This is a genomic window from Mariniradius saccharolyticus AK6 (assembly GCF_000330725.2).
GTDB classification, from domain to species: Bacteria; Bacteroidota; Bacteroidia; order Cytophagales; family Cyclobacteriaceae; genus Mariniradius; species Mariniradius saccharolyticus.
Genome location: NZ_AMZY02000008.1, coordinates 1 through 57,671 on the forward strand (window position 1 = coordinate 1; position 57,671 = coordinate 57,671).

General features: G+C 47.1%; 51 protein-coding genes and 2 tRNA genes (1 of these 53 running past the window's edge). 29 read left to right on the forward strand and 24 right to left on the reverse strand.

What is annotated here, in order from left to right; translation table 11 throughout:
- Positions 1-141: 141 nt before the first annotated feature.
- Positions 142-909 (reverse strand): GLPGLI family protein, encoded by a 768-nt coding sequence (locus C943_RS06735; RefSeq protein ID WP_081610456.1) that lies wholly within the window; start codon positions 907-909, stop codon positions 142-144.
- 129 nt (positions 910-1,038) lie between these two features.
- On the opposite strand from C943_RS06735, the gene C943_RS21305 reads away from it, so the two are divergent.
- The 9 genes from C943_RS21305 to C943_RS06780 all read left to right on the forward strand — a co-directional run bounded on the left by C943_RS21305 (position 1,039) and on the right by C943_RS06780 (position 10,167).
- On the forward strand, positions 1,039-2,502 hold the full coding sequence (locus tag C943_RS21305) for a sensor histidine kinase (protein WP_008625740.1): 1,464 nt from the start codon (positions 1,039-1,041) through the stop codon (positions 2,500-2,502).
- A complete protein-coding gene (locus C943_RS06745; RefSeq protein ID WP_008625742.1) occupies positions 2,499-3,179 on the forward strand; it encodes a response regulator transcription factor in 681 nt (226 codons plus the stop codon). The genes C943_RS21305 and C943_RS06745 overlap by 4 nt, the downstream gene beginning before the upstream one ends.
- A gap of 140 nt (positions 3,180-3,319) precedes the next feature.
- Complete coding sequence (locus tag C943_RS06750) at positions 3,320-3,931, forward strand: fumarylacetoacetate hydrolase family protein (protein WP_040479435.1); 612 nt, start codon at positions 3,320-3,322, stop codon at positions 3,929-3,931.
- Positions 3,918-5,780 carry a M23 family metallopeptidase gene (locus tag C943_RS06755; RefSeq protein WP_008625744.1) on the forward strand — a complete coding sequence of 621 codons (1,863 nt, stop codon included), beginning with the start codon at positions 3,918-3,920 and terminating at the stop codon, positions 5,778-5,780. Before C943_RS06750 ends, C943_RS06755 begins: the two co-directional genes overlap by 14 nt.
- A gap of 25 nt (positions 5,781-5,805) precedes the next feature.
- Positions 5,806-6,255, forward strand: a complete 450-nt coding sequence (gene bcp / locus C943_RS06760) for a thioredoxin-dependent thiol peroxidase (protein WP_008625745.1) — start codon at positions 5,806-5,808, stop codon at positions 6,253-6,255.
- 10 nt (positions 6,256-6,265) lie between these two features.
- Complete coding sequence (locus C943_RS06765) at positions 6,266-7,117, forward strand: transketolase (RefSeq protein ID WP_008625746.1); 852 nt, start codon at positions 6,266-6,268, stop codon at positions 7,115-7,117.
- 1 nt (position 7,118) lies between these two features.
- Positions 7,119-8,087 carry a transketolase family protein gene (locus tag C943_RS06770; protein WP_008625747.1) on the forward strand — a complete coding sequence of 323 codons (969 nt, stop codon included), beginning with the start codon at positions 7,119-7,121 and terminating at the stop codon, positions 8,085-8,087.
- Between the two features lie 140 nt (positions 8,088-8,227).
- Complete coding sequence (locus C943_RS06775; protein ID WP_008625748.1) at positions 8,228-8,476, forward strand: ribbon-helix-helix protein, CopG family; 249 nt, start codon at positions 8,228-8,230, stop codon at positions 8,474-8,476.
- 128 nt (positions 8,477-8,604) lie between these two features.
- Positions 8,605-10,167 carry a glycoside hydrolase family 99-like domain-containing protein gene (locus C943_RS06780; RefSeq protein ID WP_008625751.1) on the forward strand — a complete coding sequence of 521 codons (1,563 nt, stop codon included), beginning with the start codon at positions 8,605-8,607 and terminating at the stop codon, positions 10,165-10,167.
- Between the two features lie 57 nt (positions 10,168-10,224).
- Here the strand turns inward: C943_RS06780 and C943_RS06785 are convergent, their stop codons facing one another.
- Entirely contained in the window at positions 10,225-11,868 is a 1,644-nt protein-coding gene (locus C943_RS06785; protein ID WP_008625758.1) for a M28 family metallopeptidase, read from the reverse strand.
- 204 nt (positions 11,869-12,072) lie between these two features.
- On the opposite strand from C943_RS06785, the gene C943_RS06790 reads away from it, so the two are divergent.
- The 4 genes from C943_RS06790 to C943_RS06805 all read left to right on the forward strand — a co-directional run bounded on the left by C943_RS06790 (position 12,073) and on the right by C943_RS06805 (position 15,446).
- A complete protein-coding gene (locus tag C943_RS06790) occupies positions 12,073-13,107 on the forward strand; it encodes an alpha/beta hydrolase (RefSeq protein ID WP_008625769.1) in 1,035 nt (344 codons plus the stop codon).
- A 3-nt stretch (positions 13,108-13,110) separates the two neighbouring features.
- Complete coding sequence (locus C943_RS06795; RefSeq protein WP_008625771.1) at positions 13,111-14,298, forward strand: retropepsin-like aspartic protease; 1,188 nt, start codon at positions 13,111-13,113, stop codon at positions 14,296-14,298.
- A 44-nt stretch (positions 14,299-14,342) separates the two neighbouring features.
- Positions 14,343-14,942, forward strand: coding sequence for a YdeI/OmpD-associated family protein (locus tag C943_RS06800; RefSeq protein WP_008625773.1), 600 nt, complete (start codon positions 14,343-14,345; stop codon positions 14,940-14,942).
- 132 nt (positions 14,943-15,074) lie between these two features.
- Positions 15,075-15,446, forward strand: coding sequence for a VOC family protein (locus C943_RS06805; protein WP_008625775.1), 372 nt, complete (start codon positions 15,075-15,077; stop codon positions 15,444-15,446).
- Between the two features lie 68 nt (positions 15,447-15,514).
- Here C943_RS06805 and C943_RS06810 read toward each other — a convergent pair whose 3' ends face one another.
- The 3 genes from C943_RS06810 to ung all read right to left on the reverse strand — a co-directional run bounded on the left by C943_RS06810 (position 15,515) and on the right by ung (position 18,545).
- Positions 15,515-16,543, reverse strand: a complete 1,029-nt coding sequence (locus C943_RS06810; RefSeq protein WP_008625777.1) for a hypothetical protein — start codon at positions 16,541-16,543, stop codon at positions 15,515-15,517.
- A 9-nt stretch (positions 16,544-16,552) separates the two neighbouring features.
- Positions 16,553-17,671, reverse strand: a complete 1,119-nt coding sequence (locus C943_RS06815; protein ID WP_008625779.1) for a Gfo/Idh/MocA family protein — start codon at positions 17,669-17,671, stop codon at positions 16,553-16,555.
- A gap of 211 nt (positions 17,672-17,882) precedes the next feature.
- Positions 17,883-18,545, reverse strand: coding sequence for a uracil-DNA glycosylase (gene ung / locus C943_RS06820; RefSeq protein ID WP_008625789.1), 663 nt, complete (start codon positions 18,543-18,545; stop codon positions 17,883-17,885).
- A 75-nt stretch (positions 18,546-18,620) separates the two neighbouring features.
- Here ung and apaG point away from each other — a divergent pair, with 75 nt between their 5' ends.
- Both apaG and C943_RS06830 read left to right on the forward strand, forming a co-directional pair.
- The gene (gene apaG, locus C943_RS06825; protein WP_008625790.1) at positions 18,621-19,007 is read left to right on the forward strand and encodes a Co2+/Mg2+ efflux protein ApaG; all 387 of its coding nucleotides are present in this window, start codon (positions 18,621-18,623) and stop codon (positions 19,005-19,007) included.
- Between the two features lies 1 nt (position 19,008).
- Entirely contained in the window at positions 19,009-19,788 is a 780-nt protein-coding gene (locus C943_RS06830) for an O-methyltransferase (RefSeq protein ID WP_008625791.1), read from the forward strand.
- Positions 19,789-19,854: 66 nt separating this feature from the next.
- Here the strand turns inward: C943_RS06830 and C943_RS06835 are convergent, their stop codons facing one another.
- Positions 19,855-20,442, reverse strand: coding sequence for a class I SAM-dependent methyltransferase (locus C943_RS06835; RefSeq protein WP_008625792.1), 588 nt, complete (start codon positions 20,440-20,442; stop codon positions 19,855-19,857).
- Between the two features lie 43 nt (positions 20,443-20,485).
- Here C943_RS06835 and C943_RS06840 point away from each other — a divergent pair, with 43 nt between their 5' ends.
- The 4 genes from C943_RS06840 (at position 20,486) to rplI (ending at position 22,584) form a co-directional block, all read left to right on the forward strand.
- The gene (locus C943_RS06840; RefSeq protein ID WP_008625793.1) at positions 20,486-21,400 is read left to right on the forward strand and encodes a hypothetical protein; all 915 of its coding nucleotides are present in this window, start codon (positions 20,486-20,488) and stop codon (positions 21,398-21,400) included.
- A 90-nt stretch (positions 21,401-21,490) separates the two neighbouring features.
- Positions 21,491-21,862, forward strand: a complete 372-nt coding sequence (rpsF, locus tag C943_RS06845; RefSeq protein ID WP_008625794.1) for a 30S ribosomal protein S6 — start codon at positions 21,491-21,493, stop codon at positions 21,860-21,862.
- The gene (gene rpsR / locus C943_RS06850) at positions 21,859-22,110 is read left to right on the forward strand and encodes a 30S ribosomal protein S18 (protein WP_008625795.1); all 252 of its coding nucleotides are present in this window, start codon (positions 21,859-21,861) and stop codon (positions 22,108-22,110) included. Before rpsF ends, rpsR begins: the two co-directional genes overlap by 4 nt.
- 30 nt (positions 22,111-22,140) lie before the next feature.
- Positions 22,141-22,584 carry a 50S ribosomal protein L9 gene (rplI, locus tag C943_RS06855; RefSeq protein ID WP_008625797.1) on the forward strand — a complete coding sequence of 148 codons (444 nt, stop codon included), beginning with the start codon at positions 22,141-22,143 and terminating at the stop codon, positions 22,582-22,584.
- 58 nt (positions 22,585-22,642) lie between these two features.
- On the opposite strand, the gene C943_RS06860 is transcribed toward rplI, so the two are convergent.
- The gene (locus tag C943_RS06860) at positions 22,643-22,891 is read right to left on the reverse strand and encodes a hypothetical protein (protein WP_008625800.1); all 249 of its coding nucleotides are present in this window, start codon (positions 22,889-22,891) and stop codon (positions 22,643-22,645) included.
- Between the two features lie 189 nt (positions 22,892-23,080).
- Here C943_RS06860 and trhA point away from each other — a divergent pair, with 189 nt between their 5' ends.
- The 3 genes from trhA to C943_RS06875 all read left to right on the forward strand — a co-directional run bounded on the left by trhA (position 23,081) and on the right by C943_RS06875 (position 25,273).
- Positions 23,081-23,719: a PAQR family membrane homeostasis protein TrhA gene (gene trhA, locus C943_RS06865; protein ID WP_008625802.1), complete on the forward strand. Its 639-nt coding sequence runs from the start codon at positions 23,081-23,083 to the stop codon at positions 23,717-23,719.
- A gap of 226 nt (positions 23,720-23,945) precedes the next feature.
- Positions 23,946-24,016: transfer RNA gene (locus C943_RS06870), tRNA-Gln, on the forward strand.
- Between the two features lie 105 nt (positions 24,017-24,121).
- Complete coding sequence (locus tag C943_RS06875; protein WP_008625804.1) at positions 24,122-25,273, forward strand: lysophospholipid acyltransferase family protein; 1,152 nt, start codon at positions 24,122-24,124, stop codon at positions 25,271-25,273.
- A gap of 115 nt (positions 25,274-25,388) precedes the next feature.
- Here C943_RS06875 and C943_RS06880 read toward each other — a convergent pair whose 3' ends face one another.
- The 10 genes from C943_RS06880 to C943_RS06925 form a co-directional block, all read right to left on the reverse strand.
- A complete protein-coding gene (locus C943_RS06880) occupies positions 25,389-26,597 on the reverse strand; it encodes a GAF domain-containing sensor histidine kinase (protein WP_008625806.1) in 1,209 nt (402 codons plus the stop codon).
- Between the two features lie 175 nt (positions 26,598-26,772).
- Positions 26,773-29,532 carry a M14 family zinc carboxypeptidase gene (locus C943_RS06885; RefSeq protein WP_008625808.1) on the reverse strand — a complete coding sequence of 920 codons (2,760 nt, stop codon included), beginning with the start codon at positions 29,530-29,532 and terminating at the stop codon, positions 26,773-26,775.
- A 116-nt stretch (positions 29,533-29,648) separates the two neighbouring features.
- Positions 29,649-30,242, reverse strand: a complete 594-nt coding sequence (locus tag C943_RS06890) for a hypothetical protein (protein WP_008625813.1) — start codon at positions 30,240-30,242, stop codon at positions 29,649-29,651.
- Between the two features lie 152 nt (positions 30,243-30,394).
- Positions 30,395-31,666 (reverse strand): alpha/beta hydrolase family protein, encoded by a 1,272-nt coding sequence (locus C943_RS06895; protein ID WP_008625815.1) that lies wholly within the window; start codon positions 31,664-31,666, stop codon positions 30,395-30,397.
- A 13-nt stretch (positions 31,667-31,679) separates the two neighbouring features.
- A complete protein-coding gene (locus tag C943_RS06900; protein WP_040479441.1) occupies positions 31,680-32,840 on the reverse strand; it encodes an aminotransferase class V-fold PLP-dependent enzyme in 1,161 nt (386 codons plus the stop codon).
- Between the two features lie 48 nt (positions 32,841-32,888).
- Complete coding sequence (locus tag C943_RS06905) at positions 32,889-34,184, reverse strand: TRAP transporter large permease (RefSeq protein WP_008625820.1); 1,296 nt, start codon at positions 34,182-34,184, stop codon at positions 32,889-32,891.
- Positions 34,184-34,663: a TRAP transporter small permease gene (locus C943_RS06910; RefSeq protein WP_008625821.1), complete on the reverse strand. Its 480-nt coding sequence runs from the start codon at positions 34,661-34,663 to the stop codon at positions 34,184-34,186. The genes C943_RS06905 and C943_RS06910 overlap by 1 nt, the downstream gene beginning before the upstream one ends.
- A 37-nt stretch (positions 34,664-34,700) precedes the next feature.
- Positions 34,701-35,852 carry a TRAP transporter substrate-binding protein gene (locus tag C943_RS06915; protein WP_008625822.1) on the reverse strand — a complete coding sequence of 384 codons (1,152 nt, stop codon included), beginning with the start codon at positions 35,850-35,852 and terminating at the stop codon, positions 34,701-34,703.
- Entirely contained in the window at positions 35,849-36,511 is a 663-nt protein-coding gene (locus C943_RS06920; RefSeq protein WP_008625823.1) for a beta/alpha barrel domain-containing protein, read from the reverse strand. The genes C943_RS06915 and C943_RS06920 overlap by 4 nt, the downstream gene beginning before the upstream one ends.
- A 12-nt stretch (positions 36,512-36,523) precedes the next feature.
- Positions 36,524-37,519 (reverse strand): sugar kinase, encoded by a 996-nt coding sequence (locus C943_RS06925; RefSeq protein WP_008625829.1) that lies wholly within the window; start codon positions 37,517-37,519, stop codon positions 36,524-36,526.
- A 71-nt stretch (positions 37,520-37,590) separates the two neighbouring features.
- Here C943_RS06925 and C943_RS06930 point away from each other — a divergent pair, with 71 nt between their 5' ends.
- Complete coding sequence (locus C943_RS06930; RefSeq protein WP_051069539.1) at positions 37,591-39,273, forward strand: UxaA family hydrolase; 1,683 nt, start codon at positions 37,591-37,593, stop codon at positions 39,271-39,273.
- 181 nt (positions 39,274-39,454) lie between these two features.
- The gene (locus tag C943_RS06935) at positions 39,455-41,845 is read left to right on the forward strand and encodes a penicillin acylase family protein (protein WP_008625831.1); all 2,391 of its coding nucleotides are present in this window, start codon (positions 39,455-39,457) and stop codon (positions 41,843-41,845) included.
- 379 nt (positions 41,846-42,224) lie between these two features.
- Here the strand turns inward: C943_RS06935 and C943_RS06940 are convergent, their stop codons facing one another.
- Both C943_RS06940 and C943_RS06945 read right to left on the reverse strand, forming a co-directional pair.
- The gene (locus tag C943_RS06940; protein WP_008625833.1) at positions 42,225-42,527 is read right to left on the reverse strand and encodes a GIY-YIG nuclease family protein; all 303 of its coding nucleotides are present in this window, start codon (positions 42,525-42,527) and stop codon (positions 42,225-42,227) included.
- 500 nt (positions 42,528-43,027) lie between these two features.
- Positions 43,028-43,101: transfer RNA gene (locus C943_RS06945), tRNA-Ile, on the reverse strand.
- Between the two features lie 89 nt (positions 43,102-43,190).
- Here C943_RS06945 and C943_RS06950 point away from each other — a divergent pair.
- Positions 43,191-43,823 carry an HAD family hydrolase gene (locus C943_RS06950; RefSeq protein WP_008625835.1) on the forward strand — a complete coding sequence of 211 codons (633 nt, stop codon included), beginning with the start codon at positions 43,191-43,193 and terminating at the stop codon, positions 43,821-43,823.
- Positions 43,813-44,928, forward strand: a complete 1,116-nt coding sequence (locus tag C943_RS06955; protein WP_008625837.1) for a site-2 protease family protein — start codon at positions 43,813-43,815, stop codon at positions 44,926-44,928. Before C943_RS06950 ends, C943_RS06955 begins: the two co-directional genes overlap by 11 nt.
- 27 nt (positions 44,929-44,955) lie before the next feature.
- On the opposite strand, the gene mnmA is transcribed toward C943_RS06955, so the two are convergent.
- Both mnmA and C943_RS06970 read right to left on the reverse strand, forming a co-directional pair.
- A complete protein-coding gene (gene mnmA, locus C943_RS06960; protein WP_040479531.1) occupies positions 44,956-46,161 on the reverse strand; it encodes a tRNA 2-thiouridine(34) synthase MnmA in 1,206 nt (401 codons plus the stop codon).
- A 297-nt stretch (positions 46,162-46,458) separates the two neighbouring features.
- Positions 46,459-47,862, reverse strand: coding sequence for a tagaturonate reductase (locus C943_RS06970; RefSeq protein WP_040479444.1), 1,404 nt, complete (start codon positions 47,860-47,862; stop codon positions 46,459-46,461).
- A 97-nt stretch (positions 47,863-47,959) separates the two neighbouring features.
- On the opposite strand from C943_RS06970, the gene C943_RS06975 reads away from it, so the two are divergent.
- Both C943_RS06975 and yiaK read left to right on the forward strand, forming a co-directional pair.
- Entirely contained in the window at positions 47,960-48,250 is a 291-nt protein-coding gene (locus C943_RS06975) for a DUF1330 domain-containing protein (protein ID WP_008625841.1), read from the forward strand.
- A 25-nt stretch (positions 48,251-48,275) separates the two neighbouring features.
- The gene (yiaK, locus tag C943_RS06980; RefSeq protein ID WP_008625852.1) at positions 48,276-49,280 is read left to right on the forward strand and encodes a 3-dehydro-L-gulonate 2-dehydrogenase; all 1,005 of its coding nucleotides are present in this window, start codon (positions 48,276-48,278) and stop codon (positions 49,278-49,280) included.
- Between the two features lie 120 nt (positions 49,281-49,400).
- On the opposite strand, the gene C943_RS06985 is transcribed toward yiaK, so the two are convergent.
- The 3 genes from C943_RS06985 to C943_RS06995 all read right to left on the reverse strand — a co-directional run bounded on the left by C943_RS06985 (position 49,401) and on the right by C943_RS06995 (position 52,948).
- Positions 49,401-51,296: a DUF2207 domain-containing protein gene (locus C943_RS06985; RefSeq protein WP_008625855.1), complete on the reverse strand. Its 1,896-nt coding sequence runs from the start codon at positions 51,294-51,296 to the stop codon at positions 49,401-49,403.
- Entirely contained in the window at positions 51,293-51,847 is a 555-nt protein-coding gene (locus C943_RS06990; RefSeq protein WP_008625857.1) for a LemA family protein, read from the reverse strand. Before C943_RS06990 ends, C943_RS06985 begins: the two co-directional genes overlap by 4 nt.
- A 312-nt stretch (positions 51,848-52,159) precedes the next feature.
- A complete protein-coding gene (locus C943_RS06995; protein WP_008625860.1) occupies positions 52,160-52,948 on the reverse strand; it encodes a hypothetical protein in 789 nt (262 codons plus the stop codon).
- A gap of 385 nt (positions 52,949-53,333) precedes the next feature.
- Between C943_RS06995 and C943_RS07000 the strand changes: the two genes are divergently transcribed.
- Positions 53,334-57,671, forward strand: partial view of a SpvB/TcaC N-terminal domain-containing protein gene (locus C943_RS07000; RefSeq protein ID WP_157198458.1) — the 5' portion only. The gene runs 3,339 nt beyond the window's last position; the window shows 4,338 of its 7,677 coding nt (coding positions 1-4,338); the start codon lies at positions 53,334-53,336; its stop codon lies off the right edge, out of view.

The following is a 57,671-nucleotide window of genomic DNA, read 5'->3' on the forward strand; positions in this document are numbered from 1 at the left end:
TTGTCAACCTATATCAGGCATGCACACTTTGTACATCGTACTTGGTACTTGGTACCCATCTCGCTTCTCGTTTCTAGCCTCCCGCTTCTTGATTCTTGTGTCTTGATTCTTGTGTCTCATATCTCAAATCTCCCATCTCCGCTAATTCCTAATAATCATCCTCATTCCCCCAGGTCCGCTTTGGGCACCCATTTTTTCCATTTGCTCCTTGACCATGGCCTGATAGGCCTCCTCGGTAAGTTCCTCGCCGCCTTTTGGCTCCTTCAGTTCGTTTTTCTTCAAAGCCCGCAAATCGAGCTTGTCAGCAGTGATCAGCATTTCCCCTTCATTGACATCTACCTCCAAAATCAATCCCGGCAATCCATGGAAACCTTCAGGACCTATCGGAATTCTCAGGTCCTCGGTATACCATGCACGGACTTTGCGCTGGTTTTCATCCGTGTAGCTCGCATCCTTGCAGGCATAGCCGAGCAATTGTTTGGTCTCGGAACCTAGCTTCCAAGGAATCCGCTTTGGCTCCTTTTTGATGATGTACTTTTTGCCCATAAAATCCCGCAATTGCGTCATCAGGTCCGCATCCCGGTTGAGGTAGGTTTCGTTTTGGAGTACCATGCGGATTGTTCTCATACCGCCGCCAGGCGCCGTGCCGGTCCAAGAACCTCCCCCGCCGTTGTCAAACGGATTCTCGTCCGCTGGAAGGGGCTTGAAAAGGCTTTCCATCTCATTGAACAAAAGTTGGTTTTGCACCGAGTTGAATTCCGGGATCATTTTTTTCATTTCCTCCTGGTCAGGTGGGATGCGCTTGTGCATGTTGATTTTGGTGGTGTACGTGATCACACCTTGCTTAACTTCCTCGGTAATGAAGCTTAGCGACAAACAAGCAAAAACGGCTAATAGGTACTTTTTCATGGCTTTCGAATTTTGGATGGCCCAAAGATATGAGGGCGGAAATTCCTACTAGGTTAATCAACCTGAATACAAGGTTAATTAAGGTTAATGGAGCGGCGCATTGCTTCCAAAAGCCAATATCTTTGTTCCATGCATGAAAGAAACCGGATCTATTTGGGCTTGATGATCAGCAGCATCGTGATTTTGTTGCTCCTCCAAGTGGCTTGGCTGCGATCGGTCAACCGCGGCCAAAAAGCAGCGTTTAGGCAGGAAACCTCGCTATTGCTCAAGAGCACCGTGACGGCCCTTATGGATTCTCTTTTTCTCAAAGACCTGAGACCTTCGGGTTTTCCACCTCTGCCTGGCATCGGAAGGCCAGATAGTATGATGAACGGGATGGTATGGAGTGATACAACCCGTATCATACATATTGATTTTATTGGTGATTCAAGCAAGGTGAAGGAAGCCAATGATATTCATCCTGCGAATATCCAACGGATAAGGGTAATATCGGGTAGGTCTGCAGAAGCTGCAGATTCTTTGAAAATCAACCTTAGACCGCTGGTGCAGGGCGTTGATACCCTGAAGTCGGTAAATTCATTCATCTTTCGCCTGAATGAAGAAACTGTAAATGCGGACGTCGTGCAAGAGGCTTTCAATGAGGTCCTGAGAAACAACGCATTGCCAACTACAGCGAAAATCAGAAAGGCCAGGAGACACGAGCAATTCGAAGAATTGACTGAGAAAACGATTATCCTCGAGGAAGTCCCCGTTCCTCCGGGCAGCAAAATCCAAGCTTATTTCGAGGATGTCGAGGGTTTCTTTTGGAGAAACCTGCTCCCACACTTGGTTTTCTCCTTGCTTGTGCTGGGATTTATCGGCGGCTCGCTCCTGATCATGTATCGAAATATGATCAAGCAACAGCAGCTCAACCTGCTCAAAAACGACATCATCAGCAACATAACCCACGAGCTCAAAACCCCCGTCGCGACTGTTTCGCTGGTGTTGGAGTCGCTGGAGAACTTTAGTGCCAAGGACCAGCCTGAGACCAGGAAAGAATACCTCCAAATCGCCAAAAACGAACTCAAAAGGCTGACTTCGATGACCGAAAAGATCCTGAACTCCACCGTTCACGGACAAAGAAGTGGCGCGCACATGGAACCGGTAGATTTGGAGAAGCTGGTCAAGGAAAACGTCAATACCCTGAAACCAATCCTCGAATCCGAAGGATTTGATTTTGAATTGGACCAAAAAGGGGTTGCTTTTGTCGTGCAGGGTCAAGCTGAACAGCTCTCGATGGTCATCTTCAACCTGCTGGACAATGCCATCAAATACAGCAAGGAGACCAAGAAGATCAAGGTCACCCTCAGTGAACAGGGAAATTTTGTCTCGCTCAGTGTCGAGGACAAAGGCATAGGAATTCCTGAGGGCTACCAAAAGGAGATTTTCGGGAAATTTATACGTGTGCCCCAAAAGGACATCCATGATGTCAAGGGCTATGGCCTCGGCCTTGCCCAAGTCGCCGAGGTCGTCAAAGCCCACGGCGGCAAGATTTCTCTGGAAAGCCAAATCGGCCAAGGTTCCGTTTTCACCATCAAACTGCCGAAATCATGACCAAAATCCTCTATGTGGAAGATGAGCCTGCCTTGGGCAAGATCGTGAAAGAAAGCCTTCAAAGCAGAAATTACCAAGTGGCCATGGCCGAGGATGGATTGGCGGGATTAAGGCTTTTTTCCCAGGAAAAAGTCGATATCTGCGTCCTGGACATCATGTTGCCAAAGATGGATGGCTACACGCTGGCCGCTGAAATCCGCAAAACTGCCCCGCACATGCCGATCATCTTCCTGACCGCCAAAAGCCAGGTCGAGGATGTAGTGAAGGGTTTCCAAACGGGTGGAAATGATTATCTCAAAAAGCCCTTCAGCCTCGAGGAACTGATCGTGCGTATAGAAAACCTGCTCGCTTTGACCAAGGGTCAAAAGTCCGAAAACAAGCAGGAAATCGTTTTTGGGAGCTATGTCTTCAACCCAGCCAAATTTGAACTCCGCAACGACAAGGGCGATATCAAGCGGCTATCCTACAAGGAGGCCGGCATCTTGATGCTATTGCTCGAAAATGCCAACCAAACGATCGAGAGAAAGGAAATCCTATTGAAGCTTTGGGGAGACGACAGTTTTTTCAATTCACGGAACCTCGACGTCTACATCACCAAACTGCGCGACTATCTCAAATCCGACCCCCAAGTCCAAATCATCACGATCAAGGGGATTGGGTATTATTTTTCGTTCTGAGCTTGGTTTTGTGATTTACTATAGTTTGCTCTGGGACACCCCCTAAATTTCACCCATCCACTGATCAAAAACCATCCGGCGCGTCCCCTCCTATTCGCCAAAATTCCCTTTCTTTGCCACTGAAATTTTTACAGCCAATTATGAAAATCATTGCCATTGGCCGCAACTACGCGGAGCATATCGAGGAACTGAAAAACGAGCGCCCATCGGCCCCGGTGGTCTTCCTGAAGCCGGATACGGCCCTGCTCAAAAACAACGCGGCTTTCTACCATCCCGACTTTTCACAAAACATCCACCACGAGGTCGAACTCGTGCTCAAGGTCTCCAAGGAAGGCAAGAATATCCAAAGGCAGTTTGCCCATCGGTACTTCGACGAGATCGGCATCGGCATCGACTTCACGGCACGTGACCTGCAGGATACCTGCAAGGCAAAAGGCCTTCCTTGGGAAATCGCCAAGGCATTTAACGGCTCGGCGCCCGTGGGGGAATTTCTACCCTTAAGCCGTTTTGCGAAGTTTGACGACATCAATTTCCACCTCAAGATCAACGGCCAAGTCCGGCAAAAGGGCAATACGGCCATGATGCTGTTTGATTTTGGCACGATCATCGAATATGTGTCCAAGTTTTTTACCCTGAAAAAGGGCGACCTGATCTTCACCGGAACGCCCGCGGGGGTTTCCAAAGTACAGATTGGAGATCGCTTGGAAGCGTTTATTGAAGACGAAAAACTGTTGGATTTTGAAGTCAAGTAGCTTTCTCTTTATCATCCTGCTCGCGGTTCCCTTTTGGCTTCAGGCCCAAAGCAACTATCTGTTTCCTGTCAAGCCAGGGCAGACCAACCTCCTCTCAGGGAATTTCTCCGAGATCCGCCCCAACCATTTCCACTCGGGCATTGATGTGAAGATCGGTGGCGTCGACGGAGAACCCATACTCGCGATCGAAGATGGCTACGTGTACCGCATCAAACTTTCTACGCTCGGCTACGGCAACATCGTCTATATCAAGCATCCCAACGGGCAATCCTCGGTGTATGCCCATTTGCGCAACTTTTCGCCCAAGATCCAGGAATTCATGCGGCAGGAGCTGTATGTGGCGGAAAAGAACGAGTTGGAAGTTTTCCCCGATCCCTCCTTCTTGCCTGTCAAACGTGGGGAAGTGATCGGAAACGGAGGAAATACGGGCAGCTCGGGTGGCCCGCACCTGCACTTCGAGATCCGTGACAGCCTCGACCGGGCAATCGATCCCTTTTCATTCAATTTCAAGGAATATACCGACAAGACCGCTCCCGTACTTTACAAAGTGGCTTTGAGACCATTGGATGCCCAAGCGCGGGTCAACGGAAAGTTCCAAAGAATGGAATTTACGCCCGTATTGGAAGGCGGAAGGTACATCCTGAAATCACCCGTGAAAATCAGTGGACGCGTGGGCTTGGAAGTACATGCCATCGACAAGATGGACATGGTATCCAATGTCTTTGGGGTACCGACTTTTGAAATGAGTGTGAATGGCAACAAACATTTCCGCGTGCACCTGGACCACCTCGACTTCAACAAAGGACGGTTTTTCCTGACCCACATGCACCAAAACCGGTTTATCCGTCTCTATCGCTATCCCAACAACCAATTGGCAATCTACAGCCCCGATACGACTTATGCCGGCGCCATCGAGGCCCGCATCGGGGAAAGGAAGGATATCAGCGTTCTGCTGCAGGATTACTTTGGCAATTCACGGACATTGAAACTACAAGTGGTAGGTGAAAAAGCACCTGAAATCATCGGTTCTACGGCACCAAGCCCCAACAAAACCACCAAGGTCTCCTACGAGCGGGAGACCATGGTCATCGAAACGGGGAGTTCGGAAGCCGGTACCTTGGCCAAGGTCTTTGTACGCAGTCAGGAGATGGAAATTCCCCCCGCCTACACCGCCGATGGGCGCAGGACCTATCTTTGGGATATGTACTTTGGGGTTCCAGATTCGATTGACCTTTGTACCGAAATCATCAAGCCGCAGGCAATCGTGCGGATACCTTTTGGTGAGGAATATTCCTTCGCCAACCGGGATGTGGAAATCAATTTCGCCGAAAATGCGCTTTTGGATGATCTTTTCCTAAGGGTGGACCACGGCAGCAATGGAAATGGCCCCACTTTGAAGATCAACAGCTCTTCCGAATACCTCCGCAATCCGATCGAGGTACTGATGCGCGATACTGGTTTTTCGGGCGACAAAACCACCACCCATGTGTACCATCTGGCCGACAATGGCCGAAAAACCTTCGTGGGCGGCCAATGGGAATCCGACAATATTCGGTTCAAAACCAGAAATTTTGGTACTTTTGTGCTCGATTTTGACCGGACCAAACCGAGCATTTCTCCCGTGCGGGTAAATGCTTCCGAAATGAGATTCATCATCAAGGACGACAAATCGGGAATAAAGGATTTTGAGGCGCGTGTCGATGGGAAATGGGTGCTGATGCGGTACGAACACAAGCAAAATGTCATTTGGTCCGAAAAATTGGATAAACAACCTTTCAAGGGAGAAGTTCTATTGAAAGTGCGGGACCAAGCCGGCAACGAGGCCGTCTACCGTACCAAAATCCAATAATCCTAAACCTCAAATTTTCAACATCATGTCACTTACAGTAGGAAGTCCAGCCCCAGCTTTTGAAGCCAAAGACCAAAACGGCAACACCATCAAGCTTTCTGATCTCAAGGGAAAAAAAGTCATCCTTTACTTCTATCCAAAAGACAGCACGCCCGGTTGCACAGCCCAGGCATGCAACCTGCGCGATAATTATGATGCCCTGATCAAAGCGGGCTATGTGGTCCTAGGCGTGAGTTCCGACTCAGCAAAATCACACCAGAAATTCATCGCCAAAGAAAACCTTCCTTTCTCCTTGCTCGCAGACGAAGACCTCAAGGTCCACGATGCCTATGGCACTTGGGTCGAAAAATCCATGTACGGACGCAAGTATATGGGTACCGCACGGACCACCTTTGTGATCAATGAGGCGGGCATTTTGGAAGAAATCATCGAAAAAGTAGATACTAAAAACCATACCAGCCAAATCCTCAAATAATCCCAGCCCAATGCAACAAGTTTCAATCGATCAACTCCAAAAAATCTCTTCCCAAGTCAGAAGGGACTGCCTAAGGATGGTACATGCCGTCCAATCCGGGCACCCCGGCGCGGCACTCGGCCTGACAGAGTACTTCGTGGCGCTGTTTTTCAAGGAAATGCAGCACAACAACCAATTCGACATGGATGGAAAAGGCGAAGACCTCTTCTTTCTGTCAAACGGCCACGTGTCGGCCCTTTGGTACAGCGTCCTTGCCCGAAACGGGTATTTTTCTACCGAGGAACTCGGAACCTTCCGCAAGATCAACTCAAGGCTTCAGGGCCACCCGGCGACCCACGAAGGCTTGCCAGGGGTACGAATTGCCTCAGGTTCCCTTGGACAGGGACTTTCCGTGGCCATCGGCGCTGCGCAAGTGAAGAAACTCAACCAAGACGACAAGCTTGTCTATGTGGTCATGGGTGATGGCGAGCAGCAGGAAGGTCAGATTTGGGAGGCAGCGATGTATGCGGCGCACCACCATGTCGACAACATCATCGCAGCGATCGATTACAACGGTCAGCAAATCGACGGTCCAACCAAAAAAGTCATGGACCTCAAGGACCTCAAGGCCAAATGGGAAGCATTTGGATGGGAAGTGATCAGCATCGAAAAAGGAAACGATATGGCCGCCGTGTTGGAAGGTTTGGCAAAGGCCAAATCCATGACTGGAAAAGGAAAGCCAGTCCTGATACTCCTGCATACCGAGATGGGCTACGGCGTTGACTTTATGGTCGGCACCCACAAATGGCATGGCGTGGCCCCAAGCGATGCCGAACTGGAAAATGCTTTGTCACAATTGGAAGAAACTTTAGGCGACTACTGAGATGGAAAAGACTTTGGATCTGAAATTTACCTACACCGAAAAGAAAGATACCCGATCCGGATTCGGGGACGGATTGCTCGAGGCAGGCCGCAAAAACCCCAACGTGGTTGGTCTCTGTGCCGATCTCATCGGTTCACTGAAAATGGGTGCCTTCCAAAAGGAATTTCCCGATCGGTTTTTCCAAGTGGGAATCGCCGAAGCCAATATGATCGGTCTCGCGGCCGGGATGACGATTGGAGGGAAAATCCCCTTTACGGGAACTTTCGCCAACTTCTCCACCGGACGCGTCTATGACCAAATCCGTCAATCCGTGGCCTATTCGGACAAAAACGTGAAGATTTGTGCTTCGCATGCCGGACTTACCCTTGGTGAGGACGGTGCCACGCACCAAATCCTCGAAGATGTCGGTATGATGAAAATGTTGCCACATATGACGGTCATCGTCCCTTGCGATTACAACCAAACCAAGGCTGCAACCTTGGCCCTCGTAGACCATGTGGGTCCGGCGTATTTGCGCTTTGGACGCCCTGTATGGCCGATCTTTACGCCCGCCAACCAGAAATTCGAAATCGGGAAAGCCTGGAAGATGATCGAGGGCAAAGACGTCACCATCTTCGCTACGGGACACTTGGTGTGGGAGGCAGTAGTCGCGGAGGCAATGCTGCGCGAGGAAGGAATCTCAGCCGAGGTGATCAATATCCATACCATCAAGCCTTTGGATGAAGAAGCTATCCTGGCTTCTGTGGCCAAAACCGGCTGCGCGGTTGCTGCTGAAGAACACCAAATCAACGGTGGCCTTGGAGATAGCATAGCGCAAGTGTTGGTAAGGAATCATCCCGCACCATTGGAATATGTCGGCGTCAATGATTCCTTTGGCGAGTCCGGCACCCCTACCCAACTGCTGGAAAAATACGGCCTGAACGCTGCCAATATTGTCAAGGCTGCGAAGCAGGCAGTTTCAAGAAAATAACAATTCCGAAAGCAGATTTTCAAAACCCTGAAGGATTATGCTTCAGGGTTTTTTTACTGCCTTCAATTCGATAAAATTTCCCATATCCACTTGATAGACAGTGAAAACGCCGCTATCTTTTCACAAAAAAATGACATCCGATGCTGACAATCAAAATTGAACAAGAGATGGCAAAAGAATTGGATTTCCTTGCGAAACGAAAGGGAATCTCGACGCTCGATGTTGTGTCGGATGCACTCGCGTTTTACATCAAAACAGAGAGAAAAAAGCTATCCGCCTACGAACTCGGCAGAGACCTGTTTGAGATTGGGGAGATTGCAAAAACAGATTTGTCAGTTAAGGTCAAAGAAAACGTCAAGGTGGGTCTTACCAAAAAACACAACCAATGACGATTACATGATGGTTTCCAATGTGCAGCATCTAGCCTAAATTTTCCACCTTGTCAATTTATCAGCTATTTTTAGGGCAGTTATATCAAATTGCTTCCTGAAATCAATTATCAAACCTTTATTGATCGATGAAAATCCAACTGACCTTTTCCGCCCTTCTCCTCGCCTTTGTGATGGTTTGGGGAAGCAGCTCCGATAACTTTTTCAAAAGGCTGTTTGGTTCGGCAAATCGGACTACCAATTTCCAAGAAAATCCAGTTCCGGTCCAAGCCCAAAAGGAAAACCAAGTCGGCGTATTCTTCATGCCATCCTGGAACCTCTCCCCTGACCCCAACGTCGACATCGATAGCTTTTGGTCTTGCCTGATCAACAACGACAACTGCGGCCACACCCACAATACAGGCATGTGGGGACCAAAAGGCAGAATTTTCAACGCACAATATCCCTATGAGGGCCCATTTCTAGAACGCAAGCCCATCAAGGAACTTGGCGGCTTTTACAAACGCAACGACCCGAGGGTAGCTCGGAAACAATTGGAATACATGAAATCCTATGGCATCGATTTCTTTGCCTATGACTGGTTTTTTGGAAGGCATTACTATTACCATTTGAACTTTGGCCCTCAATCCAATATCTACTATCCCAAAAACTGGCGCACCGATCCTACCAAAAGCGGCCGCGTGGCAGTACCAGGCGTAGAGGAATGGATCGAGCAATTGGATGTGCTATTGGCCGAAAACGCAAAGCTTCCAGAGTCCAAGCAAATGAAGTGGGCTATCAACTGGTGTGACGACAGCCATGAAAAATGGATGCTTTGGTTGGATGTGGGAAGTCCTGCAAGTATATCAGCCGGCAGAAATTACCGTGGTGAGGCGCCTACGAAGCAGCTTTTCCTCCAGGTCCATGACAAGATCACGCAACTCTGGATGGACAAGTACTTCAAAAGAAAAGATTATCTACGCGATCCTGACGGCCGTCCAATTGTGTATCTGTATTTCCCGCAGGATTTGGAGTCAAGGGCAGCCTATTATGGGATAACAATGAAGGAGCTCCTCACCCGCTCACAGAATATGGCAAAGTCGGCAGGGTACGGTGGCATCAAGTTCATTGCCGTCACTGCAGGCCCGATGATGCAGCATGAGATGCTGTATGCACTGCCTACGAGATGGCGTCCGACCAATCCCCGGGAGCCTTGGAGAGGCGGCGAGTATACCGACAAGCTATTGCTGCAGGATTACAATCCAAGGCTCAAAGCAATGGGGTTTGAAGGAAACACCACCTACGTCTATCACATGTTTGAAAAGCAGCACAACCGGAGCTATGCAGACATGCGCGAAACCTACCGCCTGCATTGGGAAAAATGGTCTGAACTCTACAAAGATGACCCGAATTTCGAATACCAAGTTCCTGTTGCGATGGGTTGGGATATGCGGCCGATGGGCGGGACATGGCCACAGCCTACCGGATTCCCCAGCGAGCCGGACAAAGACCGCGTCCACAGTACCAAGGCCACCTTCAAGGCCAAATTACTCGATGCCCAAAAACATTCCGCCAAATACCGGGCAACCAATGGCAACACGATCATGATTTGCTGCTGGAATGAGTACCTCGAGGGGAATTACATCGAGCCAACCGAAGGACATGGTTTTGACTACCTCGAGGCGATTCAAGAGGTGTTCGTAAAAAAATGAGTTTCCAGTGATGCCGGAAACTCATTTTTAAAAAAACTTCAGCATGAACTGGAACACCTATTTTTTCATGTAGGTGTCGCGGATTGCCTTAAACTCTGAACCCTCTTTCCACTGGGGCCATACTTCCGAGTTGACGAGCCTTTGACCCACGTGGAAGTACAAGTCAATTTCCTCCAAAGCTGCCTCCAAATCCCAATCGCCTGGCTTGTAGCCATCAGAGGGCTTGTGGTAGTGATTTGTGATATAGTCCTGTTGAGCTTTCAAGCCAAATTCTTTCCCTTTTTCGGCATGGTCAATGCCTGTCCCGAAGTACAAAGCCGGTACCCCAACCTTGGCGAAATTGAAGTGGTCGGAGCGGTAATAGTACCCGGCTGAAGGTGTCGGCTCAGGGGCGCTGTACCTTCCCCTTTTCTGAAGTTCGTCTTCCAGCAGGTCCTCCAAGTCCGACTGTCCGGGGCCTATCAGTGATACGTCTTTCATTTTTCCGATGTGGTTGACGCCGTCGATATTGATATTGGCAATGGTTCGCTCTTTGGGGAAAATCGGATTTTGGGCATAATAGGCAGAACCCAACAACCCTTGTTCCTCGGCCGTCACCGCGAGCATCACGACCGAGCGCTCAGGTTTGTTTTCATTGAATGCCTTTCCCAAAGCCATCAATGCAGCGATACCGCTGGCATTGTCCAAGGCGCCGTTGTAGATGCTGTCACCGGACGCATCAGGCTTGCCGATTCCCAAATGGTCCCAATGCGCTGTATAAACCAAGTATTCATTGGGTTTTTTAGTGCCTTCTATCATCGCAATCACATTTTTGGAAACCGCATAACTTGCAGTGACGGTCATCGAACTGCTCGCCTTCAATCCCAACGAAACCGGTTTGAAGCCTTTGACCTTGGCCTGTGCAAGCATTTCATCCCCGTTCATCCCTGCCCATTCAAAAATCTGCTTGGCTGTAGGCAGCGTCACCCATCCCTCAAAAGTAGCTTTGTAGATGTCTTTTCCCCGATTGTCGAGGTAAAGTTTACTCCCGTTCCAGCTATTTTGGACCACATTGAATCCGTAACCGGCCGGTTCGGTATCGTGGATAATCAGCGTGCCGAGTGCACCCTGCCGAGCAGCTTCCTCCAATTTGTAGGTCCAGCGCCCATAGTAAGTCATTGTGTTTCCTTTGAACAAATCTGTTGACGTACTGCCAAATCCCGGATCGTTGACGATGACCATCACGATTTTTCCCTTGACGTCCAGGTTTTCGTAGTCGTTCCAGCCGTATTCGGGCGCCACGATGCCATAGCCTGCAAAGACGATTTCGGCATCCTCAAAAGCGACCAATGAATCGGTCCGCTGTGTCCAAAGGACATAGTCCTTAAGGCCTTCCAAGGTGTAGTTACCGCCTTGTGACTTTATCGACATGGTAGGTGCGGGCGTTGTCTTGATGGATACCAAGGGCACATCCTGAAAATAGGAATCCCCGTTTCCCGGCTTCAAGCCTAGTTTTTTGAATTCGGATTCGATGTATTGGACGGTTTTTGTTTCACCTTCGGTAAATGGCATGCGCCCCATCATTTCGTCCGCCGATAGCGCAATGACGTGCGGTTCAAAGTCTGCGACTTGAAACTGCTGCTTTTTTTCAGTATCAGTTCCGCAGGCGAGGGTCAGCAGAGTGCCAAGAGCAAGGAAATGTGATGTGTATTTGAGTTTCATATTCAATGTTGATTTTGTCCAAACTTAGGAATTTTTTCGCCAAAGCACACAGCGTATTTCGCCGGAAGGATGGCCTCGCATCTCTGTCCGCTGAGTCACTTATTCACCATCGGTATTTGTCACCCAACCGATCTAATCCGGTACCTATCACGCTCTCGGTGAAGATGTGGCGCGATTTATTTAACTTCGGAAAAAATCCATCACATGAAAACAGCGCTTCGTATCCTGCTAGCTCTCGCGATTGTATTGGCAATCGTGTACATGCTCGGACCAAAATCCAAAATTGAGGAACTTGGAGGGGAGTACCCCAGCGTTCCGACGCGATTGGGGGAAATCGAGGCATTTGTCGCTCAAAAAGAAGACACCGTCAAGGGTCTTAAACCAGGCAACAAGGCTGAAATCGTGTGGGCAGATAGCTTGGACAGAAGCAAGACACGCTATTCGATTGTCTATGTGCACGGCTTCGGAGCCAGTCAAATGGAGGGGTTTCCAGTGCACCGCGAGGTAGCCAAGCATTTTGGTGCGAACTTGTATTTGGTAAGACTTCCCGAACACGGCATTGATCGGGAAGATGGATTCAGGCATTTGACTGCCCAAAAGCTGGTTGATGAAGTCAGGCAGGCCTATATGGTTGGAAAAAGCCTGGGCGATTCAGTAATAGTTATCGGTACCTCAATGGGGGGTGCGCTGAGTTTAGTATTGGCTTCGGAAAGGCCGGATATGAAGGCACTGGTACTTTATTCACCCGCCATTGAAGCGAAAAGCAAGACACTGGAAGTGTTTTTCCAGCCATGGATGGGCTATTTGGCTGAAAATTTCCAATATGAAAATGGCACGTTGGTCAACAAAAGAGAAGGAGAAAAAGCAAAATACTGGTCAGAACAATACCATATGAACGCCTACCGTAGCCTTGCCGTCCTCATCAAAAGCAAAATGAATGCGACCACCTTCAACAAGGTAGGACAGCCGCTTTTTCTTGGCTATTACTACAAAAATGAGCAAGAGCAGGATGATGTGGTTTCCGTACCGAAAATGTTGGAAATGTTTGATCAAGTATCCACCCCAACCGAGCTGAAGCGGAAGGTAGCATTTCCCGAGACCGGAGACCACGTGATCGCTTCCCAAATCACCTCCAAGGATTGGCAATCCGTCAGGGACGAGACCATCAGATTCTTGGAGGAAGTCGCAGGTATACCGGTTCCAATGAAAACCGAAGTTATTGAAAACCAACAAGATTGATATATGAGTTTAAAAAGGTTGAGAAATACAATTTTCTTTTTGATCTCGGTCACGATGCTGTTCCCATTGCCGGGATTTGGTGGCATTGATCGGACAGACGTAAATCCTACAGGAGATACCGTTTATACTTTTCCTTTTCACATGGACAACAAACTTTTGGTTTTCGAAGGGGAGATCAATGGCGTGCCGACTCTATTTGCCTTTGATACCGGGGCTGGAATGGGATTGGCGGGTGAAGGTTTCAAGGCGGATGGCAGATTTTCCGGAAACGCGGGCAAGATCAAAATGCGCGATTCCAACAACAAGGTCCAAAAAGTCAAAATGGCCAAATCAAAGCGTTTCAAGATAGGAGGATTTGAGTTTGAGGACATCAAGAGCCTCGTCGTGGATATGCCATTCTTGTCCTGCATGGACTATTATCTTCTTGGGGCGGATGTCATTCGACAGCTTAATTGGGAAATAGACTTCGACAAAATGCTGGTCCGAGTATCAAGATCCCCTTTTTCCCTGACAGAAAATGGCTTGACTTTCCCGGTCGAGTTTATCGGAAATCGGCCCCACGCAAAGTTGTCTTTTTCAGGCAACGAATTTGAAAAAGTATTGGTCGACTTTGGCTACACGCAAATACTCAACTTCCCCATGGATTTTGATGAAAAGTCGGATTTTATTGAGCAAAAGGAAGCGGACCAAAAAATCAATCCCTACATGGGCTTTTCCATGGGCGCGCTCAGCACGGCAACCAACCTTACCTATGCCATCATCTTGGACAGTCTGCAGGTTGGGGAGCAAATGGTTTATGGTATTCCGGCTGATTTTGAAGAAAACACCACCGAAAAAATCGGCATCAAGTTCTTTTCGACACTGAGTTCACGTACGATCCTGAACAACACCGAAGGCATATTTCACCTTGCGTTGCGTCCGCAAGAGGTCGTATTTGAAAGCCCTACCCACATGAATTTCAATTTTCAGGACGGAAAGATCGTCCTAGCGGGCAAACCCTTGGGAAGGGTTCCACAAGACGCCATGTTGGAATTGGGCGAGGAAATCGTTGAGTTGAACGGAAAGCAAGCCTCTGATTTTGGGGATTTTTGCTCATTTATTTCATGGCTAAGTCAATTAGGTTCCGCTGAAATCAAGATCAAGAAAATGGATGGAAGGGAGTTGTTTTTCGAGAAGACACCATTGAAATAAGGAATTAAACCTTCCATAAATTTCAAATTCACTTTGCAAACAAGATGGAGCGCTATAACGGTGTACTTACTTTTCAAGCCAGCAACCAGGAAGAATGGAGAAAATGGCTTCATGAAAACCACCTCAAGGAAAAATCCATTTGGTTGATCATTTACCGAAAGGAAAGCGGCATACCCTCTGTTTACTATCCAGAAGCGGTGGATGAAGCACTTTGCTTCGGCTGGATCGACAGCAAGCCCAACAAACGGGATGAAGTAAGCTATTACCAGTTCTTCTCGAAACGAAATCCGAAAAGCAAATGGTCAAAAGTCAACAAAGATAAGATCGAGCGGCTGGTCAAAGAAGGACGTATGCATCCGGCAGGTACTGCGATGGTGGCATTAGCTAAGGAAAAAGGTACATGGTCAGCATTGGAGGAGGTAGACCAACTCATCCTTCCAGCAGACCTCGCGGCGGAATTCGACAAGAACCCCCAAGCGCTGTCTTTTTGGGAACGGTTTTCTAAGTCTTCTAGGCGCGGTATCATGGAGTGGATTCTCAACGCCAAAAGACCTGAAACCAGAAACCAAAGAATCGAGGAAACTGTGAGATTAGCAGGCGAAAACAAGAAAGCAAACCAATATATTCCCAAGACAAATTCCTGAGCTTTCCAACCTGCTGAAATCAGTTTTCTGATTTCAAACCTTATATTGGCACACTTAAAGTAATTTTCAGCTATTTTTATTAAATCATTGATTACCAGTGATCAAAAAATCTAACATCAAAACCACAACACCATGAAACTTGGCGCATTTTCGATCAGTCTTGCCGTGAAAAACATCGCGGCCTCCCAGCAATTTTACGAGAAGTTGGGCTTCACCAAGTTGGGTGGAGATGTCCAGCAAAAGTGGCTTATTTTAAAAAACGGCGACGCGGTTGTCGGCCTTTTTGAAGGCATGTTTGAAAAAAACATCATCACCTTCAATCCAGGATGGGATCAAAACGCCCAAAATGTCGATCCGTTTGACGACGTAAGAACCATCCAAAAACACCTGAAAAACGCCGGCATATCATTGACGGGCGAAGCTGACGAGAACAGCACCGGACCTGGCTACATCACGCTGACAGATCCTGATGGCAATGATATCCTAATAGACCAGCACCGGTAGGTTGACAACTCCGAATATTTTTGAAATGACACGCGGAACCTCTTGTTCACGCTAGACGCTGCGTAGAATCAAAATGCCACCTGCTGCAACATCTCGGTAAGAGCACTTCCGATAAGGGGTGCAATGATGGCAAAAAGCACCTGAAAATTCTTGCTCAATGTGCCTCCAAGCACCATTTTTGAATGTTCTTCAGATTGCAAACCCATATCACCCGCTGTTTGCTTCATCTCCAAAAGAATTTGGTTCAAGTGAAAATGGGTAGGCAAATAGATGATTGCGAGGAAAATTGTGAATACCAAGCCGTATGCGTAAATGAATTCAGAAGGGAAAATATTCGCGTTTACAACTGTAAATTGACCTTGAATCGCCTGATGTAGCACGGAAAGCGCCACCACGGACAACATGATCAGGATCGAAATCACGCCAAGTAGTACGTTAAGGTTGTCATCCAATAGTTTGAGTTTTGAAAACCTTTGCATCGCGGACTGATCCTCACCCAAAAGAACCCTAGGCGCACAAAAATTGATCAACAGGATCCCATAGGCAGCAAAAGAACCCGTCAACACCACAATGGTAATCATCACTTCAATAGCTTTGGGATCAAAAAATAGTATTTTGAAGTCCATCATCAACTGAACTGCCGACAGCAGTTTTCCGGATCCTTCGCCTGAACTTACATACAAAACCAAGACAAAAAACACTAAAATTCCGGCAATACTCCCAAATACAGCTTTCCAGGAAATACCAAAAATCCTGATCAGATACGCCGACCTTCCGATGGACAGTGGCACCGAACCCAAAGCCAATCCAAACAGAATCGAAAAAACCAAAGCCCAAACCATTAACTTGGGGTTGAGGTTGTAGGCTAGCAGCTTTGAATCCATTTGAACGACCGGTTTGTTGGCAGTGATCGACTGGGTCGTATCAGGTAGTTGGTAAAAACTTGCCAGCTGGAGATTGGTATCGATCTCCAACTGGAATTTAGCATGTGTGGCAGCAGGTGGCTTTATCTGTCGATTGATCGCATAGATAGACAGGACAAACCCAAACAGCACCAAAGCCATTGCCATAATCGGCCATGAATTGGCTGCCTTCATATAAAATTGTCAATATTTGATTTCAACCTTTTTGCCACTTTTCACAGCGGCAAAAATCGCATCGATAATGACCATGTCCTTCCAGCCTTCTTTGCCATCCACTGGAATGATGGGCTGCTTGCCATCGAGTATGATCGCCGCCATTTCTTCCATCTGGGTGGTCTGATGTGTGACGTGTGGCAAATCCAGCCTGCCTTTATGTGTCCAGCTTTTGATTGGGCCATATCCTGTGGAGGGCTGCATTTCCGCAAATCCACCCTCTCCGACCAAGAAAAACTTATCGAGGTAGCTCACCGCATAGGTCGATAAACAGGACGCTGTCGCGCCACTAGGGAATCCCAATTGAAACGTGATGGTTTCATCTACCCCTACCTTGAATTTGACTGGGTCAGTTTTGGTCTCTTGTGCCGTTACCCAGATCGGCTCTTCGCCAATCATATACCTCGAGCCGTTGATGGCGTAGATACCAATATCCATCATTGCTCCGCCCCCAGCCAGCTCGCGATTGAGGCGCCATTGGGTCGGGTCACCGATTTTGAATCCGCTGAGGCCCTGAAAAAACTTGATCTTCCCAAACTCACCAGCCTTTCTCAACCGGACAACTTCAAGCGTATTGGCTTCGAAGTGCATACGATAACCAATCAACAGTTTGACGCCCGCTTTTTCGCAGGCTTCGACCATTTCCTTGCCTTGTTTGGCGTTGATCGCCATCGGTTTTTCACAAATCACATGCTTGCCTGCAGCCGCAACGCGAAGACACTGAGGATGGTGGAGGCTATTGGGTGTAATGATGTAGACGGCATCAATGTCGGGGTTATCCTTTATGGCATCGAAGTTTTCGTAGTTGTAGCAGTTTTTGGCAGGAATGTTATATTTCTTCTGCCAATCAGTGATTTTGGAGGGCGTCCCGCTAATGACACCTGTAATCTTGGCCCGCTTACAGGACTGCATCGCTTCCGCAACCCGATTGGCGTAGCTACCAAGACCCATCAAGGCAACCCGAAGTACAGGTCCATCGGGTACGGTATGTTCTTTTTCGCGACCAAAAGCGGGCTGATACTGAAGGGCAAATGGAATCACTCCTGCGCCAATCGTGAGTTTTTGCAGAAATTCACGCCTCGATTTCATTTCATTATTTTTTTCCGACATACAACAAAGATTAATTGGTAGGACACAAATCATATTGCCTGCTTTTCAAACAGACAGCAATACCACAATTTAGCGGTTTTATCCAAAGGATCGAAACCCTGTATTTCAAATCCCAAATAACAATATGCGATCGGTAGCACGTGTTTCAATTTGAATCCGAAAACCAAAAAAATCCCCCTTTACTTTCTCTTTACCACTTGATTTCCTCAATCCCTTTGGACTTCAAATAGGAGTTTGCCTTTGAAAAATGCCCACAGCCCAAAAAACCCCTGTGGGCAGACAGCGGACTCGGGTGCGGCGCAAGCAGTTTGAGGTGTTTTTCATCGGAAATAAAAGCACCTTTTTTTTGGGCATAGGATCCCCAGAGCATAAAAACAATATTTTCACGTTCCAGAGCCAACCTATGGATTACGGAATCTGTGAACTCCTCCCATCCTTTTTGTTGGTGAGACCCCGCCTGATGGGCACGGACTGTAAGGGTAGCATTCAACAGCAAAACACCCTGATCCGCCCAAGGGGTCAAGTCGCCGTTGGAAGGCATCGGCTTTCCAATATCTCTATTTATCTCTTTGAAAATATTGAGCAAACTCGGAGGAAAAGGGACCCCTTCCCGGACGGAAAATGATAGTCCATGCGCTTGACCTGGTCCATGGTACGGGTCTTGGCCTAGGATGACAACTTTGACCTGGTCGACGGGACAATGCCAAAAAGCATTGAAGATTTCAGGACCTTTCGGGAACACGGTTTGATTTTGGTACTCCTGTTTTACAAAATTCACCAATTGCTTGAAATAGGGCTTGCTAAACTCCTCATTTAAAAGACCTTTCCAACTGTTCTCTATCTTGACATCCATTTTTAGACTATTTACGAAGATTGTTTGGAAATACGCGTGATATTTAGAATTTTTGGAACCCCAACCCCACCCCACATGGTCACAGCGATCACAGAAGGCATCAAAGTCACCGTCGAAGCCACCTATCAAGCTGAGTTTTCCAGCCCTCAGCAGCACCATTATGTTTTTACTTACAAAGTAAATATAAAGAACAACAGTACCCATACTGTGCAATTGTTACAAAGGAAATGGGAGATTTTTGACGCGGGTGATGCAACCAAGATTGTTGCAGGTGAAGGCGTGGTAGGACAACAGCCGATTTTGGAGCCCGGTCAAAGCCACGAATATGTGTCAGGATGTAATTTAAGGTCTGGTCTAGGGAAAATGCGAGGGGCCTACTATATGGAAAAGCTTATAGATGGGAAACCATTTGAAGTTAAAATTCCTGAATTCCAGTTGATCGCCGACATTTTTGCCAATTAGTTTGAAACAACGTTACTTCCCAGCTTGGTCTTATTTTAAGTTTTGGCTGCTTCAGGAAGACCAATTCTCCATCCAATCACCTTTTGTTTTCGAAATATACAATGGCCTGATCGGCTATATTCAAGAAAACAAAGACCAGTTCAACGATATCCTAAAAATACGCGACGACCTGTTGAGAGACACTGAAGTTTTGACGGTGGAGGATTTTGGCGCTGGGTCAAAGCATGTCACCGGAAAGCTTCGGAAAGTCAAAGATGTAACCAAATACAGCACAAGCTCGCCGAAGTTCTCTATGTTGTACCAGTTTTTTTGCCTACAGACACCCGCTCAGGTTGTTTTGGAGCTTGGGACATGTGTTGGAATCAACACCAGATTCCTGGCCGAGGTGACCAAGGGAAAGCTGTTTACTTTTGAAGGTTCCCCGGAATTGTTGAACAAAGCGCAAGAGGTAGCCTCCCCTGCCAATACCGAATATATTTTAGGGGAAATCAGCCAGACACTCCCCGAGGTTTTGGACTCAGTCCATCATGTGGATTTTGCATTAATCGACGCAACCCATACTTACGAGGCCACGATTCAATATTTTGAAGCTATAGTCAAGAAATCAGGTGCCAAAAGCATCATTGCCATTGCGGACATCCACTGGTCACGGGAAATGGAAAACGCCTGGCGAAAAATCAAACACCATCCCCGGGTCAGCGTGAGCATTGATTTCTATGAGTGTGGAATTGTTTTCCTGAATCCCAAGTTGCCGAAGGCCGGTTATGTGCTGAAGTTTTAAGATTTATAGGAATCAAAAATTATAGTTAAACAAATCATTTCACTGAAATTCAACTTTTTATCCGATTTACATTCTATTCCGTAAGATCGTAAATACTTCCGCACCCATTCGTGGAGCTATCGAATTGTAGCAGGACTCAAGCTTCAGGATTTCGAAATGGGGAGAAAAAAGGTCCAGATACTCTTCCCTGCTTCCGCCAAACGGAGGACCCTGCTTTTCAAATACCTTGTCGAACATGACGCCAACGAGTTTTCCATTTGAAGTCAATAGGGACTTCATTTTCTCCACATACGCAGGTCGCAGGCTTGGGTCCAACGCACAAAAGAAGGTTTGTTCCAAAATCAGGTCATACTTCCCCTCATGGTAGAAAAAATCCGCCAAATGAATCTGTTTCATTGGAAAAAAAGAATAGCGGTTTTGAAAGGTTTTGATAGGAACTGGTGAAAAATCCAAAATATGCGTATTGAAAAAGCCATTCCGATAGGCATAAACAGCCTCGTAGGCGTTTCCTGCGCCGGGAATGAGGATTTTTACTTCCTTATTTTCAATTTGGTCTAGATATTGCTTAATCGGCAATGTTGCTTCACCTACATCCCAACCTGTTTCAGATTTGAGGTATCTTTCAGACCAAAATTCGGCATTTAGTTTACTCATCATAATTTCTTAAATTTAAAGCAAATCTACTTTCTTACTTACTATGGAGAACAATCCACAATCTACAGCAAAAAGTGGCAATGGAAAGAATATTCTCATCATTGTCCTTTTGATCCTGGTCGTGCTCAGCGGAATTAAGTTGTACACGGACCATTTGGACAAGACCAGAAAATCCGAGGAAATCCTCATCCTTTCGGAGGAGAACACTGAACTCAACAGGCGCATCGATTCGATGACCTACCAGCTCGACCTCAGAATCCAAGAAATCAATAAGCTTGGCGGTGACGTCGCTGCCTTGGAAGAAATCAAAAACCAGTTGATCCAAGAAAGAAACCTCGATAGAAAACGCTCTGCAGACGAAATTGCCTCCCTCAACAAGCGCATCGCAAGCTATGCCAAGACAATTGAGGAAAAGGACCAAGAAATCATCCGTCTTCGGGAAATCAACGAGCAGCTATATTCCGAAAATACGGACTTGAAGTCTACTCAAGCCCAAATGCAGGAGGAAGTTGCCGAACTCAATGTCAAAAGAAACGAGCTTCAGGAGAAAGTCAATATTGCTTCCAAGTTGCGGGCGGAAAATATCCAAGTGGCCGCTGTCAATGCAAGAGGTAAAGAACGCGAGGACGGATTCAAAAACAGGCAGATCGAAAAACTCAAAGTAAGCTTCAACCTCGCCGACAACAAAGTCGCCACACCCGGTCCCAGGGATATATATGTACAGGTGATGGCCCCCAACAACCAACCAATTTTTGACGTTGCAAAGGGTTCAGGCACCTTTACCATCGACGGCCGGGAGGAATTCTACACAGTACACCAAGACATCATATTTGACAACTCTAAGCAAGTATTAACCTACTTCTATGAAAAAGGGACCAAATATGCCCCAGGAGTTTACGAAGTAAGAATTTATGCCGACGGCTATCAAATCGGTGCCAAGACTTTTGAGGTGAAATAGACTTATAATTTGCGCCTTCTATTTGGATTAGAAGGCGCAAATCCCTACTTTTGCGGTCTGTTTATAAAAAACATACCAAATCAAACGATTATGTCCCAGAAAAATTATGAGACGGTATTCATCCTAACTCCCGTTTTGTCTGAAACTCAGATGAAGGATACCGTGGACAAGTTCGTAAACTTGTTAAAAGATGAGGGAGCAAACATTATCAATGTGGAAAATTGGGGGCTCAAGAAGCTTGCCTATCCAATTGAGAAAAAGACCACAGGTTTCTACGTATTGGTAGAATTTACTGCTGATCCTACTTTGATCAAAAAGTTGGAAATCGAATACCGCAGAGACGAAAAAGTAATGCGTTTCTTGACGACTGTTCTCGACAAACATGCAGTAGCATATGGAGAGAAAAGGAGAAAAGGTGAATTCAACAAAAAATCAGAAGCTAAGGAGGAGCAAGCAGCATGACACTGAAGAACGAACCAATCAACAGAAACGAAAACAGGAAGAAGTACTGCCGTTTCAAAAAGAACGGTATCAAGTACATTGATTACAAAGACCCTAACTTCCTATTGAAGTTTGTCAACGAACAAGGCAAAATTCTTCCTAGAAGACTTACCGGCAACTCTGCCAAGTTTCAAAGGAAAGTATCCAATGCCATCAAGAAGGCAAGACACCTTGCGCTCATGCCATTCGTAACCGACGGTTTGAAATAATCTGTTCAATCATCATTAAATTGTAAGACAATGGAAGTTATTCTAAAAACAGATATCAAAGGACTTGGCTACAAAAATGACTTGGTAACCGTGAAGCCCGGTTATGGTAGAAACTACCTTATCCCACAGGGTTTCGCTGTTTTGGCTACCGGCTCCAACAAGAAAGTCCTTGCTGAAAATATAAAGCAGGCTGCTCACAAAGCTGAAAAAATCAAAACCGCGGCATTGGAATTGGCTGAGAAGCTTTCCAACATCACGCTTGAAATCAAAGCCAAGATCGGTGAATCCGGCAAAATCTTTGGAAAGGTCACTACGCTTCAGATTTCCGATGCACTTGCTGCAAACGGAATCGAAATCGACCGTAAGAAAATCTCTATCAACGTGCCCGTTCAAGGTGCGGGTGAATTTGAGGCAGAGGTCGATCTTCACAGAGAGGTGAAAAGCACTGTGAAATTCTTGGTTGTAGGCGAATAATCGGACAACAAATCAATAAAGAAAAAAGGCTTCCGTTTGGAAGCCTTTTTTGTTGCTCTTAGTTTGAAGCAAACTTTTCAAGATCCTCGATCAGTTTCTTGGCAATTGCCTTGCTGTTCTCTTCTCTCTTAGCTTTGAACAATTCCAAAGCAGCTTTGCTCTTTTCGATTACACCTACAGGATTGCTGTCGTACTTGTAGCTGTTCCAGCACCAAGAAAGTTCGGCATGAAGCTTCTCATCCAAGTTCAACTTTTCCAATTTTTCCAATGTAGAAACAATCGTTTTTTCAGAAATCTTTACTGACATAATTGTATGATTTTGGTTTAAAATTTTGTTTTTCGTTTTGAAATTTGAGGCAAAACAATGGATATTTTTTCGTAATCACAAAGAAATCAGGTGATTATTAACTGAAAATTAAAATACAATCGATTTCGAAAGAAAACTTAAATTGAATTATCTTCATCCGATGCCTATTGTCAAATATCCCAATTAAAGATGGAGAGAAAACAGAGCCTTGAAGAAGAATTCGCCAACAGCATCAGCCATGGCTTTGGGATATTATTCAGCATCATTGCCATTTCGCTGCTTGTCACGCTGTCTGTGATCAACGGAAACACCCTGGATATTGTCAGTTGTAGCATTTTTGGTGGGTCTATCCTCCTACTCTATACCTTTTCGACGCTTTACCACGCGACCCAAGAGCCGAGAATCAAAGCTTGGTTGCGAACATTTGACCACATCGGCATCTATTTTCTGATTGCAGGTACCTATACACCTTTTCTGATGATGGCTGTAAAGGGTACACTTGGCTGGATATTCTTTGGAATCGTCTGGGGTCTCGCCTTGTTTGGGATTGTATTCAAGATTTTTTATACAAACAGGTTCAAAAGGGCATCTCTCATACTCTATTTGGGAATGGGTTGGATGGGGATCTTACTGGTAAAGCCGATGCTGGAAAACCTTAGCACCCAAGCACTAACGCTCGTGGCTGCGGGTGGCATCAGTTATACGCTGGGGACAATTTTCTATACCCGCCCAAACATGCGGTTTGCGCATACGATCTGGCACTTATTTGTACTCACCGGGACTATTCTCCATTTTGTGGCCATCATGGATATGATATTGGCTCAGTGATCAAAAAGAACAATTAAAAGCCTCCGATCAAAACAACCTGAATCTGATTGAAGCACTGTTTGACGTAGGCTGCCAAGCCATCTCTGCTGTATTTTCGCAAATCTTCATTTTTTATCAATTGAGATTTAGGGCCTTAGCAGCAGTATTCGAAAAACTTGAATTCCATACTTGCATAAAAAAGATAGTAACCCTACATTTGTGCCACCTTTCAAACAAGGCAAGGTACTGACCGATGGTGTAACGGCAGCACAAGAGATTTTGGTTCTCTTTGTCTAGGTTCGAATCCTAGTCGGTCAACAAAAAGCAAGCAGCCCACAAAGCTGCTTTTTTTGTTTACCAGTATTCATAACGGCTTTTATCACTAAAAAATACCTTAATTTACGGAATCAATTGACCCGGCACATGTCTGAATTTGAAGAAATAAGGCCTTATTACGATACAGAAGTGGATCAGGCAATAAAGGAAATAATTCACCATCCGATGCTCAAGGCGATGATGAATTACACGTTTCCTGACAAGCCGGATGAATATTGGATGGACTTGATGGTACACTGCCATTCGATTCGGGATTTTCAGATCAATTTCATTTACCCCGGCATCAAGAAGGTCCTCGAAATCAGTTCAAGTGGACTGTCGACTTCTGGATTTGAAAAGCTGGAGAAAAACACTGCCTATCTTTTCATTTCTAATCATAGGGACATCATTCTGGATACTTCCTTGCTCAATGCAGCCCTGTATGAACATGGCCTGAAAATGACTACCTCCGCAATCGGGGACAATTTGGTGAGAAAACCCTTTCTCCGCCATCTTTCGCGCCTGACCCGTAATTTCACGATCAAGCGGGGACTGCCTGCCAGGGAATTGTTGGAAAGTTCCAAGACTGTTTCCGCCTATATCAGGTACTCCCTCTTGCGTGAAAACCGGTCCGTTTGGATTGCACAAAGGGAAGGTCGAACAAAAGACGGAAACGATGTCACCCACAAGGGTGTATTGAAGATGATATCAATGGCAGGGGATTCTGGTGAACATTTTTTGGATTATTTCAAAAGACTCAACGTCGTGCCCGTCAGCATTTCTTATGAATACGATCCCACAGATGTGCTGAAAATGCCTGAACTGCTTGCCAAAGCAAGGCAGGAAACCTATGTCAAAGGAGAAAATGAAGATTTCCACACGTTGCTCAACGGGATTATGGGGCAAAAAGGCAACATCCACATCCATATTGGGGATCCGCTGAATCCGGCAATCACGAAAATTGGGGAAACGCACTCGGGCTCCGTCAAACAAATGCAGGCTTTGGCAGATCTCATCGACCGACAAATCATCCTTGGATACGAGCTTTGGCCTACGAAATATATTGCAGCCGATTTGCTAACAGGTAAGGAAACCCATGGGCATTACTACTCTCTCGAACAAAAAGAGAAATTTATGCGCAGGTTTGAAAAAATCGTGGATCAAAAAAATCCATTGGCAAAGGAAAGCTTCCTAGCTATGTACGCAAATCCGGTGTTTAACAAAGAGCGGATTTTGAAGGAAATAAACACCCAGCAGTAAAGATTAGGACCCTGGTTAATCAGATGAAAAATACGGCAATTCAACTAGGTCCTCGATTTTTTTTAAAAAAATAGCCTTGGCTGGCTTCCCTGAAATTCTCGATTGAGTCAAAATTTTAATAGGGTATTTCCACCAAGACGGTTGTGCCTTCTAGGGGTTGGGAGGTGATGGAAAAACTCCCACCCAAACTCTTGACCATTTCTCGGACCAATGCCAAGCCAAAGGCAAAACCCCTCTCCCCTTTGGTGCCGTGGTGAGAAGCCGCGTTTCCTTTGCGCACCTGCTCGAGTTTTTGACGTGTCATTCCTACGCCAGAATCAACAATCTTGATGACGAGTTTCTTGCTGCTTCCATCTATCTGAAGATGAAGCACGATATCGATTTGTCCAAACGATGGTGTAAACTTGATTGCATTGGAAACCAAGTCGCCGACGATTTGCAGTAGTTTGTACTTGGGAAATGAATCGCCATTGGTATCGTCGAGTGCATTTATTCTAATTTCAATATCCTTGGCAAGGGCCTGAATTTGGCACATCGCGAGGACTTTCTCCTTCAATACTTGGGTCGTAAATGTCTCGCCGCCCAAGGCAAAAGCGGAGGCGGAACTGCAATTTCCCGCTTCAAGAATTTCTTCTGCGAGTTCCAACACCGAAGTCCCGGTCTGTTGGATAAGCGTTAGATACTCCAGGATGCGATCGCGTTCGACTTGTCCCCATTGCTCGAGAAGCATATCCGCCGCAGAAACGATACCGCCGATCGGACTTCTTACGTCATGGGCAGTTTTTCGAAATACGCTCTCCATGTTTTGGCGGAATTGCTCCAAAAGTCCGTGCATCTTCAACGCCTCCATCTTAAGGACGACTTCGTTTGCTACAAGACGGAGAAGCTCAACCTTTTCGTCGCTTAAAGTCTTGATGTTCTTATCCATCACACACAACGAACCGACATTGACGCCCTCTTTGTCCCGAAGTGGAATTCCCCAATAGTACTTCAAGAACGGATCCCCCAACACGTAAAATCTTTCCCGAAATAGCACGTCGCTACTCATGTCTTTGACCTCGTATGGCGCATCTCCGAGAATGGTGTATTGACAAATGGAATCCTGTTTAGGAATTTGAATCGCAGGAAAACCGTAGGTTCCGACACTCCATTGTGTATGCAGATCGATGATGTTTACAAGAGAAATTTCCGTATCGGCAATTTTCGCGGCAATTTTCGCGAGGTTACTGAATTGGGGCTCCAAACTCGGATAGTCAAGGTCGTAGCCACTCAAATGCAGCAACCTTTCAAATTCCTCGCGCTGTTCTTTTTGTGTTGCTTCCATCCGAGAATGATTCCAATTGCAAAGCCCAATTTACAAATCTTGAACGAAGGTCGAAAGTCGATTTAGGAAATATCCTTCCATTGGCTTCCGTCTCATAGAACTTGGGGGAAATGAAACGGTCCAATGAATCCTTTGCTGAAGTCTGTCTCCCCAAAGGATCCTGGAAATCATAGTCTCACCGCTTCAGGCGGTCCCAATGCATAAGCGCATTCCAAACCATTGGCGCTTCGTGCTGATTGAGAAAACGGTGCAGGGGATCAAAGGTGAATGCCAACACCGAACCATTCCCGACGGGAACATGGAATACTGACCCATGCCCGATGATTTCCTGCTCGTTGCGGACCATACCTGCGACAACATATGGCTGGGACTTTTCCTCCTTCTTGGCTTCCTCTTTTTTCTTTGCAGGTTCGGGCATGCCCATGATCTTGCCATCATAAGGAATTTCGTCCTTCAGGGGCTTATCTCCGTACTGCACCAGCATCAAGTCGCGATTGTATTTGTCTGCCTGCAGCAGTGGTCCATTTCCTCGGAAAAGATCAAAATGCTCGGGGAAGCCAAACAATACCGGATGATCCGATTTCCGCGCCTTCGCCCGGACGATTGATCCCGGATGAAACAATGTTGGGGTCGCGACTGGCGTCAATTCAGGTATCAGACCTGCTTCTGCCAAGATCGTAGAGCTGTTTTCGAGGGTAATCAAAAGTCCACCTTCTTCGACAAACTTCCGCAAATTATCTATACCAATAAATCCGGGGCCACCGGTCATATCAGGCGTGCTGTCCGGAAAGCCATGGGATGGAAACTGGTCAGTTTTGGTATAAGGCATTGGGCCAAACTTCTTATCGACTCCGTGAATGAAGCGCTTGGCATTACCATTGACACGGGGGATCAAAATGACATCAAACTTGCCTCTGAGGTTTCCTGCCTTTAGATCGTCCTTGTCGATCGAAGTATAGGGAATTTTTCTGGTGTCAAAAGTGAACCGCGACCAGCCCTCATCCTGTGTGTTGAACCAAGTGTGGTAGATTGCAACTCTCGGAAGCTTCACAGGCTGTAATTCTGAGGCTTGGAAGTTGTGGTTGCTGGATTCAAAATCCAAACCGAACTCCTTTGCGACCGCGCCTACTTGGTCTGCATTTGTTTTTCTCAACACCAATGTTCCACCTGTCAATGTATCCTGTCCCGCAAAAGTCTGACTCGGCAATACCCAAATCTCCGCATTCTTGTTGCTAGCCTTCAAGGCAAAAAGCGCAGAAAGGACACTGTTTTGGGCATTGTATTTCAACACCCATTGGTTTCCTTGTCCAAGGGTTTTGCCTTGGTAAACGGGCGCGTTTTGGAGCAACCTCAGGCTGTTGACATCCAAATCCAAACTATCCTTTGAAGCCACTTCGACGCCATATAGGTTAGGCAAGGTCCATGCAATGGCATCATAAGGGGGAAACTTCGCATCCTTGGGATAACTTTGTGGTGTCAATAATGAAACCGCCAAGTTCCGGTAAGGCTGCTCGGTCAGCACCACAAACTGATTTTCATTTTCATGCACCTCAATTCCCTGCGCCATAAGCTGGCCTGCGAGGTAAGCCGCCATCGCTGGGTCGCGTTGTTGCTTGGCAATGGTGAAGGCTTTGGGACCTTCTGCCCTGCCCTTCTCCAGGCTGTTGAATCCCTTCTTGTAAAAATTGCGCAGCAGCATGGCGCCGTTGTTGGCAGCATAGGAAAGAGATGCTATTACCCCGGTTTGGGTATAATTGATGTTGTTTCTAAAAGACCAGTTCACCAAGGGCGTGGCGGGGTCCGGCCTGTACCACTCCTTGGATGAAGCCAAGTCCCCGGCAAATCGGGCATTTGAATAGTCGCGGAGGTAGGTGTCCGCACCAGCGTTGCCATAGGTTTCGTAAAAGCGTCCGTTTGAATTGTGGTTATTGGCGACCCAAATGCCGTAGCCTGGCCACCAACCATCGTAGAAGGCCCAAGTGAACGCTCCCGGCAAACCCTGTGCAGCTACTTCGGCAATATCGTGGTTGGCCATGATCTGCCATTCGCTTTGGGTGATCGGGTCCACAAAATGATTGTAAGGTCCGGTTCCAGTGGAGATATACAGCAAGGGGACCGACTCATGCAAGTCCAACATAACAGTCGGATGGAACTCAAAAAAGCCCTTGAAAATCGACTTGGTGATTTCCTGCGAAATCTGAAGCCCATCGCGATTATTATCATGGAAGACATACTTGGCCCAGTAGGGTGCTGACCTTGGGAAGCCATCATCAAAAATCGGCCTTCCTTTGGTATACCGGTAATACCAATCCACCTGCCTATCCCAACCGTCAGGTTCCATGACCGGGTTGATGACGGTGATGACATTTTCGCGGATTTGCTTGATCTCAGGTGCGTTGGACACCGCCAATCTATAGGCCAATTCCATCAGCATTTCGGGTGAACCCATTTCCGTGGCATGCATCCCGCCCGACACGTAGTAGATCGGCTTGGCATCTGCCAATATCGCATCGGCTTGTTCAGGACTTGTCTTTCGGGGATCCGCTAAGCGCGCAGTTTGGGCCTTATAGTGGTCCAGTTTTTCAATGCTATTCGGATCAGCGATCACGACCAGAAAAAATCGCCTCCCCTCTTCAGACTGACCCATTTGTTGGATATGGACAGAGGGCGAGGTCTCGGCTAATTTCTTGTAGTAGCCATAAATCTGCTCGGTGCGGTGCAGCTGGCCTTCGGCACCGATGATATGGCCAAAATGCTTCAGCGGGGATGGTACGGTTGGATGGTCGGGCAGATCCAATACCAACTTTGGCAAAAACCTGGTATCTGTCGTAAACTCCTTGATTTTCTGGTTATAGGCTTGGTCGATTTGCTGGGAAAGGACATTCCCGCTCCAAATGATGGCAAAGCTGATAGCCACCAGTTTATTGACTCGCATGTGTGATTGGTGTTTGGTAGACTTGATCAAAATACACAATTTATTGGAAATTGTATCGGGCCATTGGTGTAATAGGGCCTTTTCTGTTTTATCCCGCATTGCAACCTATTTGCCCATCAGCGATAGGTAATTCCAAGCAATACTTCAAACACATCATACCTTTGATTGGTAAATGAGATGTTCTGAAGAGTGACATCCCTAAAACTCCCAAAACCCCAATTGGCGGTAAGCGATAGCCCGAGGTTTTTACCCAAAGGATATTCATATCCAAGACCAATTTTCCCTCCGGTCCCCTGGGCGTTTTGGGCATCCGGATTCAGGTTGACATACTTTGAACTTCCTCCTTGGAAATTCAAGAACAATGGCCGTTCCCGCAGCGGAAATACTTGAACCTGTCCATAAATATTGGAAATGCTGATACCCTCTTCCTCGAAATAGAAAAAGAAGAACTGATTGTAGGGTTCGATCAACCATCCGTTGAGGTTGATACCTGCCCTCAGCCACCGGAAAGGCCGATATCCACCATATATACCCAATGCAAAGCGCGCCGTTCGCCCTTCATTCAACTGGTTCCTGGAAAGTTCCAGTCCTCCCGCCCCCAGTTCTATGCCTGCGTAAAACTTCCGAAAAGGCTGCTCTTCTTGTGAGAATGTTGGTTGGTTCCCCAAGAAGGTTACCAGGGAGATAACCAAAATGATCCATGTAGACATGGCTGTGACGTTTTTTCTGTGGTGACAAAATTTAACGATACAGCCCTTTAGTACAAATGACATTGGTCATGGAAAGGCGTACAAAAAAAGTAGGCTTTGTTTCCAGTTAAAATGGAAAAACCCGGAACAAAATCGCTTATCCAGAAATCCAATCACCCTTTCAACCACCGATCAAACCACTCGAAAGCCTCTTGCTGCATGGCAAGGTCAAACTTGTGTGGACCGGGATGGAAGGAGCACTTGTAGCGATCGGCCGCATCGGCTTTTTTAAAAATATCGGACAGAATCCTGTCAGTCTTTTTCATTTCCTCGAGGGTAAAAAGGTTGTCTTCGATATCGTTGAGCACCATAGTAGGTTTCGGCGCCCGCAAAGCGAATATTTCGGGAAAATCGAGCTCCCGCGGCAGCAGCGGAATATAAGTCATCCAGGTGTGGGTATGGGACTTGTTGAGCAGGAAATCCGCCCAAGTCGTCATAAATCCCACGGAGATCGCACAGGAAATCCTCGGGTCCAACCCGCCCAACATCACCGTCCGCAAGCCACCTCCAGAAAGACCAGCACAGCCAATCCTTCCAGTATCCACGTCTGCCCTATCGGCCAAGATATCCAATGCAACTTGGTCTTCTGCCAGATAAACTGCCGGCCAAGAGATGCCCGCACTGAACAAGGACCGCGCCATGATATGCTCGTGGTCGGATGCCCAGGCATTGTAAGCATCGATGTTCTTTCTATTCGACATATCGAAATCAACGATGCCGCGTCTCCTCTCTTCCGGTACGTCTTCGAGCATCACGCGTCGGCTTCCAAATGCAAAAGCGTCATTGACCATCACCACGTATCCCAGTTTTGCCAGCTCGTTGGCCCAAGCTTTTCCCTCATAATAGGTTTGGTGATGCTCCTGCACATAGTCTGGAATGTCGTTGCCCAATTTGGCGATTTTGTCGAGTCCCAGAAACTTGTTCCCGCCGTGGCAATGCAAACCAAGCACCGCGGGAAGCTTTCCTTTGGCATTCTCAGGTTTAAGAATCAAAGCACGAGTGGGATTTCCATAGGGTAATTGGTAGCTGATTTCCTCGCAAAGCAGGCCTTCAAACACAACGGATCTTAATACATTGACCTTTGGCTTTGTATCCAAACCGAGATACCCCATTCGCTCCTTTACCAAGCTTACCCCGGCATTTTTCCAAGCCTCCAAATCGGTATAAGTATCCCGTCGAAAGGATATTTTTGGCAACTCATCCAAAAACAGGCTCTTGGCCCAAGGCCCGTACAGGCCGAGTTGGTTCTTCTGAAAAGGTTCTTGCATGTCGTTGGGGAATTCAAGGTGATTGGCGTGCGCCAGCAGCATGCCGAAGTCTCCGCCAAACATACCCAGTCCCGCAAGTCCGGAGTACTTGATGAAATCTCTTCGGTTGGCCGCCATGGTAAGCGTTAATTTACTGATTTTCCGCGAGGATATTCCGAAAGGCGTTGATTAATGCTTCCACGTCCTCCTCGGTATTGAACAGGTGCAATGAAATGCGGATTCCCTCTCCCCTGACTGAGACATAGATCTGTTCTTCCTTCAGGGAAAGCAGCAGTTTTTCGCGATTGATTCCCTGTGGCAGCATCACTCCAAAAAGGTGCTTTGCCCGGAAATCATCCTCCTCGACCCAAAAACCGTTTTCCCGGAAAAAGCGAATCATTGGTCGGGCGAGGGTTTCGCCGTAATCTTGGATGTTCTGAACTCCCCAAGCAAGTATCTGCACAATGGCTGCATTCAGCATCGGTACCAGGATGAAATTGCTGAATTCGCCCACATTATACCGGCCCGCGCCTGGGCTATAGCTATCTACGTACTTTGTCAAATTGGCAAAATCCTGCGCATTGCTGCGGGTCATCCAAGATTCTTCCAATGGCTCGCCGTTATTGAATACTTCGGAATAATATGCCAATCCGATCGAATAAGGCCCCATCAGCCATTTGTAACCAGCACAAACTAAGGCATCGATCCGGCATTCCTGCACATCAATCGGCAGGGCACCCACGGATTGGGTGCCATCCACGATGAACAGGGCACCATTTTCCCTGCACTTTTGCCCAATCGCTTTCAAATCGTACATCGTCCCGTCTGCCCAATGGATGGAAGACATTACCACGACCGCGGTATCGGGATCGATGGCATCCAAAATGCCTTGGTTCCAATCTTTGCCGCGGGATACGGTTACGCTTGGAGGCTTCACCGTAACGAGGTGTTTGCCATTTTCCCTGCACCATTTTTCGATGGAATAATAGCCGCTCGGAAATTCGTCAGCCACGACAAGGGCTTTGATGCCATTATCAATTGGAAGATTCCGAATTGCAGTTGAAAGTCCATAGGAGGCGGACGGGATGATCGCAACCTGTTGGGTTGGGCAATTCACCAACTTTCCGAAATTTTCCCTCAGCTTGTCCGCACCCGTAAAAAAATCATTTGGGGTAATCTGGATAGGGTTCCTTTTCAGCTGCATCGCGTGTATACCTGCCTCTTCCACAGATCTGAGCAGTGGCGACATATAGGCGCAATTGAGATAGTGGACGCCTTCGGGAATCTGGAACAGGGATTTCTGGTTGGTCATGGAAAGCGGGAGCTAAATCTTGGGAATAAGGAAACTTTGATTTTCTGGTCAAAAGCCAAACAAATTTGGAAGCCATAACGAAAGTGCAGGCCAAAGACTGACGACTATCAAGCCGATCACCATGGCGATGAAAAACGGAACCATGGCTTTGAATACGTTCGCAATGCTTGTTTGTGCCACTTGCACCCCGAGAAACAAGACGGAACCTACCGGCGGCGTACACAAGCCGATGCACAGGTTCAAGATCATGATGATGCCAAAATGAACGGGATCCACACCCAAGTCCATCACTACGGGCAAAAAAATCGGCGTGAAGATCAAGACCGCAGGCGTCATGTCCATAAAGGTTCCGACGAGCAACAATATCAAATTGATGATGATTAGGATCACGACGACATTGTTGCTCACGGAAAGCAAATACTCCGAAATGGACTGTGGGATGTCTTCCGCGGACATGACCCAGGACATACTCATCGAAGTCGCCACCAAAAGCATCACTACCGCGGTGGTTTCGGAGGACTTGAGCAGGATGGCTGGAAGGTCTTTCCAAGCTAGCTCCCGGTAAAGCAGCGATAGGAAAAGCGTGTACAGCACCGCTATCGCGGATGCCTCAGTGGCCGTAAAGACTCCACCGACAATTCCGCCAATCACAATCACCAACAACATCAAGGATGGAAACGCCCTCCAAAATTTCGAGGTAAATTCAGAAAAAGACGTTGCGTCCCCATTTGGCAGTTTTTCCTTTTTGATGAAAATCGCTGCCGTCACCATCAATACCGAGCCAAGGAAAATCCCCGGAAGATACCCTGCCAAAAACAAGGCAGCAATCGAAACCCCTCCCGATGCCAGCGAGTAAACGATCAAAATATTGGATGGAGGGATAATCAAACCGGTCGTTGAAGAGGTGATGTTGACTGCGACGCCAAGTGGCTTTGGATAACCTTCTGCGTCCATCCGCTTTCCAAGAATCCCTCCAATGGCAGATACCGCCGCTGCCGCCGAACCCGCAATCGCCCCAAATAGCATGGCTGCGATGATATTCACGTACAGCAACCCGCCGGGAAGCCGACCTGTCATGGCTTTTGCCAAATCAATCAGGCGGTTGGCGATACCGCCCCGGTTCATAATTTCCCCAGCCAACACGAAAAAGGGAATCGCCAAAAGCGCGAAGCTGTCCTGACTGGTCGCCATTCTTTGGGCGATGGTAGTTGCAGAAGGCATCATCGGAACCGTGACGAGTAGCGTCAGGAAGCTGGAAATTCCCAAACTCCAAGCCACGGGAACGCCCATGGCCAAAAGCGTCAAGAACGACAATAACAATATGAGAATGCCGATATATTCCATCAGGTTGTGAGGTTTTTCCGTTGATCAAGAATCAAGGGAATTTGGTAAAACATAACAATAAGTCCGCTGACCGGAATAATACCGTAGATATAGGCCAAAGGAATCTGCAGCGTGGCGGATTTTTGCTCAAGAATATATGTAATGTACACCAAGTTGGAACCGCCCAAGACCATGGCAATCAGCGCAAACAGCAAGATCAGCGCATGAACAAAAATCATCAGTTTCGCCCTTGCCTGACCTTCCAGTTTATTCGGCAAAATGTCGATGGCGATGTGTTCGTTTTTTCCTGCGACATAGGCAGCTCCCAAGGTTCCTAGCCAAACCAACATGTAGCGCGCCAGCTCATCCGTAAACGAACTCGGATTCTGGAAAATGTACCGGGAAATCACCTGCCAGGAAACGTTGACAACCATCGCTCCCATCAGCACGATCAGCAGCCAAGAGACCAGTTTGTCAAGGACGTTTTTGAGGTTTTGCATTTTGGGCTATTTGCTTAGCGACAACATTTCTTGAATTTTATTCGGTACTTCTGATCTTTTGCACTACTTCAAACAGCGCAGGCTGCGTGGATTGCAGGTTTTGGTACATGACCTCTACTGCCTTTCGGAACCCATCCGATTCGGGATAGGTGATCGTGACGCCTGCCTTTTTCAACTCCCGAAATGACTCCTCGACCGAGGCTTCCCAAAGCTTGTATTGGTACACCGCCGACTCGTCTGCGGCTTCCTGTAGCCAAGCCTGTTCCTGTTCGTCGAGGTTGTTCCAGACCTTGGTACTGACGATTACCACATCCGGCACGGCTGTATGTTCATTGACTGCATAAAACTTGCAGACTTCGTAATGCCGGGACGTGTACAAGCTCGGAGGATTGTTTTCCGCCCCGTCCACGATTCCCTGCTGCAGCGCGGTGTACAATTCCCCGTAGGCCACGGGGGTGGGCGATCCGCCAAAGCTCTTGACCATGTTCATCGCGGTATTGCTCTCCATGACCCTGATCTTCAAGCCTGCCAAATCTTCCGGTGCATTGATAGGTTTGCTTTTTGTATAAAAACTCCGCTTACCGGCATCGTAGTAGCACAATCCCCGAAGCCAGTATTTCTCGCTTTCGAGCAAAAGCTTTTTACCAATCTCCCCTTTGAGCACTTTGTCGCGGTGTAGGTCATTGCGGAACAGATAGGGCATCGACAATACCTGAATCGTGGGTGAAAAGCTTTCCAGCGTCGCGGAGGAAACCTTTGTCATTCCCAAACTTCCGATCTGCAATAGTTCCACCAGTTCCCTTTCCGTTCCGAGTTGCTGGTTGGGATAAATCTTGAGGATCATCTTACCCCCGGATTTTTCCTCCAGTCTTTGGGCCATAAACTCCATGGCCTCATGTACCGGGTGGGTTACGCCAAGGCCATGGCCCAGCTTGATGATGCGCACTCCGGCAGGTCCTTTGCAGGCGGGAAGTGAACAGAGCAGAAGGGCGCAAAGAATGACGACACGGGGAAATGAAGATGAAAGACGCGAGATGGAAGACGCAAGATTCAAGACACAAGACACAAGACTTGAGACGCGTTTGTCTTCGGCATTGCATTCACTCTCACCTATCACGGTCATTTTCTTGTCGGCGATAAACGCTCTTGAAAAATATAACTCATTGATATTATATAATTTAAAATTCATTTCCTCAAGCTTTTGATGATATCGAGTGACAGGGCAATTCGGTGCTTCAAACCACCAAAATCCCCACGCTCGATTTCCTTCCTGTCGATCAATTGGGAGCCCATACCTACACAGTGCACGCCAGCGGAAAACCAGTCTTTCAGGTTTGTTTCCGTAGGTTCCACCCCACCGGTCGGCATCAACTTGATGTCAGGGATTACCGAATGTGCAGCCTTGATAAAGGCGGGGCCCAGCAGATTTCCTGGGAACGTTTTGACCAATTTGGCGCCTAGTACTTTCCCATTGTAAACCTCCGTCAAGGTAGCGCAGCCAGGTACCCAAAAGACCTGCTTCATCCGGCAAAACGCGCCTACCTCGGGCAGCATGGCGGGAGATACAACAAAGTCAGTCCCCGCATACAGAAATCGCTGCGCATCATCCCGGGTAAATATGGTCCCAATTCCCAACAGCAGATCGGGGTATTTTTCGGCATAGATCCTCAAGGCTTTGAACACCTCAAAGGCATTCTTTTCCCGGTTCGTAAATTCAAACACACGCACCCCGGCTTCGTAGCTATGGTCTACCACAGCTTTGGCAATATCCAAATCGGGATGATTGAAGACCGGAATGATACCGGCGGCATGCGTTCGATTCAATATTTCTTGGTGCGTAAGGGCCATGGACTTGGGATTTTAGCGCTTGAGTTTTCCAATATCTTTCCCCTTCATGACTTCCAGCACCTCGTCGAGATGCACGAGATTGGCGTCGCCAGGAATGCTGTGCTTCAGCACGGATGCGGCAGTGGCAAATTCTATGGCTTTTTGGTCATCAAAATGCAGCAGGCCATAAATCAATCCCGCCATAAAAGCATCGCCGCCACCTATGCGGTCGATGATGTTGGGCATGTCGTAGCGCTTGGATTTCAGTGTCTCGGTACCGTTCCAAAGAAATCCTTTTAGCTTATTGTGTGAAGCGGAGATCGAATCCCTATTGGTCTTGGTGATGTATTTGATTTGGGGAAAATCCTTTTTGGCTTGCCTACAGGCATCCTCAAAATCGTCGCTTTGGATATCGAGGCAGTTTTCGAAGTCCGTCAAACCCGCCACCAAGACATGGGAATACCTGACCAGTTCCGGCATGATATCCAAAGGCCCTTTTCCATATTGCCAGAGGTTGCGTCGGTAATTGATATCACCTGAGACCATGATGCCTTTGCTCTTGGCCACTTTTAGGGCCTCCAAAGTCATGTCAGCAGCATTTTGTGAAAGTGCAGGGGTAATCCCGCTCCAATGGAACCAATCCGCCCCATCCAGTATTTTTTCCCAATCCAATCTCGCAGGATCGAGTTTTGAAAAGGCATTGTCAAAGCGGTCGTAGATGATCCTCGGCGCGCGCTGCATCGCTCCATCTTCCAAAAAATAGAGTCCCAATCTCCCCTCTCCTTCCAATACAAAGTCGGTTTTCACGCCCATTTGCCGCAGGTAGTTGGATGCCGCCTGCCCCAAATCATGTGCAGGAAATGCCGTGACGTGGTAGGCTTCCAATCCCAGTTGCGCCAACGAAATACAAACATTGGCCTCCGATCCACCATAAACGACCTTCATGGCATCGGCCTGTACAAACCGCTCTTTTTCGACGGTACTTAGCCGCATCATGACCTCTCCTATCGTGACGATTTTTTTACCCATGGGTGGAAAAATATTTATTGTTGAAAATAATGACTTACCTGTTGAATTCTACGACCGTTCACAATTACTTTATGCAAACGTTTCCAAATTGCAGAAAAAATCACTCTCCCGTGAAAAAAACCATCCGAATCCATCCAAAAGACAACGTGCAGGTCGCCCTACAGGACTTGCAGGCAGGTACCGTTATCCATGAAGAGGGGCAAACCATCGCGGTCATTCAGGACGTCCCTGCCAAACACAAATTTGCATTGGAGGACCTCAAACCAGGTGACAAGGTTTTTATGTACGGCGTGGTCGTTGGGACAGCCAAATCCGCCATCAAAAAGGGCGGAATCATCGGTACCCACAACGTGGGGCATGCGACGGAGGACTTTGGCCAAAAAACGAAAGCGGCAAATTGGATCGCTCCCGAGGTCTCGAGGTTTCTGAACAAAACATTTATGGGCTACCACCGCTCGGATGGGCAGGTCGGCACTGCCAACTATTGGCTGGTCGTACCCTTGGTTTTCTGTGAAAACAGGAACGTGGATGTCATCCGGGATGCCTTCGAGAAAGAACTCGGCTATGATAAACCCAATCCCTTCAGAACGATGGTACGGCAGATGTCCGAGGCGCTGCGAAAAGGAAAAGTCGAGGAAATCGGCACTTTTGCGGGCGATGATGATACCTTTCAAGCGAGCGAACGCATTTTTAGCAACATCGATGGAATCAAGTTCCTGACCCATGATGGCGGTTGCGGGGGAACGCGCCAGGATTCTGAGGCGCTTTGCCAATTGATCGCAGGATATATCCACCACCCCAACGTCGCGGGTGCCACGGTCTTGAGTCTTGGTTGCCAGCATGCACAGGCTTCCATTCTGCGGGAGAAACTCGCCAAACTCCCCCTTGCAAAGGAAAAGGAAATCATCATCCTCGAGCAGCAGAAAGAAGGAACCGAACGGCAACTGCTGACCGAGGCGATCAAGAAAACATTTTTAGCCTTGGTAAAAGCCAATGAAAACAAACGACAACCTGCCACGCTTGATAAGCTTACCGTAGGTTTGGAATGTGGCGGTTCGGATGGTTTTTCCGGCATTTCCGCCAATCCAGCTGTCGGACATGCCTCTGATCTCGTGGTGGCACTTGGGGGAAAGACGATCCTTTCGGAGTTTCCCGAGCTGTGTGGCGTCGAACAAGAACTGATTGACCGCTGTGTTTCCGATACTGTCTCGGAAAGGTTCAGCCATTTGATGAAGGTTTATGCCGCCGCAGCGGAAGCGGTAGGTTCTGGTTTTGATATGAATCCCTCTCCGGGGAATATCAAGGATGGCCTGATTACCGATGCGATGAAATCGGCCGGGGCAGCAAAGAAAGGCGGCACCTCCCCTGTTGCGGACGTGTTGGACTATGGGGAATATATCCAAAAGCCCGGGCTCAATCTCCTCTGTACCCCCGGCAACGATGTGGAAAGCACAACAGCGATGGCCGGTTCGGGCGCAAACATCATCCTCTTCACGACCGGATTGGGCACACCGACCGGCAATCCCGTCGCCCCAGTGATCAAGATTTCCTCCAACTCTGTCCTCGCCAAACGCATGCCCGACATCATCGACTTGGATACAGGTCCAATTATCCGGGGTGAAAAAGACATTGCGCAGATGGGCGAGGAAATCCTCGAACTCATCATAGCCGTGGCCTCCGGCGAGGTGGTTACCAAAGCCACGGCCTTGGGACAGGACGATTTTATCCCTTGGAAAAGAGGGGTGTCGTTGTAGGTTGGGAAGATTGGAAGATTTTAAAATTGAAAGATTGGAAGATTAGGAAAACCGGGTATTGAGATCTGTCACTTCCGGGAGAATCCGAGGTCCATAGGATTCCAAAAAAGACGCAGCCAGCGTGATTGATACACAATAGAAAATATACAGTAAATTCAAACTTTGAACAAAAAACCCAAATATGAAAAAGGTACTTTATGTGCTTCTTGCCTTGGTGATCCTGATTGGCGCCGGATATCAGTTTATCAGATTCAAATCAAAGCCCAACTATGAGGGAGAAACCACGCTTTCGAGTTTGAGCTCGGAAGCGGAGGTATATTTCGATGACTTTGGTGTGCCGCACATCTACGCAGCCAATGCAGCAGATGCCTATCGCGCGATGGGCTATGTCCATGCCCAAGACCGTCTTTTCCAGATGGAAATGATGCGCAGGGTCGGCACGGGTACCTTGGCCGAAATGCTCGGGGAAGACCTGCTGGACGTGGATAAGTTTTTTCGCACCCTCGGCATTCCGAAGCATGCCGCATGGAGCACTGAGGTTTGGGATAAGGCAGGCCCTTCCGAATGGAAATCCGCTACCGAAGCCTATATCGAGGGCGTCAATGACTTTATCGAAAACGGCAATCTACCCATCGAATACACTTTGCTTAGCCACAAACCAAGGCCTTTTACCATCAATGACATTCATGCCATCACGGGTTACATGTCGTTTACTTTTGCGATGGCTATGCGCACCGATCCATTGGTGACCAAAATGGCCCGGCAGTTGGGACCAAAATACCTTGACGCACTCTCCGTACACACACTTCCCGAGCACCATCAGATTCCCAACAACTATCCGCTGCGGGATTCCTTGAACCGTATTCAAATTGATGGAAACACATTGGTTTCGATGCTTGACAGGCTTCCCGTGCCGCTTTTGGAAGGCAGCAATGCCTGGGTGATTTCCGGAAAAAGGACGAAAAGTGGGCAGGTTCTTTTTTGCAACGACACGCATATCGGATTTGCGCAGCCCTCGGTTTGGTATGAAGCGCATATCGAATATCCGGGTTTCAGCTACTATGGCAACCACCTCGCAGGAATGCCATTTGGACTTGTCGGGCATACCAGAAACCACAGCATCGGACTGACGATGTTTGAGAATGACGATCAGGATTTCTTCGAGGAAAAACTCGATCCCAACAATCCAGCCCAAACAGTCTATGCCGACGGATTCAAGCCCTTGGCTGTTCGGAAAGAAACGATCCCAGTAAAAGGCAAGGACGCGGTGGAATTTGAAATCCGTGAATCCATCCACGGGCCCATCGTCAACGAGGTGATACCCGAAATCGGAAGACTGACGACCGATCCCGTCGCTTCTTGGTGGGTGTATGTCCTCGAACCTACACGCGCTCTCGAAGCCACATGGAAAATGGCGCGGGCGCAAAGCATACAAGAATTGGAAGATGCAGTCAGGCTTATCCACGCCCCCGGACTCAATGTCATGTATGGTGACAAAGCGGGAAACATTGCCTGGTGGGCCACCGCCAAACTACCCATTCGGCCACCCCATGTCAACAGCAAGATTTTCATGGATGGCAGCAATCCTGCCGACGAACCACTCGGATGGATCCCATTCGAAGAAAACCCGATGAGCATCAATCCGGAGTCCGGCTTCGTCGCCTCAGCCAACAACCAACCGGATACGTTATCCAATGGGACGTTTTTCCCCGGCTACTACTATCCCGGAGATCGCTGGAACCGTATCGCCAAGACCGTAACGGCTAGAAATGACTGGACGCAGGAAAGCATCAAGTCCCTGCAGCTCGAAGCCCTCAACGAAAACCATCCCATCAATGCCAAGGCCATGATCCAACAGGTCGATCCGAGTGTCTATGCAGGATTTGAAACAGCGATCAAAACCTTGGAAAACTGGGACGGAAGCCATAGATTGGAAAGCACGGCGCCGACGCTGTACTACAAATGGCTGTACCATACCTTGTACGGGATGATGGTGGATGAATTGGGAGAGGAGGATTTCAAGAATTTTGTGAGGACGTTTTTGTACATCCGCAGCGTGCCAAAACTCATTCGGAGCCAAGATTCCCCTTGGTGGGACAACACACAGACCGATGCTTCAGAAAGTTCCAAACAGATCATTGAGGAAGCCTTGAAAAAAAGCCTTGCGGAATTGAATACCCAACTCGGTTCGGATCCAAATGCCTGGGAATGGCAGAAGGTGGTTGTGTTGGAACATCCACATCCCCTTGGAGCCAAAAAACCCTTGGACAAGATCTTTAACGTCAAAGCTCCTGCGGTGACGGCGAACGAGGAGTCGGTCAACAAATTGCCGTTTGTGCTGAATGCCGAAGGTATCTACAAGGTTAACTCCGGCCCTGCCATGCGTATTGTAATGGATTTTGCGGACGTGGAAGCCGCTGAATCCGTACTGCCTACGGGACAAAGCGGCAACCTTTTCTCGCCCTGGTACCAAGACCAAGCCGTCATGTTTGCAACAGGGCAATACCGACCCATGCTCATGAATGAATCTGCCATCAAAAGCAGTAAGAAAAAGTTGGTGCTGAGGCCTTGAACAGAATAAAAGATGTGTCTCGGAGGAAATTAGCCTTCTTTACTCAGATCGCAATTTGTGTCTGTTTGTGCTATTCGTGGCTAAATTATCAACCACAGATTACACAGATAGGCACAGATATCTTTGAGCAATCTCACCTCTTCTATCTGTGTTGATCTGCGCCATCTGTGGTTTGATTTGATAGACAAAAATTCCAGACACCTGGCATCGATGTGTTTTCTAAGGTGACTAATCTCCGACCACGTGTTTGGCATGGACGATACAAAAACAAAAAAACCGCCCGATGTTCGAGCGGCTTGTGGGCCCACTTGGAATCGCCCCGATAGCCATCGCAGGCAAGCACAGGCTGCCACCATCTGCCTGAGTCATCGGTGGAGCATCAGTTATTTCGGTACTTCGCAAGTAGTTTGTCGACCATCTCGGGAAATGATTTCAGGTTTTGTAAGTAGATCTTGGATTTCATTTTCTTGATGTGCATTTCGATCCTTCGAGCCTGTGCAAAACCCTCACATTTAATGGAATGATAAAGTTCCCAATCATCAGCTTTCTGGGTAAAATTAAGTTTGCCATATTTCTTCTCGATGTGGTTTTCAATCTGCTCGACCACCGAAAGGGTAGTCACGCCCGTGTAGTAACGATCAAGCCTTCTTGAATAAAGGATGTAAACAAAGGAAGATTCCATTGATTGAAAAAAAAAATACCGCTCGAAATTCGAGCGGTTCGTGGGCCCACTTGGAATCGCCCCGATAGCCATCGCGGGCAAGCACCTACTGACTCGATTCGGGTGCATTTCACTTTAACCGCAAATTATATTGAAGGGACATTGACATAGGACAAGCATAAAACAAAAAAACCGCTCGAAATTCGAGCGGTTCGTGGGCCCACTTGGAATCGCCCCGATAGCCATCGCGGGCAAGCACCTACTGGCCCGATTTGGGTGCATTTCACTTTAACCGCAAATTAAATTGAAGGGACATTGACATAGAACAAGCATAAAACAAAAAAACCGCCCGATGTTCGAGCGGCTTGTGGGCCCACTTGGAATCGCCCCGATAGCCATCGCGGGCAAGCACCTACTGACTCGATTCGGGTGCATTTCACTTTAACCGCAAATTATATTGAAGGGACATTGATATAGGACAAGCATAAAACAAAAAAACCGCCCGATGTTCGAGCGGCTTGTGGGCCCACTTGGAATCGAACCAAGCACCTACTGATTATGAGTCAGTTGCTCTAACCGAATGAGCTATAGGCCCGAAATTTGCCCCGTTTTTATCCAAAACAGCCTTGCAAATGGGAGTGCAATGTTACATATTTGGTTTTAATTTTACAACCAAGGGCATTCATGAATCAATTGAGCGGAGTCGATTTTTTGATCTTTGATCTGGGCAATGTGATCATCGATATCGATTATGAATTCAGTATGAACGAGTTGAGAAAGCTGCTCCCGGCAAAAAAACATCCCCTCGTGCAACAGTTTTTTCCGTCCAAATTCCACAAGGATTACGAGAAAGGCCTGATCACTTCAAGCCAATTCCGGGATGCCGTAAGGGAACTGTACCAGGAAAATTGGACCGATGCCCAAATCGACTATGTCTGGAACAGCCTGTTGCGGGAATTGCCGCAGGAGCGCCTGGACTTGGTGGCACGCTTGCGGGAAGAATTTGGGACCGGTGTACTGAGCAATACTAACGAAATCCACATCCTGAAGATGAACGAAATCCTGCAGGAAAAAGCGGGGATTCCTTCCATGCATGTGTTTTGTGACCATGTGTTTCTCAGCCACGAAATGGGCCTGGCAAAACCAGATGAAGCTATCTATAAGGCCGTGATCGAACAAATTGGCATTCCAGCATCCAAAGTTTTGTTTTTCGATGACCTCCCGGCAAACCTTGAAGGCGCCAAGAGAGTTGGGTTAAAGACGTTTCACATCCATCACCCCAAAGCGCTGATCGAGTTTTTTTCCGATGTACAGTAAAAAAGAGTATTTCAGACATATTTCCCTTTTCCTCCTGACCCTCGTCACGACGACATTTGCCGGTGGGGAATGGCTTTTCGGAAGGTCTATCCTCGGCAGCGGCGAGCATTTCCTGAATTGGGAGTATTTTGTCAAATCCCTCCATTTCTCGGTCCCGTTTTTGGGTATCCTATTGGTACATGAAATGGGACATTTGCTTACCTCGATCAAGCACCAAGTAAAGTCAACAATGCCCTATTTCATACCGGGTTGGCTGGGCTTCCTGGGTTCGCCCTCGATAGGTACTTTTGGGGCCATCATCCGAATGCGGAGCTTTGTCAACAGCAGGAAAAAATTCTTCGATATCGGTGTCGCGGGTCCCTTGGCGGGTTTTGTATTGGCGGTTGGGGTACTTTGGTACGGCTTCACCCACTTGCCGCCTGCGGACTATATCTATCAAATCCACCCCGAATACCTCGATCCCAACTTCAAGGGGCATACGGCAGAGGAAGGCTATATCAACCTGGAAATGGGCTACAACTTGCTTTTCTATGGCATGGAGAAGCTGCTTGCAGACCCAACCAAAATGCCCAATATGTCTGAGATCATCCATTTCCCCTACATCTTTGCGGGCTATTTGGCGCTGTTTTTTACGGCTTTGAACCTGTTGCCGATCGGGCAATTGGATGGAGGGCATGTGGTGTTTGGGCTTTTTCCCAAAAACCACAAACGGATATCGCTCGTGTTTTACACCGCCTTCGTGGCCTATGCAGGTCTGGGTGTGATCAATCCGTATCAGGATTTCTATAGGCTGATTGTCACGATTCCGCTCTACGTTGTTTTCCTGTACATCTGCTACCGCCGGGCAAGTCTCGACAATCAGACCAAATGGACCATTGTGCTGAGTCTTGCCGCGGTACAATACCTCACGGTGTACTTTTTCCCTACCATCGAAGGCTACTCAGGATGGCTGTTTTTTGCTTTCCTGCTTGGGCGGGTCATGGGCTTGGAGCATCCCGAAGTCAGTGGCTATCGGGAACTTGACCGCGGTCGCAAGCTGATTGGCTGGCTGGCGATCTTGATCTTCATCCTGTGTTTTACGCCACAACCTTTCAAGTTTTCCTGAAAAATCTGAACGACAGGGAGTCCATTGCTAAAAAATCACACCGGACCCAATACACTCCTCACCTTTGTACCAAGCGACAAACTGACCCGAGGCTATTCCCTTTTGTGCCTGATCGAAAAGGACATACAAACCATTTTCACACATGATCAGGGTAGCCATGGTCAAAGGTTGGCGGTAACGGATACGCGCTTCATACCTCGCTGATTCACCCAGGGCAAGCCTCAGATCTTCCCGAATCCGGTGGATATCCTTTTTGGGTACAAACAGGCCGTATCGATTGAGACCGGGATGGTCCTCCCCTAGCCCTGTGTAAATAACATTTTCACGGGTATCGGTCGCAATGACAAACATCGGCTTCCCGGTCCCACCAACTTGCAGGCCTTTCCTTTGGCCTACTGTGAAATAATGGGCACCATTGTGTTCGCCAAGGACTTTACCATCCTCAGGGCGGTAATGCAAGGGCAAGCAGATTTGATCCAAAGTGTCCATATCCTCCCCATCCATGTCAGCGATCGCGGGAACGGTCTGATAAGCCGGGTACGTCTCCGGCACAAGGATAATCCTTCCTTTCTTCGGCTTGAGTTGTTGCTGGAGGAAATCTGGCAACCTGACTTTTCCGATAAAACAGAGCCCTTGGCTGTCCTTTTTGTCCGCGGTGATGAGATCCTGTTCCTTGGCGATTTGCCTTACTTCGGATTTTTGGAGATGACCGATGGGAAACAGTGCCTTTGCCAATTGCTCCTGGCTGAGTTGGCAAAGAAAATAACTCTGGTCTTTGTTGGGGTCGGCACCAGCCAACAGCCGATACACAGGTTTGCCATCTACCAAGATTTCATCCTTTTGGCAGTAATGCCCGGTTGCGACGTAGTCCGCCCTAAGCTTCTGGGCAGCTTTAAGGAAAATGTCGAATTTGATTTCCCGGTTGCAAAGGATATCTGGATTGGGCGTACGTCCCGCTTCGTATTCGGCAAACATGTAATCAACGATCCGTTCGCGGTATTCCTCGCTCAGGTCGATCGCTTGAAAAGGAATGCCGAGTTTCTCGGCCACAAGCATGGCATCGGTACTGTCTTCCATCCAAGGACATTCATTGGAAATGGTGACAGTTTCATCGTGCCAGTTTTTCATAAACATGCCGATGACTTCGTAGCCTTGTTCTTTGAGCAGATGGGCGGCGACCGAGGAGTCGACACCGCCGGATAGTCCGACGACCACCCTTTTGGGATTATTCATATTCCAGAAATTATTCATGGAGTAAAGGTCCATGAGGTTTCACATGTTTTTCCAAACCCGCGGGAAAAGGAATTGGTTCACAAAGGTAGGGATTGATTGTACCATGTACAAAGTACCAAGTACGACGTACCAAGTATAAAAGAAAGAGATTCGAAGTACGAAGAATGAAACCGGAAGTACGAATTTATCGGTTTTCAGTCGGTTATCCCGCTTCTCAAGAAGCTGGATTGGAAGCAGGATTTCGGTCAATCGGTGCTGGTTTCGGAAAAGGAGCACAGTCCACGACGCAGCGAATCGTCATCCTTGCAACACTTCCAGTTCTTGCACAAGTGCTTCCTGCAATCCTGGGATTTCACGAAGATCTTGGCCCCAGAAATCCACCTGTCTGAGTGCTTTTTCCACGATCATCTCCAAATTGTCGGACTGCCAGATTTGAGCGAAAAACTGCAACACTTCAGCGGTATCTTTCAGCGGTATCGGTTCTTGAGAGGTTTTGCCGGAATAAAAGAACAGCAAAGCAGCAAAGGAACGCATTAGATTCGGAGGAAGGCTTCCTGTTTTTTCGTGATAGGATAAAATGCTCGGCAATACCCGTACCCGAAACTTGGAGACCGAGTTCAGGGCGATGGAAATCAACTCATGACGGATAAAGGGATTTCTAAACCTGTCGAACACAGCCGCTGCATACGCATGAAGTTCCTCTTTCGGAAGATCCATGCTGGGAATGATTTCATGGAATACGGTTTCTTGCATGGTCTTTCCCATCAAGGTGTCTTCCACTGCTTCGCGCACGGTCCTCTTTCCGGCCAAGTAGGCAACAGGCACCGTGGCCGTGTGGGCCCCATTCAGAATCCGTACTTTTCTTGTCTGGAAACCGGTCAAATCGTCCACGATATGGACTTCGAGTCCTGTTTTTTCGGTTTGGAAAACATCATTCAGAAACTCCGGGCCTTGGATTGCCCAAAAGTGATAAGGCTCGGCTACTACCGCCCAATCGTCCCGAAACCCGGTTTTTGACTCAAGTTCAACAATCTCTTCTTTGGGATAACCTGGGACGATTCGATCAACAAGTGTATTGCAAAAGACGCAGGAAGCCTCCAGCCAGGCAAGAAACTTGGGGGTAAGTTGCCAGAGGTAGGCATACGAAACCACCATGTCATGCAGCGTATCGCCGTTGTTGGATATGAGTTCACAGGGAAGGATGACTAGCCCTTTTGCCACATCACCTGCTACATGCAGGAATCGGGCGTAGAGCAAAGCAGTGAGCTTTCCGGGAAATGCCTTTGGACACTGGGCAAAATCGGCATCCTTAAGATCGAAATACACTCCGGCTTCGGTCGCGTTCGAAATAACGTACTTGAGCTCCGGTTGGGCTGCGAGGTCCAAAAATCCAGAATAATCCAACTCGGGATTGTTGATGCCGGCAACACAGGAAACAAGACGCACCTGATCGATGGTCTCCCCTTTGGCAAATCCCCTCAACCATACGTGGTAGAGGTAATCTTGCCCCACAAAAGACTCAGGAACCTGCTGCCCTTTGGTTTGCACGAGGTGGATTGAGCCATTGAAGTCAGCCTTTTCATTGAGGATGTCTACCATCCAATCCGCGAATCCCCGTAAAAAATTCCCCGTGCCAAACTGGACAACTCTGAGGGGCCTGTCCACAGTGTTTCCGGTTGTCTTTCGATCTAATGTTTTCATCTTGTTACTAAAATACTACTTGACCGCTTTATCCCCAATAAAATTGTGTAAGCGGTGTCCGACTTTGGGAAAATGAGTAATTTGCCCCTAAAAAACTATGGCAGCATTTGTTTTGGTGGAAGTCAGTATCCATGACCCCGAACTTTACGAATCCTACAAAAAATTGACACCGGGTTCATTGGAGCCCTTCGGTGGGCGTTTCGTCGTTCGGGGCGCAAAAACTGAATCCCTCGAGGGCGATTGGAACCCCGAGCGACTGGTCATCCTCGAATTTCCCTCTGTGGAAAAAGCGAAAGCATGGTGGTCGTCCGAACTTTATTCGAAAGCCAAAGACATCCGCTACCGCGCCGCCAATTCCAAAATGCTGGTGGTGGAGACCTTGGGCTGATTTTTTATTGAAATCGAAAGCCAATATGACTCTACGAATTCCTTATTCAGAAGTACTGTTGACGCTGCAGCGACTATTTGTAAAAAATGGATTCGCTGCAACCGACGCCGAAGCATGCGCACTACTTTTTGCCAAGGCAAGTCTCGAAGGTGTACCCTCCCATGGACTGGAAAGGGTGACGGTTTTTTTGGATATGGTGAAAACCGGGCTTGTCAATCCCAAGGCAAAACCTACCCTATTGGATCAATTCGGAAGTTTTGAACGCTGGTCAGGCAATCTTGGACCTGGCCCACTCAATGCCCAATTTTGCATGGATAGGGCCATTTTACTTTCGAAAGAATTTGGGATTGGCTTGGTAGCCGTGCAACAAACCAACCATTGGATGCGGGCAGGTAACTACGGTTGGCAGGCGGCTGAGGCGGATGTCATCGGCATTTGTTGGACCAATACCAAGCCCAATATGCCGGCTTGGGGTGGCAGTGAACCAAAGCTTGGCAACAATCCCTTGGTGGTCGGTATTCCTAGAAAGGAAGGGCATATCGTGTTGGATATGGCCATGTCCCAATTTTCCTATGGAAAAATGAAGCAATACCTTCGTGACGGCCGCCAAATGCCCTATGAGGGGGGATTTGACAGTCAGGGCAAGCTCACGAAGGAACCAAAGGAAGTGATTTCGAATGAATTGGCCTTACCGATCGGATTATGGAAAGGGGCCGGTTTTTCCTTGGTTTTGGACATGTTGGCGGCACTGCTATCGGGTGGAAATGCCGTCCACCAGATTGGAGAGACAGGTTCAGAGTATGGTCTTTCACAGGTGTTTTTGTGTTTGGATCCTGGCAAGCTGGGCTTTGCCGATTCGATTGATTCGGTCCTGGGCAATATTGTAGAGGATTTCCTTTCCTCTGAAACATTCACGGGAAACGTTATTCGCTACCCAGGACAAAATATCCCCGAGATCCGCGCAAAAAACCTTGCCGAGGGCGTTCCCGTGGAGCTAGGTGTATGGCAAGGCATTTTGGACAGGTTATGAATGGAGAATCAACAATGATTAATGCACACCCCTGCAGGCTTTGGAATTAGAAATGTAGAGATGTTGATGGTTGACATGGTCTTGTATTCGGAAGCTCAGGACCGCTGGATCAGGGGCATTTTACCAGCCTCCGCCACCACCTCCACCACGGCCGCCGCCCGAAAAGCCTCCGCCACTGGAACCTGAACCGCCACTACTGGGTTTTGCGGCTGACTGTTGGATGGATGAACCCAAAGCCTTGCTGATGTGGTGGCCCAAGAGATGGTATGAATAGGCCCTTTGGCTGGTATACCAAGATGTCTGACGTGTCGGTACCATTCCCGCACTGTCCATGATTTGCTGGAACTTTTGTCCCCAAATCCTGTCCACGCCCAAGGCCATCGCAAAGGGAAGCAATTTTTCAAAGATTTCGGGGGTCATTTTCGGTGGATTGAACATCTGCAGCTGCCTTTCCTCTGCGGCACTGAGGTATTTTTCAAATCCGGCAATCTTGGCTCTCAGGTCAAGTTTCTCCCGGCTCGGTTTCCGAATCAAATAGATGTATGACGGAAAGGAAACGAGTGCAAAGAGAATAAATCCGACCAAAGCGAGCATGTTAATCGAAATGTTCGTAGCCGAGTAAAGCAAGGTCAAAAGGGCGACCAATCCAGTCGTAGCCAAACCGATCAAAAACCACTTGCCCATTCCTTTTCTGAATGCCCATACGACAATGAAAGCAAGTATTGAAAACACGACGGGAAAAGCAGAAGGCTCTATGGCATTCATCTCCGGAACTGTTTGTGTGATTTCACTGAAATCAGAAAGAACCGCATACAGGCCATAAGCCAAGAATACAAGGATGGGAGGAATCCAAAGCAGCCAATTACTGCCTTGATTGAGAAATGGCTGGTGCTGCTCGACCAAACTGGCCCGGAAGCTGTCGTAAAGCGATTTGATATGGTCGCTGTATTTGCCATTGATGATCAATTTCGTACCGTATCGGAAAAGCCGATCCATGAGGATTCTCTCTTCCCCAGAAAGGGCTTCATCGGGATCCTTCAATTGAAGCAGAATGAAGGAGGTGGAATGAAACAGACCAAATAAAACCGGCTCCCTCCTTTCGTTGATGCTGAGATATCCGTTTACTGCCAAGTGGACAATCGAGGTGGAAATCAAGTCCTGCGAAAAATGCCCCCGGTGTATCATGCCCAGGGACGCGGGTGACATTCCTGTGGGTGGATCAAATTCGGGTATGACCGTAGGCTGCGGTGGATCTACGCCGAATCTGAGCCATGTAAGGAAATAGTAACCCAACAGCAGCAAAGCAGCTGTTGATGAGACTATCAAAAATCCATTCTTTTCCCAAAAACCTGGAGGAGGCGGCCTACTTACCACCCCTTTGGTAAAACCCGCCGCGATCGTCAGGTTTTGGTAGGGTTCCAGGTTTTCCGCTTCAAACAACAGGCTACCATCGGGGGATATTTCGGATTTGCAGTCTTTGTCGGTGGAACCCGAATAGCCTGTATAGCAAGCAAATGAATCAAAGACCGCAGGTTTCGGAATGTGGACGCTCGCGCCGATCTTTTCCACTCTAAAATTCCATCCAAATCCATTCACATTCCAATAGATTTCATCGAAATCATCAAAAAATCCGAGTTGGCCCATGGCGGTATAGGTAATCCTGTAGGTATAAAAGCCCGGGCTCAATGTGATGTCCCTGTCTCCCACGTAGATATTCAGATTGCCATTGCTCTTTTCCGTGTGGAAGGGCTCCTGCCTTCCGTCCCTTTCCACACTGAACAATGTATATTCATTTTTGACCTGTCGGTTTCTATAGTCGGTACCCGTCAGTGGAAGGCTTCTGACAATTCCCCGTTTGATTTGGTTTCCTGCTGCATAGACTTCGATGGTTTCGGTCACTGTCAGCATGCCCGATGCGTCGACTTTCAAGTCAGCATGGAACAGCCGGATATGTTCCTCCTGTGCCTGTAGGCTGACTGACAGTGCGAAAAACAAAAGGAAAACTGCGATTCTCATTTGAAACTTACCTTCGGCACCGCCCTTTCCGATGCGGCGTCCAGTTCAAAAAATGGTGATTTGACAAAACCGAAGGCATTGGCAACTAGGTTGCTCGGGAAAGAGTCGATGAGTACGTTTTGGTCCCTTACCGAGCCATTATAATACCTTCGGGACCTTTCAATGTCGTTTTCGATGGATGAAAGGTCCTGCTGCATTTGGAGGAAATTTGTGTTGGATTTGATCTCTGGATACTGTTCCGCGACTGCGAAAAGACTTGTAATGGCACGGTTCAGTTGGTTTTCGGCAGCTACCTGATCTTCAAGCCCTTTGGCATTGATGGCTGCGGTCCGGGCTTTTGTCACGCTTTCCAAAGTCTCCCGCTCGTGGGTGGCATAGCCCTTGACTGTTTCGATCAAGTTGGGGATAAGGTCGTATCTTTTCTTGAGCTGCACATCGATACCGCTCCACGCTTCGGACACATTTGTTCTCAGCCTGACGAGTCGGTTGTAGATGCCGATCACGAAAAACAACAGGGCGAGGACAACTGCGATAATGATCAATGCGGCCATATATTCAGGTGGTTTTAAGTTGGAAAGTTAAAATATATTGAAAAAAGGCTAGAAACCGAAAAAGGACATCGTTTTTCTGCCCTCTTCTCCATTATGGAGACAGGTGTTTCTTTAGGAATTAGGGGATTCGGCAGACTACTTCCCGATGCAGAAAATCCCAAATATCTATATTTCAGATAAATATACCAATATTAGCAACAAATGGCCTACAAAATGCACTAATCTTAAATCATCTAGAGTCAGAAGGCAGCCCACCAAAATCACAAAAAAGAAGGCGTTTTGGCCGCGGAAATACTGGCTTAAGACCGCTCCTTACTTTATCCAAAGTTCCAAAGTGCCTTCCTTAGTTTTATTCCTATAAGCAGGTACAAACTTGACAACCGCGTCAATTCCGTCATCCATCAATAGGCCCTTCAGTGAATTTGCAAAAACAAGATCTGATTCCCAGAAATACCGTATTTCATTTTCGGAAAGTGTTTTCGCGCTTTCCACTAGCTCCACTCCTGGCGCACTAAAACCCTGGCCGGAAATTTTGGATCTAATGCCGTTTGTTTTTGCACGGTCAGAATCATGCCCGAACTGAATATATACTATTGGGTTGATCGTTCGGTTACTTGGCAGAACAATCGGCTGATGAATGATTCTTTGGTTTTCTTGTATTGTTTCACTTAGCATTGCAAGTTCTCGTCCCTTGATTGAATCTGTTATTGTTGTGGTGTCACGACTCAATTCCGCAAGCCGTGCCTTTGCTAACGAATCCTTCTCTAGGAACGAACGAAACTCTAGATCGACCTCCTTAAAATACGCCTCCCAACCTTCTCTTAATTTGTCCGAAGGTGTAACTTTTGAAAAGTATTGTGCCAACATCCTTTTTTTCACCGGATCATTGTTCAAAATGATTAAATCCGTAGCATACTTATCGTATTCTTTGATTTCACTTAGTCCTGCCGCTCTGTCCCGGAAACCCCATTCAATCATCATTGAGATAACAACAAGGGTGACACTTCCTATAAACCATTTAACGATTTCAACCTTATACTTAAATTTTTCGAATTCAAAGTCAGTGTTCTTTCCTCTGTTTTCTTTGGGCTCATTATCCATAGCAATCGTAGTTTAGGGTATTGAGATGCTGGTGATGAATGAAAATCACCAAATATAGAATTCAAATAATCGGGTTATCTCTAAGCAATCTTCCTATTGTGGATTAGTAAAGATGACCGACCCCAGCACATATGTACATAAACGTTGTCTCAAAACAACTTTGTTTGATCTTGTTTGAGGCCTTTAATGCGAAATAAATTTAATTTAGACTATTTATTTTGCAATTATTCATAATCTTTTTTTTCGTTTTAGTACAAAGAGATTTCAGCAAAAGCCAAATTTCCTCGAAATTTAGGTAAAGATCAGATTTAGCATTGTTTGCTATATAATCTCTTGTATTGAAGCAATTTCAAATTGAACAGAGAATAACTGTTTGAACTTCTTTATGGAAAATACACCTCAATCTAACCAATTCCTCCAGACCAATAGAGGCAAAACCCAATCCAATGCCATTGAGGTGCCTTCCATTTCTTTGCCGAAAGGCGGTGGAGCCATCAAAGGAATTGATGAGAAGTTTTCCGTAAATGCGGTGAATGGCACGGGGGGATTTTCCATTCCTCTCCCATTCTCGCCTGCTAGAGGTGCTTCTCCTTCTTTGTCGCTTAACTATAATTCAGGATCGGGGAACGGCATTTTTGGTTTGGGTTGGAATTTGGGTTTAAGTTCAATTAAAAGGAAAACAGATAAGGGCTTACCCCAGTACTTGGATACTATTGACACTGATGTGTTTCTCTTTTCCGAGGCGGAGGATTTGGTACCTGAGTTCAAAAAAGAACCAGATGGAACCTTCAGTAAAGATGATAAAGGGGATTATGTCATCAAAGAGAGAGATACCGCTGACGGTATGTTTACCATCAGAAACTACCGACCTCGCATTGAGGGGCTTTTTGCTAAAATTGAGCGGTGGACACAAAAATCGAATGGCATCATTAAATGGCGAGTGATTACCAAAGAAAATGTGACCTCACTTTTTGGTTGGACAAGCGATTCAGTTATTGCTGACCCAAAAGATCAAAGTAAAATATACGAATGGCTCCCGGAATTTGTATTTGATGACAAAGGGAATTGCTCGCATTACATTTATAAGAAAGAGGATGAAATTGGCTTTGATGGATTATTATTACATAACCGTAACAGACTGAAAAATAATGCGATTACTTATACCAACCTATATCTTGAAAAATTACTCTATGGTAACAAAACTCCCTACAAACAGTTTGGAGATGCCTTTCCAAATGAGTCAGACTACCTATTCGAGACGGTATTTGATTATGGCAAAACCGACTACCAAACTGAGCCAATTGAACAATTAAATCCCTGGGATTTCAGACCGGATGCATTTTCGGATTACAAAGCAGGCTTTGAAATCCGTACGACCCGACTTTGTAAAAGGGTGTTGTTGTACCACCATTTCAAAAGAGTTAATGAATATGATGGCCTCGTCCGGTCGGTAAATTTCGAATATGACGCCGCCACAGAGCAAGACTTTACCTTTTTGAAATCCATCACTTCATATGGTTATATCAAGAAACCTGACGGTTCCTATTCCTATAAAAAACTCCCACCCATGGAGTTTGAGTATCAAAAGCATGAATGGAACTGTGAGGTTAGATCTGTTTCACCCGATGCCTTGGTACATGCACCAACAGGGATTGATCAAAGTCCTTTTCAATTCATAGACCTATTCAATGAAGGACTCTCCGGAATCTTATCAGAACAGGCCAATGGATGGTATTACAAGCATAATCTGGGAGTTTGGCAAAAACCCGATGATTTAAGGTTGATGTTTGAACCGGCGAAATTAATTTCTCCCAAACCTTCCTATTCAGGGTTGGGTAATCAATTGCAATTGGCTGACCTTGATGCCGATGGGGGTAAGCAATTGGTGAGCTTTGAAATAGGGTCAAATGGATATTTTGAATTGGATGATGACAATGAATGGCATGGGTTGAAGGCTTTCAAATCAATCCCGAATATTGATTTCGGTGATGCAAATACCCGAATGCTGGATCTGAACGGAGATGGTAAACCCGAAGTGGTAATTTCAGGAGACAATGTTTTTACCTGGCATCCCTCAGAAGGACGGGATGGATATGCAGCAGCCCGAAAAACTTCAAAACCATTTGATGAAGAAGAAGGACCATCTTTGGTTTTTGCGGATTCCAAACAGAGTATCTACCTGGCGGATATGTCGGGTGATGGGATGACGGATATTTTGAGAATCAGAAATGGCGAAGTTTGCTATTGGCCAAACCTGGGATATGGAAAATTCGGAGCAAAAGTTGCAATGGACAATGCACCCGTTTTTGACCATTCCGATTCCTTTAACCCTGCCTGGCTTCGATTGGCCGATATAGATGGATCGGGAACATCAGACATTATCTTTCTGGGCAAATCCAAGTTTACCTGTTGGAAAAACTTAAGCGGCAATCGATTCAGTACATCTCCTTTTGAAATTGACGCATTTCCTGAAATTCATACCCAGGCTAAAATAACCGTAACCGATTTGCTGGGAAATGGTGTTGCCTGTATTGTTTGGTCAAGCCCATTGCCCAAAGACACGCATGCACCTTTGAAATATATCGACCTGATGAATAGTAAGAAGCCACACATCATGGTTGCATATAAAAACAATCTGGGCAAGGAAGTGAGTATGAAGTATACCCCTTCGACAAAATTCTACATCGAAGACAAGTTGGCTGGAAAACCATGGGTGACCCAATTGCATTTTCCGGTTCATTGTATTTCAAAAACCATCACCGAAGATAAGATTTCGGGGTACAGATTTGTCAGTGAATATAAATACCACCACGGCTATTATGACCATGCTGAAAGGGAATTCCGGGGTTTTGGCATGGTAGAACAAATTGACGCCGAATCATTTGAACACTGGGTAAAACAAGATGCTAGCAACGTCACAGAGGAACCTTTACATCAAGAGCCGGTCATTTCCAAATCCTGGCACCATACCGGAGCATTTTTAAGAAAGGAAAAAATCCTCAATCAATTTGAAAAGGATTATTGGTACCATGTATTTGAAAGCGAATTTGGTGCTGTATCACACCCTGAAGTTGCCTTGCCGGATGCCTTCTTAACGGTTCCAGATGGAATGGATTCCGGTATTATTGGTCAGCTTTCTGCTGACGAATGGAGAGAGGCTTTCAGGGCTTGTAAAGGAATGGGATTGCGAACTGAAACCTTTGCCAGAGACGCCGGCAAGTTTGGTAATACCGAAGAAGCAAGAAAAAAGGAACTGACCCCATTTTCTGTAGCTACACAAAATTGCGTGATAGAATTGGTACAGCCAAGAGGGAAAAATATACATGCTGTTTTTGTAGTGAAAGAGAGTGAAGCCATCACTTACAACTATGAACGCAATCCTGAGGATCCAAGAATTGCACATACACTCAATGTCAAATTCGATGAATATGGCAATGTATTGGAATCAGCATCGGTGGTATATCCAAGAGTGGAAACCAACATTTTTGAAGAACACATTTTGCCTATCGAAACACAGGAAGAACAAAGAAAAACGGTTATCCAATATACCCAAAACCAATTTACAAACGATGTTCTGGGAGAAAATACCCATCGTTTAAGGTTGCCTTCTGAAATCAAAACATTCGAGTTAAAAGGAGTGGCCAAATCAGGGACTTATTATTCACTTTCTGATTTCACCCATATCCTGGATGATGCAAAATCTGACACTACCTTTTACCATGAATTAGCCAAACCGATGGTTGCAGGAAAGGCACAAAAAAGATTGATTGAGCATGTTCGTTCTTACTTCTACAAAAATGATTTAACCGGTCCATTACCCTTGGGTAGGTTAGAGTCGCTGGCCCTGCCTTTTGAATCTTATCAATTGGCCTATACCCCGGAGTTGGTATCAGATATATTTGGTGAGAAAGTGAATGAAACGACACTAACCGAAGGGAAATTTACCCAAAGCGAAAACAATAACAATTGGTGGATCCGGTCGGGGGTAATTCAATTCATCACTGACTCAGCAAGCCCATCCAATGCCCAAAGCCGGTTTTATGCTCCCATTTCTTATACGGAGCCTTTTGGAGCAAAAACAAATGTCATCTATGACACAGAGACCTTTACCCATGGCGTAAGGGATAATAATGGGTATTATCTTTTTGTAAAAGAAACAGAAGATGCACTGGGAAATCGAACCTCGGTAGATTCATTTAATTTCCGAACACTTTCTACCAAGAGGATGAAGGATATCAACGGAAATTATTCCGAGACTGTAAGCGATGAACTCGGATTTGTCAAAGCCGTTGCCGTAATGGGCAAGGGCAACGAGGCAGATGATCTCACAGGATTTTCAGAGGTTACCGATCCCGAAGAGTCGGCAGCCATGCTGAACTTTTTCAACGCACCGGATTCCGCCCAGCTTACCTCAAGAGGTAAATCCTTACTTAGCCATGCCACCTCTAGGTTTGTTTATGATTTGGAATCATACTCAAAATCCGGGAAGCCCGCAGTGGTTGCTGTTATTGCCCGTGAGCAGCATTTTCAAAAACTTTCTGATTCCCCGGTTCAAATTTCCTTTGAGTATTCCAACGGAATAGGCGAAGTGCTGGTGAAAAAAGTCCAGGCTGCGCCGGGAAAAGCCAAGAGGGTTTCATCAAATCCTGACGGTACCATCACGGTATCTGAGATAGATACAAGTCAATTAACCCCAAAACAACTCCGGTGGATCGGCAATGGT

Coding starts and splice junctions, on each gene's coding strand:
- C943_RS06735 (WP_081610456.1), bottom strand. CDS start 909: ATGAAAAAGTACCTATTAGCCGTTTTTGCTTGTTTGTCGCTAAGCTTC.
- C943_RS21305 (WP_008625740.1), top strand. CDS start 1,039: ATGCATGAAAGAAACCGGATCTATTTGGGCTTGATGATCAGCAGCATC.
- C943_RS06745 (WP_008625742.1), top strand. CDS start 2,499: ATGACCAAAATCCTCTATGTGGAAGATGAGCCTGCCTTGGGCAAGATC.
- C943_RS06750 (WP_040479435.1), top strand. CDS start 3,320: ATGAAAATCATTGCCATTGGCCGCAACTACGCGGAGCATATCGAGGAA.
- bcp (WP_008625745.1), top strand. CDS start 5,806: ATGTCACTTACAGTAGGAAGTCCAGCCCCAGCTTTTGAAGCCAAAGAC.
- C943_RS06765 (WP_008625746.1), top strand. CDS start 6,266: ATGCAACAAGTTTCAATCGATCAACTCCAAAAAATCTCTTCCCAAGTC.
- C943_RS06770 (WP_008625747.1), top strand. CDS start 7,119: ATGGAAAAGACTTTGGATCTGAAATTTACCTACACCGAAAAGAAAGAT.
- C943_RS06775 (WP_008625748.1), top strand. CDS start 8,228: ATGCTGACAATCAAAATTGAACAAGAGATGGCAAAAGAATTGGATTTC.
- C943_RS06780 (WP_008625751.1), top strand. CDS start 8,605: ATGAAAATCCAACTGACCTTTTCCGCCCTTCTCCTCGCCTTTGTGATG.
- C943_RS06785 (WP_008625758.1), bottom strand. CDS start 11,868: ATGAAACTCAAATACACATCACATTTCCTTGCTCTTGGCACTCTGCTG.
- C943_RS06790 (WP_008625769.1), top strand. CDS start 12,073: ATGAAAACAGCGCTTCGTATCCTGCTAGCTCTCGCGATTGTATTGGCA.
- C943_RS06795 (WP_008625771.1), top strand. CDS start 13,111: ATGAGTTTAAAAAGGTTGAGAAATACAATTTTCTTTTTGATCTCGGTC.
- C943_RS06800 (WP_008625773.1), top strand. CDS start 14,343: ATGGAGCGCTATAACGGTGTACTTACTTTTCAAGCCAGCAACCAGGAA.
- C943_RS06805 (WP_008625775.1), top strand. CDS start 15,075: ATGAAACTTGGCGCATTTTCGATCAGTCTTGCCGTGAAAAACATCGCG.
- C943_RS06810 (WP_008625777.1), bottom strand. CDS start 16,543: ATGAAGGCAGCCAATTCATGGCCGATTATGGCAATGGCTTTGGTGCTG.
- C943_RS06815 (WP_008625779.1), bottom strand. CDS start 17,671: ATGAAATCGAGGCGTGAATTTCTGCAAAAACTCACGATTGGCGCAGGA.
- ung (WP_008625789.1), bottom strand. CDS start 18,545: ATGGATGTCAAGATAGAGAACAGTTGGAAAGGTCTTTTAAATGAGGAG.
- apaG (WP_008625790.1), top strand. CDS start 18,621: ATGGTCACAGCGATCACAGAAGGCATCAAAGTCACCGTCGAAGCCACC.
- C943_RS06835 (WP_008625792.1), bottom strand. CDS start 20,442: ATGAGTAAACTAAATGCCGAATTTTGGTCTGAAAGATACCTCAAATCT.
- C943_RS06840 (WP_008625793.1), top strand. CDS start 20,486: ATGGAGAACAATCCACAATCTACAGCAAAAAGTGGCAATGGAAAGAAT.
- rpsF (WP_008625794.1), top strand. CDS start 21,491: ATGTCCCAGAAAAATTATGAGACGGTATTCATCCTAACTCCCGTTTTG.
- rpsR (WP_008625795.1), top strand. CDS start 21,859: ATGACACTGAAGAACGAACCAATCAACAGAAACGAAAACAGGAAGAAG.
- rplI (WP_008625797.1), top strand. CDS start 22,141: ATGGAAGTTATTCTAAAAACAGATATCAAAGGACTTGGCTACAAAAAT.
- C943_RS06860 (WP_008625800.1), bottom strand. CDS start 22,891: ATGTCAGTAAAGATTTCTGAAAAAACGATTGTTTCTACATTGGAAAAA.
- trhA (WP_008625802.1), top strand. CDS start 23,081: ATGGAGAGAAAACAGAGCCTTGAAGAAGAATTCGCCAACAGCATCAGC.
- C943_RS06875 (WP_008625804.1), top strand. CDS start 24,122: ATGTCTGAATTTGAAGAAATAAGGCCTTATTACGATACAGAAGTGGAT.
- C943_RS06880 (WP_008625806.1), bottom strand. CDS start 26,597: ATGGAAGCAACACAAAAAGAACAGCGCGAGGAATTTGAAAGGTTGCTG.
- C943_RS06885 (WP_008625808.1), bottom strand. CDS start 29,532: ATGCGAGTCAATAAACTGGTGGCTATCAGCTTTGCCATCATTTGGAGC.
- C943_RS06890 (WP_008625813.1), bottom strand. CDS start 30,242: ATGTCTACATGGATCATTTTGGTTATCTCCCTGGTAACCTTCTTGGGG.
- C943_RS06895 (WP_008625815.1), bottom strand. CDS start 31,666: ATGGCGGCCAACCGAAGAGATTTCATCAAGTACTCCGGACTTGCGGGA.
- C943_RS06900 (WP_040479441.1), bottom strand. CDS start 32,840: ATGACCAACCAGAAATCCCTGTTCCAGATTCCCGAAGGCGTCCACTAT.
- C943_RS06905 (WP_008625820.1), bottom strand. CDS start 34,184: ATGGAATATATCGGCATTCTCATATTGTTATTGTCGTTCTTGACGCTT.
- C943_RS06910 (WP_008625821.1), bottom strand. CDS start 34,663: ATGCAAAACCTCAAAAACGTCCTTGACAAACTGGTCTCTTGGCTGCTG.
- C943_RS06915 (WP_008625822.1), bottom strand. CDS start 35,852: ATGAATTTTAAATTATATAATATCAATGAGTTATATTTTTCAAGAGCG.
- C943_RS06920 (WP_008625823.1), bottom strand. CDS start 36,511: ATGGCCCTTACGCACCAAGAAATATTGAATCGAACGCATGCCGCCGGT.
- C943_RS06925 (WP_008625829.1), bottom strand. CDS start 37,519: ATGGGTAAAAAAATCGTCACGATAGGAGAGGTCATGATGCGGCTAAGT.
- C943_RS06930 (WP_051069539.1), top strand. CDS start 37,591: ATGCAAACGTTTCCAAATTGCAGAAAAAATCACTCTCCCGTGAAAAAA.
- C943_RS06935 (WP_008625831.1), top strand. CDS start 39,455: ATGAAAAAGGTACTTTATGTGCTTCTTGCCTTGGTGATCCTGATTGGC.
- C943_RS06940 (WP_008625833.1), bottom strand. CDS start 42,527: ATGGAATCTTCCTTTGTTTACATCCTTTATTCAAGAAGGCTTGATCGT.
- C943_RS06950 (WP_008625835.1), top strand. CDS start 43,191: ATGAATCAATTGAGCGGAGTCGATTTTTTGATCTTTGATCTGGGCAAT.
- C943_RS06955 (WP_008625837.1), top strand. CDS start 43,813: ATGTACAGTAAAAAAGAGTATTTCAGACATATTTCCCTTTTCCTCCTG.
- mnmA (WP_040479531.1), bottom strand. CDS start 46,161: ATGAATAATCCCAAAAGGGTGGTCGTCGGACTATCCGGCGGTGTCGAC.
- C943_RS06970 (WP_040479444.1), bottom strand. CDS start 47,862: ATGAAAACATTAGATCGAAAGACAACCGGAAACACTGTGGACAGGCCC.
- C943_RS06975 (WP_008625841.1), top strand. CDS start 47,960: ATGGCAGCATTTGTTTTGGTGGAAGTCAGTATCCATGACCCCGAACTT.
- yiaK (WP_008625852.1), top strand. CDS start 48,276: ATGACTCTACGAATTCCTTATTCAGAAGTACTGTTGACGCTGCAGCGA.
- C943_RS06985 (WP_008625855.1), bottom strand. CDS start 51,296: ATGAGAATCGCAGTTTTCCTTTTGTTTTTCGCACTGTCAGTCAGCCTA.
- C943_RS06990 (WP_008625857.1), bottom strand. CDS start 51,847: ATGGCCGCATTGATCATTATCGCAGTTGTCCTCGCCCTGTTGTTTTTC.
- C943_RS06995 (WP_008625860.1), bottom strand. CDS start 52,948: ATGGATAATGAGCCCAAAGAAAACAGAGGAAAGAACACTGACTTTGAA.